The following is a 57,671-nucleotide window of genomic DNA, read 5'->3' as shown; positions in this document are numbered from 1 at the left end:
AACGCCGCCGAGCAGCCCACGATCCCCATTCGCCACATGAACTTCGGGTTCGACGGTCAGGGCGTGGACATCAGCTTCTACCTCAACGCCGAATTGGCCAGCGGTTATTTCTCGGCGCTGTCGATCTTCCTGACGTACGGCGAAGACCTGGTCATCGAGACCGCCCGTTACCACCGGGACTTCCTGAAGGACCCGGTACTCAGGCAGCGGGTGATCGCGCTGATTGGCCAGGAAGCCCTGCACTCGAAAGTGCACGAGGAATGGAACGACATTCTCAAGCTGCATCGTTACCCGGTGTCATTCTACCGGTTCCTGGCGCAGAACGTCTTCGACTACGGCTTCCGCCGCTTCCCGCAGCCGCTGAAGCTCTCGTTGATGGCCGGCATCGAGCACTTCACCGCCGTTCTCGCGGAATTCTTCATGAAGCACGAGGACTACTTCTTCGAGTCCGACGACGAGAAGCAGCGCGCCTTGTGGATGTGGCACATGCTGGAAGAGTCCGAGCACAAGGACATCGCCTTCGACGTCTACGAGACCCTGAACGGCAACTACGCCCTGCGGGTCAGCGGCTTTGCCATGGCCCTGTTCACCATCTGGTTCCTGGTGGCCCTGGGCGGCGTCGGCATTCCGGTGCTGCGCCGGCCACGCAACCTGTTCAGCCGTCGCTTCTGGAAGGATGCACGGCGCAGCGTCGGGCTGATCATGGGCCGCAAGGACGGCATCTACGGCAGCACCCTCGGTCACGTGTTCGACTACCTGCGCCCGGGATTCCACCCCAACGACCACGACACGTCCGAATACCTGGCCTATTACAAGGAGCGCCTGCTGAACCCCGAGACCGGGCTGCTGGCCCCCTATCTCGTCAAAGAAGTGGTTCCGCCCGTCCGCGCCTGATGCGACGGGCAACCGACGGTCCCCACAAAAAGCGATAGCCAATAGCGATGAATACACCCTCTGTTTACGACACCTATATCGTGGGCGCCGGCATTTCCGGGCTCGCAGCCGCGATCAAGCTCAAGAAAACCGGCTACCACAATTTCAAGATCATCGAGAAGGCCGACCGAGTCGGCGGCACCTGGCGGGAGAACACCTATCCGGGCTGCGGCTGTGACGTGCCCTCTTCGCTTTATTCCTATTCCTTTGCGCCGAGCAGCCGCTGGAGCCGGCTGTTTGCCAAACAGCCCGAGATCCTCGAATACCTGGAAACCGTCAGCGACGACTTCGATGTCACGCCCCTGATCGAATTCAACTGCGAGCTGGAACAGGCGGTATGGGATGAGGACCGGCACCTCTGGTGCCTGGACACCAGCAACGGCCAGTACCTCGCGAAAGCCGTGGTGTTTGCCACCGGCCCGATCACCGAGCCGCAAACACCGCCCATTCCCGGACTGGAAACGTTCACTGGCAAGATGTTCCACTCCGCCCACTGGGATCACGACTACGACCTGACCGGCAAGCGCATCGCCGTGATCGGGACCGGCGCCTCGGCCATCCAGTTCGTGCCCCGGATCCAGCCGAAGGCCAAGGAACTGCATGTGTTCCAGCGCACCGCACCCTGGGTGCTGCCCAAACCGGACCTGCCGTTAGGTGAGGCCGCCAAACAGGCGATCGAGCGGTTCCCGGCGATCCAGCAGGGCTGGCGCAAGGCGGTGGCCGGCTCACTCAACGCCATCAATTTCGGATTGCGCAACCCGAAGGTCCTGAAGCCGATCAACGAGGCCGCCAAACAACTGCTGAAATTCCAGATCAGCGACCCGGCCCTGCGCAAGGCGGTCACGCCGGACTTCCTGCTCGGCTGCAAACGCATCCTGTTCGCCAACGACTACTACCCCGCCCTGCATGCAGACAACACGTCGCTGATCCCAAGCGGCCTGGTGGCCGTCGACGGCAACACGGTGATCGCCGCCAACGGTGAGCGCCGGCAGGTGGACGTGATCATCTGGGGGACGGGCTTTGACGTGTCGCATCCGCCCATCGGCAACCGGGTCTTCAACGACAAGGGCGAACGCCTGGCGGACCTGTGGAGGGACAGCTCGCCGGAGGCCTACCTGGGCGCGACCATCGAGAACGTGCCCAATGCCTTCCTGATTCTCGGTCCTAACGTACTGGTCTACGATTCGTTCATCCGCCTGGCCGAGGCCCAACTGGATTACATCATCGACGGGCTCTGGAAGATCAAGCGCCGATCCATCAGCAAGCTGACGATCAAGCGGAAGGTGCTGAAAAAGCACAACCGGAAGGTCCAGAAAAACCTGCAGACCACCGTCTTTAACGCCGGCGGTTGCAGCAGTTACTACCTGGACCAGAACGGCCGCAACTTCGCCGCCTGGCCCTGGTCTTTGAAAGCACTGAAGCGGCGACTGAACGTCTTCGAACTGAAGGACTACGACCTGGCTTATCGTAAGCACACAGGCACCCGACCGACCAAACGTCCTGCCAAATCGAACGCCCGTGTCCGGGAAGAAGCGTTCAGCTAACGTCTACCCAGTGAAGCGGCGGGTTGCCGGCCACGGCCCAACCCGCCAATCCGGATTTTTCAACGGTCTTCTCCCCTGCGTGCACTACCCTTATCCAAGGGCCCGCTTGCTTTGCATTCTCCAAAGGCGGCCGCACAAACCTGTGCAGACGGTCAGGTTTTAACTATAGTGGTCTCCTATCATTTGCACCGATGAAGGATCTCGGTATGTCCAGATCGCACATATCCCGGCGCGCCTTTCTCAAGGGCAGCGCCATCGCCGGTGTGACAGCCTACCTCGCACCCTTTGGCAGCGACGCCTTTGGCGCCCTGTTCGAGGAGCGGGTCCTGTCACCGACCCGGGAAGACTGGCAGCTGGCGGAAAGTACCATGCGCTTCCGCCTCGACGGCATCGCCAAGGTGACCGGCAGCAAAGTGTTTGCCCGGGACATCCGTGCGAAAGACATGCCGCACTGGCCAGACCAACAGTCCCATGCGTTCATTATCCGCGCCACACGCTGCGATCACCGCTTCGAGGACATCGATCTCAGCCGCCTTGAGAAAGCGGGGTTGATGCCGGACCGAATCGTGACCGCCGAGGACATGGCCCGCGACCAGATCGAAGTACCGCGCTTCTTCGGCCCTGAATTCTTCCTGCCCAAGGGCGAGACGCCGCTGTATCTGGGCTACCCGGTGGCCATGCTCATCTACCACGATTTTCCCCGCTACCGGCTGGCCAAGAACCGCATCCGCTTTGCCGACGATGTGGTGGTCTACGGCGACCAGACCCCGCTGCCGGAAAAATCTCCCTACGGCGCGTTCCGCTACATCCGCGTCGGCGGCGACACGCCGTTTGCCGAGGACACCTTCTCCGCCCTGCAGGAAACCGTGCTCTACCCGGATTTCCGCAAGCGCCACCCGGTCTGGCCCGAGGCCCTGGAAAACGGCAAGGACACCGAAAAGGCGATGTTCTATGCCAACCAGCTGAAGGACAAACTGGACAACGCCCCCGACGACTGGCTGGTGTTCGAGGGCGAATACCATTCCCAGTACACCGACCATTTTGCGATGGAGGCGGACAACGCCAACTGCTGGTTCGACCGGGACAAGGGCGACATGCACGTGGTCTGTGGCACCCAGTCCCCACAGGAACTGGTCAACTGGATGCCGGAGCTGCTGTCCAAGAGCCGCTTCAACAGCCAGCGCTTCTTCCTGCATCCGGCCTACACGGTGGGTTATGGGTCCAAGGACGCCACCATTTTCCCCTACTACGGGCTGATTGCCGCCCTGTATGCCGACGGCAAGCCGGTGCGTCTGGCCAACGACCGCTACGAGCAGTTCCAGGCCACCATGAAGCGCCATCCCTTCACCATGAAAAACCGGCTGGCGGTGGACCGCAAAACCGGTAAGTTCCAGATCTTCAAGCAGGACCTGACCGCCAACGGCGGCGGGCGCGCCAACTTCTCCAACTCCGTGGCCTTTGTCGGCACCACGGCGGCGCAGTCCATCTACTACATGCCCAACAGCGACCTGACGGCCACGGCGATCTATTCCCGCATGCCGGAGGCTGGCTCGTTCCGCGGCTACGGTACCATCCAGAGCATGTCCGCTACCGAACTGATGGTGGATGAAATCGCCGGCCAGCTGAAGATGGACCCGATCGAGCTGCGCCTGCGCAACGTGTTCAAGAGCGGCATGAAAAACACCCAGGGCGCGATTCCGGCCGGCCACCTGCGTGGCGAGGAGATCCTGCACAAGGCCCGGAAGCACGCCATCTGGACCGGCCGGGAAGACCGCAAGCGGACCTACGAAGCCCAGAATCCCGAGGAACATTACGGGGTGGGCTTTGCCTGCGTGCAGAAGGACTTTGGTCACGGTGCCGAATCCGCGTTCTCCGAGGTCCGCCTGACGCCGGAAGGCCGCATCGAACTGCGCAACACCGGCGCCGAGATGGGCACCGGCTATTCCACCGGTCAGGCCGCGGTGGTCGCCACCTGGCTGGGACGCGCGGCGGATCAGGTGCGCACGGCGGAGATGGAATGGGACGACATGCAGATGTACGAGACCGCCAGCCCGTACTTCATGTCCCAGGACGAACAGGACAAGGCCGCCCGGGATCCGCGCTGGACGCCGTTGCTGTTGCAGGCCTCGAGCGCCAGTAACTCCGCCTACTATTTCTCGTTCCCGACGCTGGAGGCGGCCAGGGTGATCTTCCGCCACGGCCTGTGGCCCGCCGCCGTCGACTACTGGCAGCGCGGCATCGGCGGCGGTCAGTCAGCGCCCTATGTGGTACGGGAAGAGAACGCCCGTTGGGAAGGCGGTCATCTCACCGCTCGGGGCATGGAACCGCTGTCGCTGGAATTCCTCGCCAAGCGCGCCCACGAGATGGGGCTGGTGACCGGCGCCATCACCCACGCCTTCAACCGCTGGGAGTGGTCCCGGGCCGACTACGACATCAACGGCCGCACCGAGAACCTGCCGCTGGATGGCCTCGCCGTCCAGTACGGCCAGGGCGCGTCCGACGAGGAGAAGGCTCTGATGTCCAGCAAGCGCGGCTATCACCTGCTGACCCGCAAGAATCTCTACATCCCGCCGACCCAGCGCAATAACGCCGGCGTCACCTACTACAGCGCCTGCGGCGCACTGGTGGAACTGGCAGTGCACAAGGGCACGGGCAAGGTCTCGCTGCTCAACCACCATACGTTCCTGGAATGCGGCAACGCCATCGTCGAACAACTGGTGTCCGGCCAGATCCAGGGCGGCGCGGCCATGGGCATCGGCCATGCCCTCTACGAGGAAATGCCGCTGTACGAGGACGGTCCCGGCAACGGCACCTGGAACATCAACCGTTATCACGTGCCCCGGGCCAGCGAGGTCGCCGTCTGGCAGCAGACCTCGGAAATCCTGCCGCCGCTGTCGCGCACCGATCCGCCCAAGGGCATCGCCGAGGTGGTGATGATCCCCATTGTCGGCGCCATCGGCAACGGCATCGCCCACGCGACCGGCCACCATTTCCGCAGCCTGCCCATCACGCCGGACAAGATCCGGGAGGTCCTATGACACCGGAGGAGCCCAACACAATGACGATTTCGACGCGGCCGCTGAAGGTGACCATCAACGGCGATGCCCAGCCGGTGGAAGACATTCCCAAAGAGCTGATGATGCTCGACTACCTGCACGAGTACCGCAACCTCACCGGCACCCGCTTCGGCTGCGGCCAGGGCATGTGCCGGGCCTGCACCGTGATCGTCGACAACCCGGACGGCAGCAGCGAGGAGGTGCGCACCTGCATCACCGGCGCCCACTTCTTCGACGGCAAGGCCATCCGCACCGTGGAAGGACACGCCCAGCGGGACGACGCGGGCGAGGTCAAGGCGCTGTCCACCGTGCAGCAGCAGTTCCTGGAGCATTTCTCTTTCCAGTGCAGTTACTGCGCACCGGGATTCGTCAACGCGGCGACGGTGCTGGTGGAACGCCTGCAGCGGGAGCCGGTGCCGCGGTCACAGCTGGAGGACACCATCAGCGAAGCGCTGGAGTCCCACATCTGCCGCTGTACCGGCTACGTGCGCTATTTCGAAGCCGTCCGCGACGCCGTACTGAAGACACCCGGCACCACCACGGGGAGGAGCTGATCATGCGTTATCGCAGCGCCCTCACAACGTTGTTCGCCCTGTGCCTGGGCACCACCCCGGCCTGGGCGGCCGGCGCCGACAAGGACACCCTGGAGCGGGGCCAGTACCTGGTGCGTGCCGCCGACTGCGCCGCCTGCCACACCCGCGAAGACGGCACCCCCTACGCCGGCGGCCGCCCGATCGAGACACCGTTCGGCACCGTCTACGGCACCAACATCACCCCGGACAAGGAGTTCGGCATCGGCGACTACAGTGCCGACGCGTTCTATCACGCGCTGACCGAAGGCGAACTCCCGGACGGCACCCAGCTCTACCCGGCCATGCCTTACACGGCGTACCACACGATTCCCCGAGAGGACTCGGACGCCATGTACGCCTACCTGATGAACCTCAAGCCGGTGAACATCCAGGCGCCGGAAACCGAACTCAGCTGGCCGTTCAGCATGCGCTGGACGCTAAACTTCTGGAACGTCATGTTCGCCGGTAAAGACGCCCGGGACAGTGACGGGCAGTCCGACACCTGGAAACGCGGCCAGTACCTGGTGGATGTGCTGGGTCATTGCGGTGAGTGCCACACCCCGCGCAACAGCCTGGGCGCCGTGGACCGGGACAAGCATCTGCAGGGGGCGGTCATCGGTGGTTACGAGGCTCCCGACCTGAACGCCAAACCACTCGCGGAGCGCGGCTGGACTCCGCAAGCCCTGCGCACCTTCCTGCGCGAAGGCATGAGTGAGCAGGGTTCCATGTTCAGCGAGATGTACCCGGTGTTCCATCACAGCACCCGCCACCTGCACGATGAAGACCTGAAGGCCATGTCCGTCTACCTGATGGGAGACACCCCGCCCGAAGCGACGGTGGTGAAGGCCAGCGACACCCAACAGACCGACAGCGCGGGGCGCCGGCACTACCTGAACGTCTGCGCCGGCTGCCACGGTGCCGACGGCGAGGGCATTCCCCATGTGGCGGTCGCCATGAAAGGCAACACCACCCTACGCCTGGACAGCGCCCGCAATCTGGTGAAGGTGATCCACGACGGCATCGGTGCCCAGTCGTTCAACGGTTTCGAGCGGATGCAGGCGATGCCCGGCTTTGCCGACCAGCTCAGTGATGCCGAGATGGCCGAACTGGTGAACTACCTGCGCCAGACCTGGGGCGGTCAGGACCGTTCGATAGACGCAGCTACCGTTAACGAGCTAACCGGCAAAGGTCATTAGGCGCCCGCAAGCTTGTGACCGACGCGTGATGCGAACCGCCTCGCATCACGCCCGCCGGAGCTGATACACCCCGAACAGGACCAGCGCGGTGCCGGCCATCTGCACCCAGGTGATGGGTTCCGCCAGCAACAGCCAACTGAAGAAAATCGTCATGATCGGCCCCAACATGCCCACCAGGACCGTCGGCCCGGCGCCAATGCGCTGAATGGCACCGGACTGGAAAAAAATCGGCATGACTGTGGAAAACAGCGCCATGGCCGCGCAGTAGCCGTAGATCGGCAATGGCTGAATCAGGTCACGGACGGGGTTCACCGCCAGGAAGTGAATCTGGGCTGCGACGATCGACACCACCAGTGCCAGCACCGAGAACCGGGCCGCCCCCAGTTTGGTGATGGATACTTCCGCAAAGGCGTTGTAGCACGCGTAAGATACCGCCGAGGCGAACACCAGACCCGCACCGATCCAGGGCGCACGACTGTCTTCCGCCAGTTGCGTGTCACTGACAAACACCAGGCTGACGCCGGCATAGCACAGCACCAGGGCGGCGACCAGCTTGGCGCTGACGGGTTTGTTCAGGAACAGCAAACCGATCAGGATGGTGATGGTCGGGTAGGTAAACAGGATGACCCGCTCCAGCCCTGCCGAGATATATTGCAACCCCAGGAAGTCCAGGATCGAGGCGCCGTAATACCCTGCCAGCCCCAGAAAGATCAGCAGCATCCAGTCCCGGACACCCAGCGTCGGACCATTGCGCAGGTAGGCCCAGCCGCTGATCAGGAACAGCGGCAGCGAGAAGATCATCCGCAACGACAGCAACGTCACCGCGTCGACCGGCGCCGCCTGGTAGGCGAGTTTGACGAAAATCGCCTTGAACGAAAAACCGAAAGCCGCCAGCACCGCCAGCCCGATACCCAGTTGCCGGGGAGAAACCTGCCTACGCATCAAAACCACTCGCCCTTCGAAGATTCAAGAAATTGAATCATATGACTCACGAAACACTGATAGAATTGCGTTTTCAGCACACGAGCCTTCGTTTATTTCGAATCCTTCTCATGAAATACAACCTGACGGATCTACGACTGTTCATTGCGGTGGCCGAATGCCGGAGCCTGACCCACGGTGCCGAACGCGTGTTCCTGGCGCCCTCGTCGGCAAGCCACCGGATCAAGATTCTGGAGGGCTCGCTGGGCACTTCCCTGCTGCAACGCAAGGCCCGGGGCGTGCAATTGACGCGGGCCGGCGAGATTTTCCTGCGCCACGCGCGGCAGGTGTTCGCCAAGCTCGAGCAGATGCACTCCGACCTGGCGCCCTATGCCGAAGGCATCCAGGGACATGTGCGGCTGTGGGCCAACACCCATGCCATCCACAGCTACCTGCCCAACGATCTGGCCGCGTTTCTCAGTCAGCACCCGCAGATCAGCGTGAACCTTGAGGAGCAGACCAGCGGTGACATCCTCGCCGGCGTCGCCCGGGGCGATGCGGAAATCGGCATCGTGGCGGAGCACGACGATCACCAGGACGTGACCCTGGTGCCCTACCGGGAAGATCGGTTGGTGTTGATCACGGCGCAGGGACACACATTGGACGACGCCCCTGCCCTGTCATTCGAGGATGTATTGTCCGAACCGTTCGTCATGCTGCACGCCGGGTCGGCCATCCATACGTTCACCATGAACATGGCTTCAAGCCTCGGTGCGCATCTGAACGTCCGGGTGCAGGTGAAGAGTTTCGAGGCGGTATGTCGCATGGTGGCGGCCGGCGTGGGGATCGGGCTGGTGCCGCGGGAAGCGGTGAAGCCGTTTGGCCACCAACCGCTCGCGCTCATCGAAGTGAAGGAAGACTGGGCCCAAAGGGATCTGAAGATTTGCACCAATCCGCGCGTCACACCCTCGCCGTTCGCCCGGGCGCTGATCGACCACCTGGCGGCCGCCCGGTCACCCCAGCCAGTACAGACAGAGTGACAGCGTGACCACCGAACCCACCGTCGACAGCAGGACGCTGCTGGCCACCACCGAGGCTTCACGGCGGTAATATTCCGCCAACATGAACGGGCCGGTTCCGGTGGGCAGCGCACTCAGCAAAAGCGCGGCCTTGGCCCAGAGCGCCGGCAACTGGAAAACGTAGCTGGCCAGCACCCACACCAGCAGCGGGTGCACGATCAGCTTGATCCCCACCAGACCCGCGGCCCCCTGCGCCCGGCCCCGTTCGCGGTGGGCCAGGAAGGCCCCCAGGGAAACCAGGGCACAAGGTGTCGTGGCAGCCCCCAACATATCCAGGAAGCGACTGGCGGCCTCCGGCAGCGCCAGCCCCGAAGCCGCCCAACCGGCGCCCAGAATCGGCGACACCACCAGCGGGTTCTTGACCAGCGCGACGAGCACCTTGCGCACGGCGTGATAGACCGACCCTTCGTTCTGCAGCCCCACCTCCACGCAGACAATGGCCATGGAAAACAGCACACAGACCACGATCAACGTAGCCACCAGCGCCGGCTCCAGCCCCTCATCCCCAAGCACCAGCACGCAAAGCGGAATACCGATGTAGCCGGTATTGGCGTAGGAGGCACTCAATCCATCGATGCTGGCATCGGCCAGGTGCCGCTCACCACGCCACCGATAGAGCACCGTGATCACGAAGACAAACAGGGTGCCGATACACACCACCGCGATAAAACCGGGGTGCCAGATGGCATCCAGTGAGGCGGTCGCCGTGGCGGTGAAGAGCAGCGCCGGCAGGCAGAGCCAGACCACGAAGCGGTTGAGTTCCGAAGCCGCCGTTTCGCCCAGGCAGCCGGTTCGCCGGCAGACGTAACCGGCCAGGATCAGCCCGAAAATGGGCAGCAACACGTTTACAACAGCCGTCATTGGCAGGCTCGCACGAGGGGTTCGAAAAGACGGTTAAGACTACGCCTGGCCATCGATACCGTCTAATGCTATAAAAATAATCCACTGATACCTATTCAGCATCGCTTATGGATATCCGCCAGCTTCGCAGCTTCCTGGTCCTCGCGGACACGCTCAATTTTCGCCGGGCCGCCGAGCGCCTCAACATCACCCAGCCGCCGTTGAGCCGGCAGATCGCCGCGCTTGAAGAGAGTATCGGCACGCCGTTGTTCTGGCGGCACTCCCGTTCAGTGGGCCTGACGCCGGCCGGCGAGCAATTCCGGATGGATGTCAGCCGGCTGCTGGACGACCTGGACGTTGCGGTCCAATCTGCCCGGGCGGCCGCCGAAGGCGAGCGCGGCACACTGACGATCGCGTTCACCATGTACGCCGCCTGGAACATCCTGCCGGAACTGGTCGCCTCCTTTTCCGACGCCTATCCCGACGTGGCACTGGCCCTCGACGAAACCCTGCCCCGGGACCTGCACGCCGCGCTGGTGAACGGCAGCGCCGATGTGGGCATCAGCTTTCCGCTGCGCTTTGCCCACACACTTCAGTACCGCCCGCTGTTCCACGAGCCGTTGTGCGCGGTCCTGCCGGAGACACATCGGCTGGCGGAAGACACGATCGTGTCGGTGGGTGATCTCGCGCCGGATCCGTTCATTACCTTCCCGGGCACTACCGCGCCGGCCCTGCACGAAGCCGTGACCGCCTGCTGCCGACTGTACGATTTCGAACCCAACATACGGGTGGAGGCCCACCTTCAGCAGACCATCGTCAACCTGGTGGCCAAGGGACTGGGCGTGGCACTGGTGCCGAACTCCATGCGCCGCATGCAACTGGCGGGAGCGGCGTTCCTGCCGCTGGTCGAATCCCCGCAGGTGGAACAGGGCGTCTACTGGAACGCCGACAACCCCAATCCCTGCCTGCATCGGTTTATCGAAGGACTGGAGACATCGCAACATGTCGCGGACTGACTACCTGGGACCGGCCCACCCAAGCCTGGTCCTGTACCTGCCTCACAGGCCAAACGGACTGTCTCAACTGGTCGATCAGCCCAGCGCCGGCGACCTGATCGCCGCCAACTCCAACCACTGGCGCAAGATCGTCACCCTGCTGGCCAAAATGGCCAGCCCCGCCGCCGGAGACTGGCGAGCGTTCCGGGACACCGGCCTGTTCCGGCAAACCGCGCTGTGCTTCGCCCCCGAACTGATCGGCGAACCGACCTGGCACTGGATTGGCGGGAAGGACAACCTGCAGCGATTCAGGACACTGGCCCACAACGCCGAACCGCTCACCGATTGCCCGGAAGTGGCCGTTGATCCCGACAGGAAGCTCCTGCTAACGCCCTACCCGGATTACCGCCAGCTCAGCAACGCGGTGGTGGAACAGATCCGCGGCGCCCTGAGTGAGCATGCGTTCTACCCACCATGAGCCCCTTCCCGGGTCGATCCTGCCGGCCATATCGGTAGAATAGTCTGCCAACCTGGCCAGCTTCGTGACGCTCCCATGACACGCCCGTATTACCTCGGCAGCCCCCAATGGTCCGATCCCAAGTGGAACACCCAGCTTCCCGCCGGAGGCAGCCCGCTTGAGCGATACAGCCAGGTTCTCAATACCGTGGAGGGCAACACCACCTTCTACGCCACGCCCAGCCTGGCCCAGTGCGCCCAGTGGCGAACGCAGGTGCCGGAGGACTTCCGGTTCCTGTTCAAATTCCCGCGGGCGATCAGCCACGACCCGTTGCTGGCCGGACCAACTTCCGAGATCAACCAGTTCCTGGACATCATTGCGCCGCTGGAGGACGTACTGGGCCCGTTCCTCCTGCAGCTGCCCGCTGCCTTCGGGCCGGAGCACCTGGATCGGTTGTGGCGTTTTATCGACGCGCTTCCCGAGCCGCTGACCTGCGCGGTCGAGGTGCGCCATGCGGCCTATTTCAGCAAAGGGGACGCCGAAAAAAGCCTGAACCGGGGGCTGCGGGAGCGACGGATTGCACGGGTCTGTCTCGACAGCCGGGCGCTGTTCAGCGCCCAACCGGAGAACGACATCATCGTGGATGCCCAGCGCAAGAAGCCGAAGGTGCCGGTTCATGTGCTGCCGGTCGAGGCACCGCCGGTAATCCGCTACGTCGGTCATCCGGTCCTGGAAGCCAACCGCCCGTTCCTGCAGCCCTGGGTGGAGAAGGTCGCCAGCTGGATCGAAGGTGGTCAGCGGCCCTACGTCTTCATGCACATGCCGGACAACGGCGATGCGCTGTCGCTGGCCGCGCTCTGGAGTGAATTGCTGCAGGCTCGCCTGCCCCAACTGGAGGCGCTCAACCTCGACGCCGAGCAGCCCCAGATGGGCTTGTTCTAGCCGCTGGGAGAACAAAGACGACTGACGTCAGAAACACGCTTTCAGACATCAATAGCCTCACGAATCCATGTCAACGGGCCCTGAAACAACCCGCCCCAAGACAACTTAGATCATATTTGCCAACCCGTTGGCATTGAGCAAACGGCCTCTTGCGACTACAACTATAGAGGACACAACCATTTACGAACGCTTGCCGAGGACGTCGCTTCATCGTTTATCGGGATGAACTCACTGACCACACGGATTGTCAGACGTCGTTCTGCGGGCCTATCGAATGGGACGACCACGCGTGCACTGAACAGCTGGCGCATTAAGGGGCCGGGGCGGACCGGCCGAATAATAACTGGAGGAACTCATGGCAATAGGTGTCTGGATCAGCTTGCTACTCTATTTTGTCCTCATGCTCGCCATCGGCTTTTATGCCTGGCGTAAATCCACGTCTTCATCCGAAGAATACATGCTGGGCGGACGGCAGCTCAGCCCCGCGGTAGCGGCCCTGTCCGCCGGTGCCTCGGACATGAGTGGCTGGCTGCTCCTGGGCCTGCCCGGGGCCCTGTATGCCACCGGGCTGGTTGAAGCCTGGATTGGTATCGGCCTGTTTGTCGGGGCTTTCATCAACTGGATTGTGGTGGCACCCCGACTGCGCGAACAGACCGAACGCTACGACAACAGCCTGACCATCCCCGAGTTCCTCGCGAATCGCTTCCCGACGAAAGCCATGGCGCTGCGCACCGTATCGGCCATCGTGATCGTGGTGTTCTTTGCGGTGTATACCGCTTCCGGCCTGGTCGCCGGCGGCAAGCTCTTCATGAGCGCCTTCGGGTCGCTCATCGACTCCTCCGTCATCAGCGACTACTCCATCGGGGTCTGGCTGACCCTGGGTATCGTCCTGACCTACACCGTCATCGGTGGCTTCCTGGCGGTCAGCCTGACCGACTTCGTGCAGGGCTGCATCATGATGCTGGCCCTGATCATCATGCCGGCAGTGGTGCTGTTTGGCAGCGGCGGCGGTGGTTTTGACCAGGCGTCGGAAACGCTGGCTACGGTCGATCCCAACTTCCTGTCGTGGACGAACGGGCTCACGTTCGTCGGCTTCCTGTCGGCGGTGACCTGGGGGCTGGGTTACTTTGGCCAGCCCCACATCATCGTGCGGTTCATGGCGGTCCGAACGGTTGAAGACGTCCCCAAGGCCCGGAACATCGGCATGACCTGGATGGCCATTTCCCTGATCGGCGCCATCAGCCTGGGCATCTTCGGTCGCGCCTACGCGGTTCGTAACGGCCTGGATGTGGGCGACTCGGAAACGATCTTCATCGTGCTGGCCGACCTGCTGTTCCATCCGCTGATCACCGGCTTCCTATACGCCGCCTTGCTGGCCGCCATCATGAGTACCATCTCCAGTCAGCTGCTGGTGTCGTCGTCCTCGCTGACCGAAGACTTCTACCGCCTGTTCCTGAACAAGGAAGCGTCCGACAAGGAGAGCGTCCTGGTCGGCCGGGTCTGCGTCCTGCTGGTGGGCATCGTGGCCGCCTTCATCGCCAGCGACCCGAACTCCAAGGTGCTGGGTCTGGTCAGTAACGCCTGGGCCGGTTTCGGTGCCGCCTTCGGGCCGCTGATGATCCTGTCGCTGACCTGGAAGCGCATGTCGGGTGCTGGCGCGGTAGCCGGCCTGATTGTCGGCGCCCTCACCGTCATCATCTGGATTTCGCTGGGTCTGAACGGCAGCTTTATGGGCGGCCCCGGCGTCTACGAGATCATTCCGGGCTTCATTGCCGCCTGGATTGCCATCTACGTGGTCAGCCTGGCGACCCAGTCCGACGGCGAATTCCGGCCCCTCGAAAGTCGATAGTAGTGGCGTAAAAAAGCCCCATGGTGCGCAAGCGCCATGGGGCTTTTTCTGTCCGGCCAAACGGGACACTAGACACGAATATCAACCTGCCCGCCAATGTTCGGATTGGCGCTTGTCGCTGTCACAGGCGCATTGGCCGTCACGCTCTCCAGCAACTGAAGCGCGCCCGCCTGGGCCATGTCCTCGGCGGACTTCAACACACGGATCTGCACCTGCTCCTGCAATCGGCTCTGGCTGAGCTGGGTACTGAAACTGGCGATGGAAGTGACATCCATGATTGACCCTCAATGCGGTACCGTCTCGACCAACCTTAGATCGATGGCCGTGTCGCCACGCTATCACTTTCTCGGGGGTCGACGATAGCGCTCCGACAACGTCATATGGCCTCGAACATCATGTGGCACTGAACCCGCTCACGACGACGGTTTCGCAAGGCCCATTTTCTCCAGCGTCAGGGTTTCGTCGGCACGCCCCCAGCCGCCATCATTCACCTCCTCAACAAGCACCATCGTGTAGGGTCGAACCTCCTCGCCGAAATACTCGACAAACATCTCGGTCGTGCGATGGATGATCTCTTCCTTGCGGACGTGATCCAGAATACCTTCGGGGAATTTATAATTGGCAAACGGCATGGTTATCTCCTTCTATTTAGATTGTGGTGGTCCTACAGACCGGAATATCAGGCCATGCCACCGTTGGCGCGCAGAACCTGTGCATTGATCCAACGCCCCTGGGGGCCGGCGAGGAAGGACACCACATCGGCGATTTCCTCCGGCTCACCCAGGCGCTCCATGGGGGACCTGGCCGCAATCGAATCGATCTGTTCCTGGCTTTTGCCTTCAAAGAACAGCTCCGTCGCCACGGGCCCCGGTGCCACCGCGTTGACGGTAATCCCCCGTCCACGAAGCTCGTTGGCCAGGACCCGAACCAGTCCTTCCACACCGGCTTTACTGGCAATGTAGGCGCCATAGGCCGGAAAGGACTTGGCCAATACGCTGGATGAGAAGGCGATGATGCGACCGCCCTCGCCGAGGGTTTCAGCCGCCTTGGCCATCACCAGCCAGCTACCGCGCAGGTTGACCGACACCATGCGGTCAAGCACCTCGACGTTCTGGGTGGTCATGGTTGCCGGTGCCATCACACCGGCGTTGTTAACCACCACGTCAATGCGCCCAAACGCTTCCAACGCCTGGCTGAAGAGTCGATCGACGTCGGCTGCATCCGCCACGTCGCCCCGGACGGCCATCGCCCGACCACCGCGGGATTCAATGTCAGCCACGACTTGTTCGGCCAGCCGGACATTACCGGCGTAATTGACCACCACGGCAAAGCCATCGTCAGCCAGTTGGATCGCCACAGCGCGGCCGATACCGCGGGATGCGCCGGTAACAAGCGCGACAGGTTGGGTATTTGTCATGTCATGGACTCCTGCTGTTGAATGGATGAGTCCATTATTGGCATTCCAGGTATGCGGATAAATCAGCTAATCTGTCATGACTATTCACTCGGAATAAACAATCGTTATGGACCGATTTGACGCGATGGCGCTCTTTACCCGCATTGTGGAGAGCCGCAGCTTCACCCGTGCGGCCAATGCCCTCGACATTCCGCGTGCGACGGCTACGCTGGCGATACAGCAACTGGAAAGCCGACTCGGCGTGAGACTGCTGGAGCGTACAACGCGTCAGGTACGCCCCACGGCAGAAGGCCAGGCCTTCTACGAACGTTGCCTCGGCCTGCTTGCCGACCTGGAGGAAGCCGAGGCCGAGCTGCGCCCGGTCGCCAGCAACCCGCGCGGCGTTCTCCGCGTCGAGCTGCATGGCACTCACGCCAGCCACATCGTGTTACCGCGCATCGACGAATTCCGCTCACGCTATCCCCGACTGGACCTGATCTTGACCAGTGGCGATCGTCGCGTGGATCTGGTCGGCGAAGGCGTGGATTGTGCCGTCCGTGGCGGTGTGCCGGGGGATTCCACACTGGTTGCCCGTCGCCTGGCAGTTCTGTCTCAGGTCATCTGCGCCAGTCCGGACTACCTCGCCCGTATGGGTACTCCAAGAACGCCGGAGGATCTGAGCGCGCATCAAAGCGTGCATTTCGTCTCCGGGTACTCCGCGCCGGACGCGGCTCTGGACCTGGTCATCGACGGGCAAACGGTGTCCTTCAACACGGGCGGCTGGCTGGCCGTCAATGACGCGGAAAACTACGTGGTCGGCGGCCTGCGCGGTTGTGGTTTGATACAGCTGCCGCGCTTCCATGTTGAGGCGGCACTGGATCGTGGTGAGCTGGTGGAGGTGCTGGCCGACTGGGAAAAGCCGGCCATGCCCATCCATGCCGTGTATCCCCACCGCCGGCAACTGTCACCGCGAGTACGGGTGTTCGTGGACTGGATGGTGGAACTATACGGAGCGCGCTTCGGGGATGAGGCCGGACCTTCCCCGCGGCCGGCCTACGAGTCAGAAAAAAGGTGAAATCGGGACGCCTTCGTCGGCGCCACTGTCACACCGGAATAAGGCGTTGACCGTCACACATCAGCCGCCACCGGGGCAGCGGCTGACAGGATGCCGTTTCGAGACATCGACCCGTCGTTGCTTCAGGTCCGGAAGCGCGAGACCAGTTGGGTCAGGCGAAGATTCAGGTCGGCCTGATCCGAGCACAGCGATTCGACGCTCTTCGACACCTCAGTCACTTCGTTGGCCGAATCATTGATGGTCACAATGTTACGGTTGATCTCCTCGGTGACCGAATGCTGCTCTTCAGCGGCACTGGCCGTTTGGGTCGAGACATCGCGGATCCGCTCGACGGCATCCTCAATGCTGTTGAACGCCTCCAACGCTTCCCCCGACAAGGCAACGGCGGTCGATGACTCTTCGGCACTCCGAGTCATCGCGGACGAGACATCACTGGTCCGGCGTACCAGGTTGCCGAGTATCTGGTTGACCTCCTCGGTGGACGTCTGGGTGCGTTTGGCCAGGTTCCGGACTTCGTCGGCTACCACGGCAAAACCGCGTCCCTGTTCGCCGGCCCGCGCGGCTTCGATCGCCGCGTTGAGCGCCAGCAGGTTCGTCTGCTCCGCAATGTCCTGGATGGCCGAGAGGATGCTGTTGATATTGCCGGTCTCTTTTTCCAGCTCCACGATCATTTCGTTGGACGAGCGAATCCGCTCCCCCAACGCCTCGACGCTGGTCGCGCTCCGTTTGATGACCTCCTTGCCTGAGAGCGTCGACGCCAATCCCTGTTCCGAAATCGAGGCTGTGTCGACGCAATTGGTGGCCACCTCGTTGGCAGCCGCAGCCATCTCGGTCACCGCCGTCACGATCTGTTCAATCGAAGACATCTGGGTGGAGACGCTCTCGGACAATTCAACGGACTTGGAATTGGTCCGGGTCGAGACGCCTTCCATCTCCTGCGACGTCGCCTTGATGTCTTCAATCATCTTGCGCGTCGACTCGATGAACTGGTTGAACCATTCCGCCAGCTCGCCCACTTCATCCCGGGATTCGACGCTGATGCGCGTCGTCAGATCGCCTTCGCCCTGGGCGATCGTCTTCAGGTTGTCCTTGACCTGATTGATCGGCGTGACTATGCGGCGAGCGATGTAGAGCCCGAGCAGACCGAACAGAACCACCAGGATGGCGCTGATGACGGCCGTATTGCGCCCGACTTCCCAGGCACTGGCAAAGATCTCGCTGGATTGCTTCAGGCCGACGATCTTCCATCCCAGGGATGGAGACTGGTAGATGTTGGCTTCGTAATCGACACCGTCGATGCTCACATCGATAACGCCGGAGTCGGTTTGGGCGATGCGGGAGAAATAGTCCGCATCCATATCCGACAGGGCCTTGAAGTTGTTGTCGGGATTGCCACCATCCACCAGGATCTTGCCATCCCCCTGGATCATCATCAGGTAACCGGTTTTACCCAACTTGACCTTCTGGACCATATTGGTCAGGGATTTGAGGGACACGTCCATGGCCACGACCCCTTCAAAATCCCCCGTCATGTTCTTGAAGCCCTTGATCACGGACACGTAGACCGCGTCATCGGGTTCCCAGTAGTAGCCATCGCGACGGACAAGCGTGTAGTTGCCTTCCTTGCCCATATCGAACCAGGGCCTCTTGCGGGGATCCCAGTCGCCGTAGCCCGCCGTCCCGGGCCACTCGAGGTAGCCTCCGTCCTTGTCGCCCATGTAGACGTAACCCAGCATGGGGTTGTTGTCGCCGATGCCGCTGAACAGATCGAAAATGGCCTTTTCCCGACCGCCATTCTGACGGGCCACTTCGGCGGGTCGCTGCTTTTCGCCGAAGTACTTGGATATCGGGCCCTGCTGCACATTCCGGACCGCTGGCGAATCCGCGAGGAAGGACACCTGGTACCCCATCACATCAAAAAAGTTGCGAAAGGAATCCTCAACGATGGAAATATTGGTGGTGCTGTTCTCGACAAAATCCTGCTCCGCCCGGTCGATGGCGTTGTGGACAGTGAGTGAGGAAACAATCAGAACAGGGAGTAGGGTGGTGCCAAGGAGCGCCGTCAGCAACTTCGACTTGATTTTCATAGCGTGTTCTCTCGCTAGATTGCTTCAGCACGCCTGACAGTCCCTGCCAATTCGCACCGCCTGATCTGCGACGACTCTCCATGGATCGCCGGCTCAGGGCGCCGCCGATCTGAAGAGTATCCGGGGCCCTTAAAGTTCGTCATGCTACTTATCAATGCGCGTAAAATCACCAGCCGGCAGACTGTCGATCCCCAGCTTTCACATGCTTTTACCGTTTTCTGATTGTAGCGGGCGACGGCCAGACCACCACAGGCGTTAACAAAAAACGACATAGTTGTGCCCTGCCCCGGCAAGCGGCGATGCCTGTTCGTCGATTGTGACTGCTCGTGAAGGTTTTCGTGGACTGACCCGGCCTTCACGTGAGGGCGCCTGCCAGAGCATGGCCGCATCACACTGCCAGCGAATCCCCCGGCACGATCGGGGAGGACGGCAGGTAGTCGGAAAGGCGTTCCAACGCATACTGCGCGGCGACGGAGTTGCCGTTCCGGTCGAGCGCCGGGGACCAGGCACAGACGGTAAACCGCCCCGGCACCACGGCCACGATGCCTCCGCCCACGCCGCTCTTGGCGGGCAACCCGACGCGATAGGCAAACTCGCCGGCGGCGTCGTACATACCCGACGTGAAGAGCAGGGAATTCATCCTGCGGGCCAGGTCCGAAGAGATCAGTTGCTGGTTCTGGCAGTGGGCGTAGCCGCCTGTCGCCAGGTAGTTCAATGCCCTCGCCAGGTCCACGCAACTCATCTCAAGCGCACAGCACGCGAAGTAGGCCCGGAGGACATCGTCCACCTCGTTGGCGATGTTGCCGAACGATTTCATCAGGTAGGCGGTTGCGGCATTCCTGGACCGGTGCTTCCACTCGGACGCCAGCACATGCTGGTCGATCAGGATGCTGGCGTTGCCCGAAAGGCTCCGGGCCACATCCTGGATATGCTGTGCGGGTGTCGCATAGGCACTGACAAAGTGATCCGCAACAACCAGGGCCCCGGCATTGATAAAGGGGTTACGGGGAATCCCTCTCTCCGCTTCCAGTTGCGTCAGTGAGTTAAAAGGCATGCCGGATGGATTCATCCCCACCCGTTCCCAGAGCCGGTTGCCGTAGACCTGCAAGGACAGGGTCAACAGGAAGATCTTCGAAATGCTCTGGACCGAAAAGGGCATCTGCGCGTCGCCCGCCTCAAATACCTGGCCATCGTTGGTGCAAACTGCAATACCGAAACGATTGGCATCACGCTCGGCCAATGCGGGAATATAATCCGCCACCTGTCCCTGACCGAGACGGGTCCGGGCTGCCTGATTGATCTCGTCCAGCCATGCCTGCACGTTGTCAGATGTTCCCGTCATCACCCATCCATTCCGTCCAACCCATGCAATCCTTCCGCTCCCCGCCACGGCGGATGGCTGCCCCGCCGACCGACCGGCGGGGCAGCATCACCCTTATCGATAGTCCGCTGTAGCGGCTTCGCCGGGAGCGTAGCCGGATGCGGATCGATGGCCCCGGTCGCGGTTGCGGTCGGCCGGCCAGGCTTCGGGATCCAGGTCCAGATCCGCAAATTGAGTGGCGTCGAAGACCGGTTGCGGTTCGCCAGCGCTTATCTGACGATCGTAGTCCCGCATGATGCGCAAGCCGGGGCGCATCAACATGATCAGGGCGAACAGGTTAACCAGTGCCAGCAGCCCCATGGTGACGTCGGCGAACCCGAATACGGTGTGCAGGTCCGTGGTGGCCCCCCAGCCGCACAACACGATGACAGCCACCCGGAACACGTTGAAGAGCTTCCGGTTCTCGGGACTGAAGAAATTCAGGCTGTTCTCGCCCAGATAATAGTTGTAGAGGATGGTGCTGAAGCCGAACAACAGCAGTGCGATGCTGACGAAATCACGCCCCCATTCCCCCACATGACTGGCCAGGGAGGCCTGAGTCAGCGCCACGCCGCCGATGTCTGCGCCATGTGCCGGGTCATAAGTCGTACCCAGCAGGATGATCAATGCGGTGCAGGTGCACAGGACCAGCGTGTCGATGAACACCGAGAAAGCCTGGACCCCACCCTGGTTCGCCGGGTGCGGGACATGGGCCACAGCCGCCACGTTCGGCGCACTCCCCAGGCCGGCCTCGTTGGAGAACAGGCCGCGCTTGACGCCCATCAGAATGGCGGCACCGATGCCGCCGCCAACAGCCGGCTGTAACCCGAACGCACTCTTGACGATCAGCAGCAGCATGGCCGGTACGTCGGCGATGTTCATGGCCAGCACGACCACGGCAATCATCAGGTAACCCAGAGCCATCACCGGAACCAGTACCTCAGCAACCCGGGCGATGCGCTTCACCCCGCCAAAGATAATGAGGCCGACCAGGATTGCCATACCGATACCGGTGGCCAGTGCCGGTATGCCAAACGCATCCTCGAAAGACACGGCGATCGAATAGGACTGCAGTGCGGTGAAGCCAAAGCCGAACGTCACCAGCAGCAGGATAGAATACAGAACGGCGAGCCAGGTCCAGCGTTTGCCCATGCCCTTGACGATGTAATAGGCCGGCCCACCGCGATACGAGCCATCCGGCTCCGTCTGTTTATAGGTCTGGGCCAGTGTGCATTCGAGAAAGCTGGTGGCCATGCCCATCAGACCCACGAGCCACATCCAGAAGACTGCCCCGGGGCCGCCCAGGGTGATGGCCACGGCGACACCGGCAATATTGCCACCGCCCACGCGGCCGGCGACTGAAAGCAGCAGCGCCTGGAATGAACTGAGATGGCCGTCCTTTTCCCGACTGAAGGCCTGGCCCGACCCGAGGATACGAAACATTCGTCCAAAGTAGCGAAACTGTACGAAGCGCGATTCAACCGTAAAGCCAATACCAACGGCGATCAGCATGGCAATGAGCACCTTGCCCCAAAGAATATCGTTGAGCAGTTCCAACATCAGGAGTCTCCACGTTTTGTTGTTGTCAGCGTGTGCTCCCCGGCAGCGAGAAGACCGGATACAGGGCATCGGCCCCGCCGGCGGCGGCTGTCGGAGAGTCCGGCTTGGGTAGCAAGCGCGGTGCCACCTGGACAGGGAGAATTCAACCTGCTGTTTTTAAAAGAGAAGTGAAAGACGAGGTCTGTCGTGATGAGAATGGAAGTGCTATAACCTGTGGTCGACGACCACTGCCTTACTTTAACTTTACCTTTAACATTCAATAACTTATAAACTGAACGGCCGTTATAGGTGTTGGCGAGGTTATAGGGGTTCGTGAAGCCGGAATCACGAACGCCGTTTGCGGAGACGTTTGCTCAGGGCCGGCTGTGAGATGCCGAGCAGTTGCGAGGCAATCGACTGGTTGCCTTCGGCCCGGGCCATCGCTTCGTCCACCAGCAAATCGGCTACGCTGTCGAGCGTTGGCAGGGGCGCATCGGCCACGAAGACGGGGCGGGGCTCCATGGCGCCGGATTCCGACTCCTCGCTGTTGAAGTGAATCGCCCGTTTGAACACCTCCATCGACAGCATCCGGGATTGGTGGACACTCATGGCGTCATAAACGATCGCCCGTAACTCCCTGACATTCCCCGGGAAATCATAGTTCGACAACAGCACGGGCAATTGGCGGGGCACGGTGGGTTTGACCTTCCCCAGGGCTTCGGCGGCTTCCTCCAGGAAATGCTCCAACAGTAAGGGGATATCCTGTTTACGCTGCCGCAACGGTGGCACATAGACCGGATGGGTGCGCAGGCGATAGTAGAGGTCCTTGCGAAATTCCCCCCTCGACTGTTTCTGCGCCAGATCCTGGTGCGTCGCAACCACGACCCGGGCTCGCAGACGCTTGGGCCGGTCACTCCCCAATGGATAATACTCTCCTTCCTGGAGCAGTCGTAACAGCTTGACCTGCGACGCCACGCTCAGGTCCCCGATTTCGTCCAGGAACAGGGTCCCTTCGGCTGCCTGCTCGATCATCCCTGCCCGCGATGTCTCGGCTCCGGTAAAAGCCCCTCGCTGGTGACCGAACAGGGTATCGGCAAACATGTTGTCATCGAGTCCGGCGACATTGACGCTGACGAGCGGGCCCTTGCGACGGCTCAGCGTATGGACCGCCTGCGCGAAGAGCTCCTTGCCGGTACCGCTCTCCCCACAGATCAGGACCGGCTCGCTGCTGGAGGCCACGGACTCCAGATACTTGAACAACGCCCGCATGCCCTTGTCGTCCGTGACGATCGGTGCAAACACTTCGGGATGTTCCAGGGTATCCGACAGCACCCGCTGTCGGAGCGCCTGGTTCTCCTCGCGTAATTCCTGGAGACGAATGGCCCGCCGGATGCCCTCGATCAGACGGTCCTGCTCATCCGTCTTGACGAAATAGTCGAACGCTCCCTGCTTGATGCACCGGACCGCCGTCTCCACCTGGTTGAGTCCGCTGATGACAATGACGCCGACATCGGGGTGGTCCTCGACAATTCGCGTCAGCAGCCTTTCACCGCTCACATGGGGCATCGTCAGGTCGAGGGTCACCAGGCCGATGCGCTCCCGATCGAGAATATCCAGCACATCGCGGCTGTCCTGGCAGCGAAAGACATTGTTGATACCGCCCCCACGTTCCAGTGCGATGCCCAGGCTACGCAGGAAAGACGGCTCATCGTCCACCAGCAGAATACCGAACGAGGGGTACAGGTTCTTCGTCATCGCGTGCAGCTCCGGTGCTGTGTTATCCAGTCGGGAAATTTATGGCTGTGTCGGTGGGACCGCGGCAACGTGATCGCCCCGGTCAGCGGCCAGCAGCGACACCCGGGCCGTCGTCCCGCCGCCCGGCGTCGAGTCAAAGGTCAGGCTCCCCTGATGCTCCAGTACGATACCGGCCGACACGGACAGGCCCAGCCCAGTGCCTCCCTGATCACGCTTCGTGGTGAAGAAAGGATCGGTGACCCGTCCAATCACATCGGAACCGATGCCACATCCCTGATCCTCGACCGCCAGGCAAACCCACAAATGCCCGGCTTCATCGACCTGACTGAACGTTCTGATGCGAATGCCCTGCTCCGGGTGGTCGAGCGCCTGGCAGGCATTGAGCACCAGGTTAATCACCACCTGCTCAATGCGCTGAGCGTTGCCCGTCACCGAAGGCAGGTCGGCTTCGTAATCGGTCTCAAAATGATCCGTCGCCTTGCGAATCGAATTCTCCACAAGCCGTATCGCGGTATGGACCACGGCGTTGAGATCCAGCGCTTCCCCGAGTTCAGCCGATCCCTGGCGGGAGAAATCCTTGAGATCGCCGACGATCCGCTTGATGCGCTGGCTGCCTTCGAGCATTTCGTCGAGCATCAGCGGGATCTCGTCCCGTACTCGGGAATAGTCGAGCCCGCCCACCGTGAAATCACCGTGCTCGCGGTAATGGGCATCAAGGACTTCAAGACAATCGGCATAGATATCACGCAGGGCCGGCAGGTTCAGCAACAGCAGGCTGCTGGGATTGTTGATTTCATGGGCGACCCCCGAAACCAGGATGCCCAGGGAGGCCATCTTGTCGGCCTGGATGAGCTGCTGCTGTTGCTCGCGCAGGGCCTGGGAACGACTTTCGACCTCGCGCCGGAGAGTCCGGTTCCAGATCACGATCGTGCCGAGGATGAGCAGCAACGCACCGGACACAGCGGCCCCGATGAGGCCGACGCGTTTCCACGGGAACTGACCGGCGTCTTCCAGCGGCCCGAGCCATTTATCGTAGATCTCCTGATATCGCCCGGTGTTTTTGAGGATGGCCAGCCCCTCGGAGAACTGGGCCAGAAGATCTGAATTACCCTTGCGGACGGCGTACCCGTACCACAGCGAAAATGGTCTGGCGACGGGCACAATGTTCGAGAGTCCCAGTTGGCGCGTCAGATAAAGCGCCGGCAGGTTCGCCACCAGTGCATAATCCCCCTTACCGGAAGCCAGCATCCGCAGCGCATCGGCATGGGTGTCGACCGGGACAAGATGGGCACCGACATGATGTTCCTTGAGATAGTCTTCCATGATGTCGCCCCGCTGGACGATCACCGTTTTCCCCCGCAAGCCGTCGACGTCCACGGCGGGATCGCCGCGTCGTGCAAAAATCGACTGATTCACGATGGCATGGGGTGGCGAGAAGTCGAACGTCTTGGCCCGCTCCTCGGAGTACGACATCCCCTGAAGTACATCGATGTCGCCATTGGCCAGTTTCTTCCGCATGTCGGACCATTCACCCAATTCGATCCGGACATCGATCCCCATCACTTCGGCGATCGCCCGGGTCAGCTCCACGTTATACCCGGCGGGCTCGCCATTCTCGTCGATGAACTCATAGGGTGGATGATAATGGTCGCCACCGACCACGATGGTCTGCTGGCTTCGTTCGAGCGGGTTTGCCCCGGCGGAGAACGCTGTGACAATCGACAACACCACTGCCAGCAGCCAAGACCAACGGCCCGCAACGGGCCTCCCGCAAAAGACTTTCATCCGCTCATTCACCCTATCGATGCAACAGCCAGTCTACGACAAATGGACCAGCCTCCCGACACGACTTAAGCATGGCACCCCGGCGTAACAGGCTGTGCAGGGTATCGCCTGACGAAACCGACGGGAAGTCCTGGCGCCAATTCGAGAGCGCCTCTGCAATATCTGGTCCGCTTCATGATGGGAATGGCCACTCAACAAATGGCGTAACGCGGCATGGAGCCATCCGGCAGGAAAGACTACACTTAAAATAAGTGCATTTGCTATTGATGAGAAAATCTTTGCAAACTCACACCCGGATTCACCGATTGCTGACCAGCCTGCTGGGTGTGGGCCTGATTCTCCTTGCCGCCGCCTCCCACGCCGAATGTCGTCTCCGGGTCGGTTGGGACGACTGGCCCCCTTACATCGTTTACGAGAACGGGGAATTCCAAGGGCTTGAGTACGATCTGCTGATCGCCACCGCCGATGCCGCCGGGTGCGAGATCGAGATGCTCCGGGTACCGTGGGTACGGGCCTTGAAAATGCTGGAGAACCGCTCACTGGACCTTCTTTACGGAGCCGGCTACTCGAAAGAGCGCGCCGCATTCGCCAAGTATTCCCTGCCCTATCGGCAGGAACAGTTCGTATTGATGACCCTGGATAACACGCCGTCCACGGCAAGATCGGTGTCCCTGGGTAGCTGGATCCAGTCCGCTCCCGGCAACAGGGGCCGTAACCTGGGACTGTTCCGCGGCGATTTCTACGGCAAGAAGATGGAACGCGTTCTTGAGGACAACCAATCAGCGGTAAAACTGATCCGCCTGGGCAGCAACGAACAGATGGTGGAAATGCTGGCCCGGGGCCGGCTGGATGGGTTCGTCATCGAGGATAGCGTTGCCCAGATGCTGTTAAAGACATCCGATTACCCCCTGAAGCGGCTGATCATCCAGGAACAGGTCACCGACCCGCTGCATTACCTCTTTTCCAGGGACGTTCCCGATGCGGTCGTGGAACGCTTCAATGCAGTAATCCGCAAACACACGCCTTAACGCCCCGGAGTAGCGGCATTCACCAGCGGGAAACGGCTACGCCACATCCAAACACGGTAACAAATCAACTATATATTCCGGCCCTGCAACGGGTTAGCTTATTCCCACAACAGTGCTGGTCCCTCCAGACATAACAGGCGGGCGTATACGGGACACCCGTCACGCCATAGACACCGCCGACGATCCAAACATTCTTCTCATGATCACCGCTCCCGGTCCCACCCGGCGAGCTGTCTTTGTCTATGCATTGGTCACCCGAACCGGTGGCCCCATTTCGAGGAAGCGTGCTTTGATCTTCGACAAAATGACCCTGAAAACCCAATTCGTCGCCGTCGTGGCCCTCCCCTGCCTGGTGTTACTGCTGGTCAGTTGGGCAGGGTTACGGGGGTTGTCCGGCATGCAGGACCAGACCGAGCGTCTGGCCGAGAACACCAGCGCTCCGCTGCGGGCCCTGGCGGAAGTCAATTCGCGGATCCCGCGGATGCGCGTGGGGCTCGACATGATCCTGCTACAGGCCGTGCCGGCCTTGCAGGATCAGAAAGGCGTGATGACCCGCGTCAAGGAAACCCGCACCGAGGACATCCCGGAAATGGACAGTGCCTTGCAGCAGGCCCTGGATGCCCAGGTCAATCCGGAGATCCGGGCCGAGGTACAGAGGCTGATCGACACCTTCACCGCCGTCAAACGCGATGAACTAACGCCGATGCTGAAGGCCATCGAGAGCAACGACATGGACTCGGCCTACCGCATCTACCAGGACGACTATGCCGCCAGCTACGGCGAGATGCGCAAGATCGTGAACGACCTGCTCGACCGGCTGCTCGCCCAGGGCAACGCCAGCTATGAGGCCAGCAAGGTCAATTACCAGAACAGCCGTAACCAGATGATGGTCCTGATCGCCATTGCCCTCGCGGCGTCCATCGCAATGGCCCTGCTGTTCCTGCGCCGCCTCAACCGCCGTGTGGATCGGCTCCAGCGTCATATCAGCACCGCAGCCGATACGCTGGACCTGGGATCGTCGATCGAGTTGAGCGGCCGCGACGAACTGAGCGATATCGCAGCCAACTTTAATCAGTTCGTCGGCCAGATCCGCTCGGCCATCGAGGCGGTTGCCGACAATTCACGCCAACTGGCGGCCACGGCCAATGCCGTCGCCAGCAAGGCGGAATCGACGCACCGCAACTGCATCCACGAGCAGGACCGTTCCACGCAGATTGCCACGGCAATCAACGAGATGGGCTCGACCGTCGAAAGCATTGCCGGTAATGCCTCCGAAGCTGCGCAGGCCGCCAAGGAAGCGGATGAGACCTCCCACGAGGGTGCGAAGCTCGTGGAACTGGCCAGCCGGGGTGTGGCGACACTGTCCAACGAAATCGACCAGGTCAGCCAGGACGTCAGTTCCCTGGCCACCCAGACCGATTCCATCGGCAGCATCCTGGACACCATTCGCGGGATTTCCGAGCAGACCAACCTGCTGGCCCTGAACGCGGCCATCGAAGCAGCACGGGCCGGCGAGCAGGGTCGCGGTTTTGCCGTCGTCGCAGATGAGGTGCGTAACCTCGCCAGCCGGTCTGCGAGTTCAACCGATGAAATCCAGAAGATGATCGACCAGCTCCAGGAGCAGTCGGCGCGGACCGTCGCCGCCATCCACCGGGGTCAGGAACAGAGCCGGTCGGTGGTCAGCCAGACCGAAGAAGCCAACCGGGCCCTGCAGCAGATTACCTCGCACATCGGCCAGATCAGCGACATGAACGTCCAGGTGGCCACAGCCACAGAAGAACAGTCCGCCGTGGTTGGCGAGATCAACCAGAACATCCACGACATCAACCAGTTGACCGTGGAAACGGCGCAGATCGCCGATCAGCTCACCGAGTCCAGCGGCGAGTTGCAGCAACTCTCCCAGACGCTGGATGGACTGGTTACGAAGTTCAAACTGCATTAAACGGATGCCCGGGGTATCGAGACCGCACTGCGGGAAACCGTCAGGTTGCCGGTATCGCCGGATTGGCACGCCGTGATCAAGCGGGCCGCGCGTTGACGGAAGACGCGCGGTAGCGTTGCCCTACTTGCCGGCGTAGCGTGGCTGGACAATGCCCTGTTGCTGCATCCAACGATAGATGGTGGGCCGGGACACCCGATATTCCCGGGCCACCTCGGAAATGTTCCAGTCGGCAGCCTGCAAGGCAGCGCGCAACGGACTGTCGACACCCGGGCCGGCGCTATCCGCCGACGACCCGGCGGGAGACTTGTCCCGCAGGCACTCCTCGGGCAGGTCGTTGACGGTGATTTCGCCGTTGTCACAGGTGGCCTCGGCGAACGTCAGCGCGTTCACCAACTGGCGGATATTGCCGGGCCAGTGGTAGGCCAGCAGCGCACTCATCGCATCCGCCCGCAGACGCACCTCCGGCAGCTGGCCCTGATCGACAAGCCGGGCAAGCACCCGCTGGATGACATGCTGTCGGTCCGCCCGTTGCTGCAGGGAAGGCAAACGGAGCGTGGCGCCATTGAGTCGGTAGAACAGGTCCGCCCGGAAGTCGCCACGCTCGATCCGTTGCTCCAGGTTCTGGTGGGTGGCGGCAATGACGCGGCAATTCACTTTCACCGGGCTGTCCGCACCTACCGGCAGGATCTCCCCCTCGGCAAGAACCCGCAGCAACCGGGTCTGCAGCGGCAACGGCATGTCGCCGATCTCATCCAGGAACAGCGTCCCGCCGTCGGCCTGCTGGATCAGCCCCCGCATGCCCCGGGAGCGCGCGCCCGTAAACGCTCCGGGCGCATAGCCGAACAGTTCACTTTCGATCAGGGATTCCGGTATCGCGGCGCAGTTCACAGCAACGAACGCGTGCCGGGCACGACGGCTGGTTTCATGCACCGCCCGGGCCAGCACTTCCTTGCCCGTGCCGGTCTCGCCCAGGATCAGCAGCCCCACGTCCCGGTTGCGCAACCGCTTGGCCAGCCCAAGCGTGCGGCGCATCACCGGATCGTCCGCCGCCAGTGCGTCCAGCTCAAGCACGCTCTCTTCCGTTGCCCGGCTTACAGCCGACACGGAAACCGCATTGCGATGGCGCGGCTGGATCAGGGCCGCAAAGACAGTCTCGCCACTGGCGGCATGGCGAAACGCCTTGACCTGGTCGTCGTGGTCGTACGGAATGCTCCAGATGTCCTGAAGGTCGCATTCGAACACGGTCGTCACGTTGGAGGGCCCATCCGCCGATGCTTGCGGCTTGGCCATCAACCCCCGGGCGGCCGAGTTGGTGGCCTCGATCGCCCCTTCTTCGGAAATCGCAAACAGATACTGGCCGTTGACCTGCACGAACTCCCGGGAGGTATCGCAGCGGAAGATCATTTGATGGCGATAACGCCGCAGGAAGTAGGCGTCCTCGATCATGCGGGCGTAGAGCTGGGTCAGGTGTAACGCGAAGTTTTGGCTGCTGCGGGCATGGGGCGAGTCCAGCGCCGAAATGTCGAGCACGGCAAGCAGGTTGCCGGCCGGATCGCGAATGGGCGCCGACGTGCAGGTCAGGTTGATGTGGGTGGCGTCGAAGTGGTCCACGCGATGACAGGTCAGTGCCTGCTGTTCCTGGATGCAGGTGCCCACGGCGCAGGTGCCGGCGTATTGTTCACTCCAGTCGGCCCCCAGGTAAAGGCCGGCCTTGCGCAGGAGCCGGTCGTAGCGATTGTCCCCAAGGTACTGCACGGTAATCCCGCGGTGATCGGTCAGAAGCAGGACGTAGCCCAGTTTGGCAATTGCCCCATAGAGCTGCTCCACGCCGGCCCGCGCCACGTTCAGGAATTCGTCCACCGAGTCCTGGTGCTCCCGCAGCGTCTGCTGCGTCACAATGCGCGCACTGCGGGGACGCGCGGGATCGAGGCCGTATTCTTCGATACAGCGTTTCCAGGAACGGCCGATCAGTTCCATGCCGGTGGGCCAGTCGGCCGGGGCGATATCGCCGGCGACGTTCAGGACGGTGTCGATGTGACGCCGCCGTTCAAGCTGCTGGGTTGTCATGCGGGCTCCTGCATCACTCCGGTGTTGTTTTTGTCGTCCACGAGAGATACTGCTCCAACACCTCACCAGCATACGCTGGCTGCCCGAGAGTGCGACATCCTTCCTTGGTACCAGTCGCGGTTTTACAGGTGTTATCCCTTTTCCCCACCGGCATTACAGGTGTAACGCCCGGAGGGGCCCCGCGACCAACCTGCTTCCCGTACCCAGCGTCAATGGATTTCAAAATTCCTCCGCATAATCAAGAGGCTGTCGCCCAGGGACGACACCCAATGACGGTTTGGCACGCCAACTGCTGAAGCCCTGTCGACACCGGTCATTCCCAAATCCCGATCGGACCGGGCTCACAACAACAAGACAACCCTGGAGAACCGTCATGACAGAAACAGCACGAACCCCGACCCAGGTCGCCCAGCAATGGCTGGATGCCTTCGAGGAAGTCCTTCAATCCGACGAGCCGGCACAGGCCGCCAACCTGTTCGAAGACTACGGCTTCTGGCGCGACCTGGTCGCCATGACCTGGAACATCAAAACCCTGGAAGGTCGGACAGCCATCCGGGACATGCTTGAACACACCGCCAAACGGACCCGCCCCTGCCAGTGGCGCGTGTCCGAGGACGCTACCGAGCAGGACGGCGTGACCGAGGCGTGGATAACCTTCAAGACCGAAGACGCCCTGTGCAAAGGCCATCTCCGCCTGCGCGACGGCCAGGCCTGGACCCTGTTAACCACCATGCAGGAGCTGAAAGCGTTTCCCGAAAAACGCAACTTCCTGCGACCCAAGGGCGCCCAACACGGTGCCAGCAAGTCCCGCCAGACCTGGCTGGAAGCGCGCCAGGAAGAAGAGCGTGAACTGGGCTACAGCCGCCAGCCCTACTGCGTCATCATCGGCGGTGGTCAGGGCGGCATCGGTCTGGCGGCCCGGTTGCGCCAGCTTGATGTGCCCACCATCGTCATCGAGCGCAATCCCAGGGCCGGCGATTCCTGGCGCAACCGCTACAAGTCACTGTGCCTGCACGACCCGGTCTGGTACGACCACATGCCCTACCTGCCCTTCCCGGAGCACTGGCCGGTGTTCGCGCCCAAGGACAAGATCGGTGACTGGCTGGAGATGTACACCCGGATCATGGAGATCAATTACTGGAGCTCGACGGAATGCACCGGCGCCCGCTTCGACGACGATCGCCAGGAGTGGGTGGTCGACGTGGTTCGGGACGGCGAAAGGATTACCCTGCACCCCAAACAGCTGGTGCTGGCCACCGGCATGTCCGGCATCCCGAACATCCCCGATATCCCGGGAATGGAATGCTTTGAGGGCGAGCAGCACCATTCCAGCAAGCACCCGGGCGGCGAGGCCTATCGGGGCAAGAAGTGCGTGGTGCTCGGTGCTAACAACTCTGCCCACGACATCTGCGCGGCACTCTGGGAAAACGACGCCGACGTCACCATGATCCAGCGATCCTCGACCCACATCATCAAGTCCGACACGCTGATGGACCGGGTCCTGGGCGGCCTGTACTCCGAGGAAGCCGTTCAAGGCGGCATGACCACCGAGAAGGCAGACCTCACCTTTGCCTCCATTCCATTCCGGATCATGCCGGATTTCCACATTCCCGTTTACCAGCAGGTGGCTGAACAGGACGCCGACTTTTACCGACGCCTGGAAGAGGCCGGCTTCATGCTCGACTTCGGTGACGACGGCTCCGGTCTGTTCATGAAATACCTGCGCCGGGGTTCGGGCTATTACATCGACGTGGGCGCCTCCGAGCTGGTGGCCTCCGGTGACATCAAGCTCAAGAGCGGCGTCAGTATCGAGCGCATTAACCCTCGCTCGGTCACCCTCACTGACGGCACTGAATTGCCGGCGGACCTGATCGTCTACGCCACCGGCTTCGGCTCCATGAACGGCTGGGCCGCCCGGATCATCAACCAGAATGTGGCCGACAAGGTCGGCAAATGCTGGGGAATGGGATCGGACACCACCAAGGATCCGGGCCCCTGGGAAGGCGAGCTACGCAACATGTGGAAACCGACCCGGCAGGAGGCACTGTGGTTCCACGGCGGCAACCTGCACCAGTCACGCCACTATTCCCTGTACCTCGCCCTGCAGTTGAAGGCCCGCAAGGAGGGGCTGAAGACTCCGGTTTACGGGATGGAAGAGGTGCATCACCTGGCCTAGACCATGAAACGGACTGGTCCACGGATCAGTCCGTCCCCGCTCTCCAGACGCCGGTTCGACCGCTGAAACCCCGGCTCATTCCGGTTTCTACGAATTGACCCGCAACCCACTCCATGGGCCACTTTCCCCTTGCGTTTCAGCATGTTGTGAAAATGTAAAGAAGCAGAAACCGGCCTATCCGACTGAACGCCCGTTCACTATGATGCCGTGCTCTCATTACCGTCATTTCATTATTGGAGCGAGTTCATGAAAGGAAGAGTCGGGCTGATACTGGGTCTGCTGCTGATGACCGGCTGCGCCACCGCCACTGAGGAACTGCGGGTCTACACCGAGCAATACCCGCCCTACAACATGACCAACAACGGCATGCCGTTTGCCCATTCGGCCGACGACATCACCGGGCTGTGTACCGATGTCCTGAAGGCTTTGCTGGCCAAGACCGACCTGAAGCACAGCATCAAGCTACGCGACCTCAGTTACGGCCTGAACCGGACGGAAGAGCATCCCAACCACGCGATCTACTGCGTCTCCAAGACCGATGAGCGCGCGCCGTTCTTTAACTGGGTCGGTCCCCTGTCGTCCATCAAGTGGACCCTGTTCGCCAAACCGGGATCGTCCATTGAACTCGATGACCTGGACGACGCGCGCAAGTACCGCATCGGCGGCTACAAAGGCGACGTCATGACGAACTACCTGAAGGAAAAGGGCTTTGATGTGCTGGCCATCAGTAACAACGGCCTGAACGCCCGTCGTCTGGTGGAAGATCAGATCGACCTGTGGGTAGCGGATGGCCTGGCCGGCCCCTACCTGGCGGCGGATGCGGCGGATGTCACCAATCTCAAACGCGTATTGGTCTTCAAAGAGACGCCCATGTACCTGGCAGTCAACAAGGACTCCGATCCGGACATACTGAACGCCCTCAATGAGGCCTACCGGAAGCTGGTTGAGTCCGGCGAGAAGGAAGCGATTTCCCGGGCCTACGGTCTCTGACGTCAGCTCGACAACACCGGAGCGTCAACAATGGCTTACTTGACCCGTAAGTCATTGGTCACCGACTTGACGCCGCCGACGCTCCGGGCCACTTCGGCCGCTCTGCTAACGTCTGCTGCGCTTCCGACAAAACCACTGAGCTGTACTTCGCCTTTGTAGGTTTCGACATTGATTTCAGTGACGTGCAAGGACGATTCACTGAGGATCGCCGTTTTGACCTTCGTCGTGATGACGCTGTCATCCAGGTATTCACCAGTACCTTCACGACTGGACGTGGAGGCACATCCGGCGGCAAAAATCATGGCCAACACGGCGACCGCGACGAGCAGCCATTGATGGAATCTGTTCATCTGATTGTCCTCAAGACTCGAATTGGATGGAGCCGGCAGACGCGCGCCTCAACAGACAGACCGTTCTGCCCCCCATTCACAGCAGAATATACCCGCCGATGTGCGGCGTCGGTGCGCTGGCGTACATGACCGCTCCTTATCTTGTGGCGGACGAAGGCAGCAAATGCTGTTCGAACTGCTCGGGCAGCAAGGGCCCGCTGAAATAGAAGCCCTGGGCAATGTCGCAGCCTCCGGCACGCAGGTAGTCGAGCTGCGCATCGGTCTCGACACCTTCAGCGAGGGTCTTCAACTTAAGGTTCTGGCCCATGCCAATAACGGCCGTCACGATAGTGGCGTCGTCCTCGTCAATGATGATGTCTCGGACAAAAGACTGGTCGATCTTGAGCGTTTGCACCGGAAATCGCTTGATGTAGCTCAGACTGGAGTAACCGGTGCCAAAATCGTCGATGGCCAGCTTGATTCCCATGGCGTCCAGGGCGTTGAGGGTATTCACCGAGACCTCCGAATCGAGCATCAGCAGACTTTCCGTAATCTCGATCTGGACGTACCGCGCGTCCACGCCGGTCTCATGAAGGATACGTTGGACCCGTTCTGCGAAATGGTACTGATTGAACTCAACGGCTGAGATATTGATGGCCAGCGGCACGACTGCCAGCCCCTTATCCAGCCAGGCCCGGATCTGCCGGCAGGTTTCGTGCAGAACCCAGTGACCGATCCGGATAATCAGGCCGCAATCTTCAGCAATCGGAATAAACTGACCGGGTAACAACAAGCCTCGTACAGGGTGGCGCCAGCGAATCAGCACTTCGGCCCCGATCATGCTGTCTGTTGCGAGTTCGATCTGGGGCTGAAACACAAGCTCGAACTCTTCCTGGCGAAGCGCACGGCGCAGCCCACTCTCCAGGTTCAGTCGCTCGATGGCCCGTATGTTCAGTTCCGTTTCGAAAAACTGGTAGTTGTTCCGCCCCTGCGCCTTGGCGTGATACATCGCCGTGTCGGCATTCTGCATGATGGTATCGACATCATCACCGTCAGTCGGGAAAACGCTGATGCCAATGCTGAGGGTAAGCTGTATTTCATGGCCTTCCAGTAACTGGTCTTCTGTGAAAACCGACATCAGTTTTTCCGCCACCCGGGCCGCTTCACTGGGGCCGGCTATTTCAGCCAGCAGAACGACAAACTCATCACCACCCTGGCGGCTGACGGTATCCGTATTGCGCACGCATTGAACCAGCCGTCCGGCCACGGTCTGAAGCACTTGATCGCCCACCGCGTGCCCCAACGAGTCGTTAATTTTCTTGAAGAAATCCACATCTAAAAATAACAGCGCCACCTGTTTTCCGTGCCGACTGGCCTGCCCGATCGCCTGTTCAGAGCGCTCGGCCAGCAGGGCGCGATTGGGCAAGCCCGTCAGGAAATCGTGATGGGCCAGGAAGGCAAGCTCGCTCATCATGGCGCGCGGCTGAGTCACATCGTGGAACACAATGACAGCGCCGATCACCTCGCCATACCGGCCATGGATGGGCGATGCGGAGTCTTCAATGGGGGCTTCACGCCCATCGCGCTGCACCAGCACGCAATCCGTTTCGAACTCAACCATTCGATCCTCATGCATTGCCCGCACCGCCGGATTTGAGGCGGGCAAACGTGTCTGGCTTTCGATCAGATGGAGCACCTCGGCCAGAGAGCGTCCCCGGGCCTCGGCCAGGGACCAGCCGGTCATGCTTTCAGCCATCCTGTTCAGATAGGTCACATCCCCACGGATGTCCGTCGTCAGCACGGCGTCACCGATTGCATCGAGTATTACTTCCGTGCAGGCGCGTTCTTCGAACAGCGTTTTTTCTGAAGTGCCCAGTTGAATCCCGAGGTGTTTCTGATCGGAGATGTCCTCAAGCATGTGAATCTGCCCCAGCACCGTGGAAACGGCCTGACAGTCGACGATATTGATCCTGACCCAGACGGTTTCACCGTCTGGTCTCAACAGACGGGCTTTCATTCGCAAAACGGTCTTGTCGGTAGGGTCAGACTGTCGGACATTCGTCACGTACTGGCGATCAATGGGATGTAGATAGGACAGTTCCGTCCTGCCCAGCGACTGCTCGGCAGACCGGCCCGCCAGGGTTTGAAACGCCCGGTTCGTATAAATGCACCGGTTATCGGCGTCAGTCACCCAAATGCCCAGTGGTGAGGTATCAATCGTCGTTTCGAGAAAGTGCTTGAGACTACGCCCGGTCAGGCCCTGATACTGGCTGCACAGCACATCCCAGGCGTGGGCCGGGTCGGGAAAAAGATTGCATTCAGCGTTATCCATAGCGCAACCACTCCACTGGAATCCGGATGGCGCCGGTGGTCACCCACCGTCCGTCAGGCTTTATAGAGGCAAGTTATCAGCCGGGGGTTTGGCCGGTCTGTTCGTTGGGGAACATTGGGCCCTGTCGAAAGCTCGGGGTTATGGACATGGTCTGCTCCAGACCCATGCCCGGCTCCCTAGACGACTATGGATTCACCGAAAGCCTTTTTTCGATACCGAACAGAACCGGTCTATATTTCATCTATACTTTTAAGACCATTGATTGAGTTCTGGATCCGCTGACGCATGGATGATGCAAAAAACGCTGCCCCTGATCCTCGGCAAAATCACATATTGGCGGAACTGCCTGAGGACGCATTCCGTCGGCTTGAGCCCCACCTGGAGCTGGTCTCAATGCCTCTCGGCAAAGTCCTGTACGAATCCGGCGACACCCTGCGGCACGTCTACTTCCCCCTGGACTGCATCGTGTCGCTGCTTTACGTCATGCGTAGCGGTTCCTCCGCCGAAATCTCGGTCGTCGGGAACGAGGGGCTGATTGGCGTCGCCCTGTTCATGGGTGGAGAAAGCACGCCCAGCCGGGCCATCGTGCAAAGTGGCGGGTCGGGCTATCGCCTGCCTGGGCAGCAGTTGAAAGACGAGTTCAATCGTCACGGTGAACTGATGAATCTCCTGTTGCGGTATACCCAGGCACTCATCACGCAGATGGCGCAGACCGCCGTCTGCAATCGCCACCATTCCATTGACCAGCAGCTTTGCCGATGGCTGTTGCTGTCACTGGACCGTTTACCAGGCAATAAACTCGTGATGACCCAGGAATTGATCGCCAACATGCTCGGCGTTCGACGGGAAGGCGTGACTGAAGCAGCAGGCAAGCTGCAGAAGCTCGGTGTCATCGAGTACAAACGCGGTCATATCTCGGTGCTGGATCGGCAAAAACTCGAACAGCTCAGCTGCGAGTGCTATGCCGTTGTCCGTCAGGAAACCGAACGCCTGTTACCGTACACCTTCATCGCACCGAACACGAAAATAGACCCAACGGCCCGTTAACCACTGCCGTCATACCTTGTGTTTTTCAAGGAATTCGTTGACCTGACGGGCCGCTTCATCACGTTCGAGGCCGTATCGCTCCTGGATAAGTCCAGTGAGTTTTTCCTGACGACCTTCGACTTTCAACAGTTCATCTTCCGTGAGTTCGCCCCAGGCCAGCTTTGCTGCACCGACCTGCTGCTTCCACTTGCCCTTGACACGCCATGATCTGAAGAAATTCATCATCAGTCTTTCTCCTTGCTCATGAGGTCATCGTCGCCCCTGGCGGCCTCTGGCCAATCCGGCGATGCCTTGGGTCCACTTCGGGGAGTCAACGGCCGGCTATCGACTGTTCCGCCGGTCGAGGCGGCCGGTAAACGATCCCGTTCTGAGCCGTCGCCGCCGGTCGATATAGGTTCACTCTGCGCCTGCGATGGCTGGCTGTAATGCTTCATCGTCATCACTCCTGAAGACGCCTTTCCGCGAAACCGAAAAGGCTGTTCTCCAAGCTAGACGATCGGGCCCACAACGTCGGTGCGCTAGCACACCGAGCTCAAGATCAGGCGCTCGACACCATATGACACCTTACCCGAAGCCTCGCGCGTCATCCCCGGCAGCCCGTCCATCCAAGATTACTGCCGCGAACGTCCTTTCCCCCAACTCCGGAAGGGGTACCAGAACTGCCCCACAATGCCTTCCGGAATATCATCAGACACCGTGCCGTATCGGCTCGCCAGATGCTTGGGCAGATACGCCGTCCGGAAAAGCACATCGTAGATGGGCAGGAAACCGGCGTAGTTCCGGTCGATCGCGGCATCTTCCGACGAGTGGTGCCAGTGATGGTATTCCGGCGTCGCCAGGATCCAGCGCAGGACCGGAAAGCGGAAGCGCACATTGGCGTGGATGAAGATGGCGTGGAACGAAATGAAGATCAGGTAGGCATACACTGCCGACGGCGCGAAGCCCAGCACGAAGATGGGCAGGTAGCCGGCAAAGCGGTTCACCAGGATTTCCAGCAGGTGCAGGCGGGACGACGCCAGCCAGTTCATCTGTTCGGTGGAGTGGTGAATGGCGTGGAATTTCCACAGCGCCGGCACTTCGTGCATGGCTCGGTGGATCCAGTAGGTGCCCAGGTCCACCACCAACAGGATTTCGATGAACTGGAGCCACAACGGCTGGCTGGCAATCCAGAGCTGGAAGTCCCAGGTGGTGACGCTGTGCAGGAACACCTGGATGGGAATCACCGTGAAGAAACTGATCAACTGGACGCCCATGTGGCTCAGCATGAAATACTTCAGGTCCGTGATCCAGCCCTTGCGCAGGATGCTCTGTTGGCGGTCCTTGGGAAAGGCCCGCTCCAGGGGAATGAACACCAGGGCCAGGACCACCAGTGTCAGCACGAAATAATCCAGCCCGACATACAGGCCGCGACTGTCAATGTCCGGTGCCTCAATGCGACCGGACGCGAGCAACGCCGCGGTCAGTGCCAGGATCATACCGGTGAGCCCATAGCCGGGGGACTCATGGCGAGCCATGGCGTAGAGCCCGAAGCCGGCGCTGATGGCGATGCTCACCTGCAATGCATAGCGCAACACCTCCGGGTTATAGGCGGCCCGGAATTCGGGCATGGTGAGCAGCTCCGGCATCAGGAAGCAAAGAGCGCCCAACAACGCCATCGCCCCAAAGAATATGGACACGGTGGCACTGCCCTTGCCCTGCCCCGGTGTCAGATCGACGTCCTCGTACTTCTCCCTCAAGCGCCGGCTCATATTCGCAAACTCCCTTTATCGCGAATGAAAGGACGGAATCTATCGGAATCGCCATAGTCGGTCCAGCCATTCGTGGACCGGCGCGGACCCGACCGAAGCACCATGATCGTGCACATTCGGGACTTCACCTGGCGACTCTGCCTCGCTTTGTGGCGCTCTGAGGCTACGGACACGGCCTTTGAGGGCTCAAGGCTGGCATATTCCATGCTGGGTACGTGCCAGTCCGATGTCCTCCATCAACTACCGCGAGGAATGCACGATGGCCGCTGCCAGCGAACACACCGGAAGTATCACCGATGAACTCCACAACGACTCACTCACTCCGCTGCCCGCGGAGGAAAAGAAGTGGGGCTGGTTTGAGATCTTTAACGTCTGGGCCAATGATATCCAGAGCCTGTTCGGCTATTCCCTGGTGGCCTCCCTGTTCATTTCCTACGGAGTGACGGGCTGGACGGCGTTTCTGGCGCTGCTGACGGCCAGTGTCCTGGTGATGTTTCTGGTCAATATCTCTGGCAAGCCGGGCGTCGAGCACGGCATTCCCTACCCGGTTCTGGCCCGGGCCAGCATGGGTACCCGTGGCGCTCGACTGCCGTCCATTCTGCGGGCCACAGTGGCCGTTTTCTGGTACGGCGCACAGACGTACTTCGCTTCCACGGCACTTTACCTGCTGCTGGTCACGATCACGGGCTATCACAGCGAATCGGAGTGGATGGGCCTGTCGCTGCTGGGCTGGATTTCGTTCCTGCTGGTGTGGTGTCTGCAGATCGCTATCTTCTCTCGCGGCATGCAGTGGGTCGGCACCTTCCTCAATTTAGCCGGACCTTTTGTTTATCTGGTGATGCTGGGCTTGCTGGTGGTGCTGTGGCAGAAGTCGGATGGGAAGCTGTGGGACGCCGCCCAGACCATCTTTGCGCCGGAACATCCGACCTGGCAAAGTGAATTCACCGGCTTTATCGCCATCGTGGGCACCATGGTGGCGTACTTTGCGGCGGTGATGATCAACTTCAGTGACTTCTCCCGCTACTCCCGCAGCCACCGCTCCATGATGCTCGGCAACCTGATCGGCCTGCCGCTGAACATGGTGCTGTTCTCCGCGCTGGCCCTGCTGATCACCGCCGGCGCTGCCGTGCTTTACGGCGAGAAAATCGTCAACCCGTCGCAGATCGTGGAGCGCACCGACAGCGCCCTGCTCAGCGTCATCGCTGCCGTGACGTTCTTTGCCGCCACGGTGGGCATCAATCTGGTGGCCAACTTCATTCCCGCCGTCAACGGCATTGCCAACATGGCCCCGGCCCGGCTCAACTTCAAACGGGCCGGCTGGATCACGTCGCTGTTTGCTCTGGTGATCGGCGGCTTCTGGGTCAGCTTTATCAGCCGGATTGGCATCAGCGGCTTCGTTAACACACTTGGCGCCACCCTCGCCCCGCTGTACGGCATCATGGTGATGGACTACTTCATCGTGAAGAAGCAGCAGCTCACGCTGAAAGACCTCTACAGCAGCGATCCGGCAGGCGCCTATGCCTACGAGGCCGGCTGGAACCAGAAAGCTCTCTTCGCCTTCCTGATCGGGGCACTGTTTTCAGTCTCCAGTGTCTGGGTTGAGGAGATGAGCCAGCTCTCCGGCTATGCGTGGCTTCTGGGCGCCGTGATCGGCGCACTGATGTACGCCGTGGCGATGTCGTCCGCCGTCCGTGAGGCCGGTTCACGCTACAGCAAGGGGCGCATGGCGCCGTAGGATTTACCGGGCCCGACGAACACCGGCGGCCAGGTCGCGTGTCAGGTCGTGGAGCGCGTCCCTGGCCGCACCGGGCGATGGGGCATGTTCCACACAGCTTACCAATGTTGACCCCACGATCACCGCATCGCTGAACCGGCCGATCGCAGCGGCGTCTTCGGCCGTGCGGATACCAAAACCCACGCCGATGGGCAGATCCGTGTGTTGGCGGATGTCGGCCAGGGTGGTTTCCACGCTCTCCTGGGTGGGCGATGCGGCACCCGTCACGCCGGCCACAGAAACGTAGTAGACAAAACCGGACGCCTCCCGCAGTACCTGTTTCAGACGCTCGCCTTTCGTGGTGGGGGTGACGAGTCGAATGATGTGGATTCCCGCATCCCGGGCCGCCTGGAAAAACGCTCCGTCGTGATCCGGTGGCAGGTCCACGATGATGAGGCCATCGACCCCGGCCTCAGCCGCGTCCCGCAGGAACCGATCAGCGCCGTAGCGATAGATGGGGTTGTAGTAGCCCATCAACACCAGCGGGGTTTCCCAGTCCTGCTCGCGAAACTGTTGCACCATCGCCAGGGTCTTTTTCTGGGTCTGCCCGCCGTTAAGGGCTCGTAACGACGACTTCTGGATCGCCGGACCGTCCGCCATGGGATCGGTGAACGGCATCCCCAATTCAATAATGTCGGCGCCAGCGGCGGGCAGCCCCTTAAGGATATCCAGCGATGTGTCGAGATCCGGATCACCGGCCGTAATATAGGTCACGAGCGCCGGGCGATGCTCGGCCTGAGTGGCTGCAAACCGCCGATCGAGTCGGGAAGTGGTTTTCATGATGCCATCTCCGCTGCGTGTGATGGGTTGGAACCGCCAAGGTACTCGGCGACGCTGGCCATATCCTTGTCGCCCCGGCCGCTCAGGTTCACGACCATCAGGTGGTCCCTCGGCAGTGTCGGCGCCCGCCGAGCGACTTCCGCCAGTGCGTGGGCCGTTTCCAGGGCCGGGATGATGCCTTCCTGCCGGCAACACAGCTGGAAAGCCTCCATGGCCTCCTGGTCCGTGATCGACACATAGTCCACGCGCCCCTGCTCGTGCAACCAGGCGTGCTCGGGGCCAATGCCCGGATAATCCAGGCCCGCCGAGATGGAGTGGGCGTCGGTGATCTGGCCGTCCTCGTCCTGCAGCAGGTAGGTGCGATTGCCGTGCAACACACCCGGCGTCCCACCGCTCAGGCTGGCTGCGTGCTTGCCGCTCTCAACCCCATGCCCGCCGGCTTCAACGCCAATCATCTGCACCCCGTCATCCGCCAGGAACGGATGGAACAGGCCCATCGCGTTGGAGCCGCCGCCGATGCACGCCACCAGCGAGTCGGGCAGCCGCCCTTCCTGATCCAGCATCTGCTCCCGGGTTTCACGGCCGATGACCGACTGGAAGTCCCGCACCATGGCTGGATACGGGTGCGGCCCGGCCACGGTACCGATCACATAGAAGGTGTCGTCGATGTTGGTCACCCAGTCGCGCAGCGCCTCGTTCATGGCGTCCTTGAGGGTGCCGGTGCCGCTGCTGACCGGAATGATCTCGGCGCCAAGCAGCTGCATACGGAACACGTTAGGCTGTTGGCGCTCCATATCCGTCTTGCCCATATAAACGACGCACTGCATGCCCAACCGGGCCGCGACCGCCGCCGTAGCCACACCGTGCATGCCGGCCCCGGTCTCGGCGATGATGCGGGTCTTGCCCATACGCTGCGCCAACAGGACCTGGCCGATGCAGTTGTTAATCTTGTGCGCGCCGGTGTGATTGAGCTCTTCGCGCTTGAAGTAAATCGTGGCGCCGCCGAAATGCTCAGTGAGCCGATCTGCCCGGTACAGCGGGCTCGGACGCCCCACATAGTCGCGCTGGAAATACGCCAGCTGCGCCTGGAAATCCGGATCGTCCTGTGCCTTTGCGTAACAGGTCTGGAGTTCCTGGATCAGCGGCATGAGCGTTTCCGCCACAAAACTCCCGCCGAACTGGCCAAAAAAGCCGTTAACGTCTGGCTGCATGGAATAGGGATTCATAACGAACCTGCCTGCTCATTGATTGAGTGAACTGAAATGAGAATAACGAAGGCAAACGCTGGAAAAAATCGATAGAATTGCATAAACATGTGAGCTGGAGTCACGTTTTATGAGCCAGGACATGCCCCCTCTCAGCGCCCTTCGGGCGTTTGAGGCCACCGCCCGACTGGGCAGCGTGACCGCTGCCGCGGGTGAACTGCACGTCACCCACGGCGCCGTCAGCCGCCAGCTGCGCAGCCTCGACGAGCACTTCGGCACGCCTCTGTTTACCAAGGCGGGCCGGGGCATCCGACTCACCCATCAGGGCGAGCAGCTTCAACGGGGTGTCGGGGATGCTTTCGCCCGCCTGCGCGAGAGTTGCGCCGAGCTCAAACGCAGTTCCGAGGAGGGGCCCTTTGTCCTGAACTGTCCCGGCAGCCTCCTGGCCCGCTGGTTCATTCCCCGGCTGGAGCGGCTTCACCGGGAATTGCCGGACATCAGGCTTCAAGTCGGTGACAGCGACAGTGAACTCGACCCTCGCCACAGTGAAGCCGGCGCCACGCTCCTTTTCTCCGAGCCGCCTTATCCCGCGGAACTGGGCATCATCGAACTCGCCCCGGAAAACATCTGCGCCGTAGCCAGGCCAGATCAGGCCGAACGGTTCGATAGCCAGGACCCCGCCACGATATTCACGACGCCCCTGCTCCACACCCGCTCGCGCCCACAAGCCTGGCCACAATGGGCCCAGGCGCACGGACTCGATGAGGTGCGTCTGGCTCAAGCCGTAGAAGCGGGCCAGGGCTTCGACCACCTCTACTACCTGATTGAAGGGGCCCTGGCTGGTCTGGGTGTAGCCATTGCCCCTCGCTTACTGGTGGAGGACGATCTGGCCTCCGGGCGCCTGATCGCCCCCTGGGGCTCGGTCGAAACCAGCGGTCGGCTGTGCCTGCTGTTGCCGCACTATGTGTCGCACCGGCGTGGCGAACAACTTGCCGCCTGGCTGCAACGCGAACTCAACCCATAGGCAGCCCCGGCGCCCCGCTTCAGCGCTGCTCACTTTCCCTCGCATTTAACGGGCTGATTCGTCTTTAAAAATGGCGACCTTCCGCAGTTTGAACCATGCTGTAAACAGGACATTTGACCCGTTTTTCAGTCGATCAGGGAAAAGCCATGATAAGGATGCATGGGGAATATCGCAGGCACCTGCGGTCAGGGATTCGGATTCCGGTCGTTATCAGCCACGCCGGACGCACCTTCGAAACGACAACACTCGACATTTCCGCCAGTGGTCTGCGTCTGAAAAGACCGGAGCACGTGCATATTCGTGCCGGCGAAACCATCGACATCGAGTTCCGTGACCGAACCGGCACCAAGGTCGCTGCCACCGTGATGCACTCCGGCAAGACCCACATCGGCTTACAGTTCTATGATCGGCGCTTTTCCGGCAATGAGCTGAAAGCCCTCTACGACGTCGCCCCTCTCTGGCAACGCCTCAGCGCCACCAGCAAACGCACACTCTGGAAGAAGAGCCGTCGTCTGGCGGTTTTTCTGGCCAACACCTACCTGCGCTCCCTGCTCCTTGCCCTGGTCCGGCCCCAGTTCCTGTTCGCCGTGTATGGCAACGAAAAGCAGGTCCGTTCCTATGTCTCCGACGATATGGCGCGGCGCCTGCCCTTCAACCTGATACTGGGGGTCATCCGCAACGAAAACATGCGTGGCTTGATGGTCGCCCCACAATTCCTGGAGCATGAGCTGCAGGAAGACTCCGACAAAGTCCGCCTGTACATGGAGCGTCTGCAGGAGGATTTCCCGAATGTGCAGCGGATTGCACTGGTCGGACGACTCCCCAACTTCGTAAAGAAAGCAGGCATCGATATAAAGCGACCGTTGGTGGAGGGCAGTCTTGGCACGCGCTACATGATCTGGGACATCGCGCGGCAAATGCGGGAGCGGCCGCAGTATCGCAACCAGAACAGCATTGTCGTGCTGGGCGGGGCCGGACGCATCGGCAACGCCGTGTGCCACGATCTCACCAGCCTGTACGACAGGGTGATTGGCCTTGATCCCCGCTACGAAGAAGACAATGAAATCAACACCGATCAGGGGACGGTCCTGCAAACCGCGTCCCTCGAGCGTCTGAGCGACGAAACATTGTATATCGCCCTCACTCATCAGGGCGACGCGGTGCTGGATCTCTATCAGCACATGCCCAATGGCGCGCTGATTGCCGATGACACTCATCCCTGCATCAGCCTGAAAGTACGGGAACGCATGCGGGAACGTCAGATTGAGGTGGAGAAGATCGTACTGTCTCACGATCAATTCATGATGTGGCCACGCATGCCGGACTGGAATAACCGGGATATCCCGGGATGTCTGGTGGAAGCCCTGGTTCTGCTCCGCCAGCCGGATGTGGCCGAAGGCGGATTTCACAGATTCTGTCAGGAAGCGGAATTTCTCGGCTTCACCGGCCGCCTGATCCGACCGCTGGATGAATAGCGATAACGGGAACGCCCTATGGTGACTCTCTGCAAATGGGCAGCAGCACTGATGGCCGCCCTGCTGTTGTGCGCCTTTTCTGTCAACGCCGGAGAAGTGATTCTCGATGGGGAAACAGGCCATCACAGCCTGAACGATCGCATCGACTATCAGCTCGGCAGCGGCCAGACACTTGAGCAGGCTGTGCAACAGTCACATTGGCAGGTAAAACGGGATCGCAGCGTACTGAATCTCGGGTTCACGGATCAGTCCGTCTGGCTCAAGACAAATCTGAATATCCCTCACGCCCTGGACCAGCCCTGGTATCTGGTGATTCCCTACCCCCTGCTGGAGCAGGTGGATCTCTATCTCCTGCGCGACGGCCGGCTGCCGGCGTTCTACCACACCAGTCGCGAGGAAACCGAAACCCAGAGGGAGCAGGCACAAAGCTATCAGATCGCCCTGCCTCTGCCTCAGGATCTCAGTGGCAACGTGAATCTTGTCCTGCGGGCCGAGTCCGCCTCCTCGCTGCAGGTGCCGGTGGAACTTTGGAGCCAGGATCGCCTGCTGGACGACTTTTCCCGGGAAAGCCTCTACTGGGGCATCTATTTCGGCATCCTGGGGGCGATGGCCACTTACAACCTGTTTCTGTTTCTCTCCATCCGGGATCCGGCCTACGGCTACTATGTGCTTTACATCGGCGCGATCAGCCTGCTGATGCTCTGTATCTCCGGCGTGGGCAGCGCCTGGATCTGGAGCGGCCAGCCGCTGCTGACCCGATACGCCTTGCCTACAAGCACTGCACTGGTCTCACTCAGTGCCCTGATGTTTGCGCGCAGCTTTTTGAAATGGCAGGAGATTTCCTATCGCTGGGAACGCGGTCTGAACATCACCGCGGGCCTGGCCGGGGTGTTGATTGTCTACACCTGGGTCGATCCGATACACGGTGCCCTGTTCGCCGGTCTGTTGGGCACCCTGGTGATCGTGTTGGTCATCTCTGTGGGGCTGGCCGCCCTCACCGCCGGTGTCGCCAGTGCCCGTTATTTCGTGCTGGCCTGGGCCGCCTTCGCGCTGGGAGCCTCCCTCTACCTGATGAACGTGTTCAACCTGCTGCCGGTGAATTTTCTCACCAACCATGCCATGCAGGCCGGCTCCGCAGCCGAGGTCCTGTTGCTGTCCTTCGCCCTGGCCCATCGCATCAAGGACGAACGTACCCGCAAACTGGCCGCATTGCATCGACAGCAACTGGCGGAGCGACAGGTCCGCGACATGGAAATGCAGTCGCTTGAACAGGCGATGCACGATTCCGCCACCAAACTGCCTAACGGCGCGCTGCTCAATCAGCAACTGCAAACGGTGATCGCCCAGGGACAACGGGTCGCACTCGCGTTGGTCCACTACCCCCAGGTCAAGGAGATTGCATCCAGCATGGGGCACAACCTGGCAGAGGACATGTTTTGCCAGTTGATGAAAAAACTGAACCATACGCTGGCGATTCTCGGTGGCGGTATCTGCCTGGAGGCGAAACAGCCCGCCTACATCGCCATTCCGGAGTTCGGTTCTGCCGCGTTCCTGGTTGACCTCAATCAGCTGCAGGGCAACCTGAAGCCGTTCGTAGAGCAGGTGGTCGGGCACCATGAGGTGGCCTTTCATTCGGTCCGACTGCCCGTGCTCATGAACCTGCATTGTGGCGTGGCGCTCGCCCCGGAACATGGCAAGAGCACGGACATCCTCTATCAGCACGCGTCGGCAGCCCGGGACCGTAGCGAATCGAGAAAGGTGCCGGTGCAGGTCTACAGTGAGGAAATATCCGAGTTCGCCCGGCGGCGACTGGAACTGCTGACAGCCCTGCCCCAGGCTATTGAAGATGACGAGATCGAACTCTACCTGCAACCGCAAATGAACGGCACCGGCCAGGAACTGGTCGGCGCCGAGGTGTTGCTGCGCTGGAACAGTTCCCGGTTTGGGCCAGTGCCTACCTGGGAGGTCATCGAGATCGCAGAAAATGCAGGGCTGATGGATCTGCTCTCCCGTTATGTGGTCGCCCAAGCCTGGAGAATCATGCAGACTTTGCGGGCACAGCATCTGGACATCACCTGCAGCATCAACCTGTCGGTCGAGAACCTGACCGACCGCCACTTCGTGCCGGATGCACTTGAGGGCATCAGACAACACGGTATCCCGACCGACCGCGTCATTTTCGAGATGACGGAAACGGCGATGATGCACAACATGGAATCGGTCATCGATTCCCTGCTGCTCATTGCCAATGAAGGCTGCCGGATCGCCCTGGACGATTTCGGAACGGGCTACTCGTCCCTGGCCTACCTGAGTCGCCTGCCCATCCATGAATTAAAGATTGATCGCAGCTTTATCAGCCAGATGTGCTTGAATCGCAACGATCAGGAGATCGTCAAGAACACGCTGACCCTGGCCCGCACCCTCAATCTGGAGACCGTGGCCGAGGGCGTAGAGGACAAGGCCACCCTGACACGCCTCAGCGAACTGGGTTGCCATCGCGTTCAGGGCTACCTGTTTGCCAAACCGATGCCGGTGAAAGAGTTCTGTCGCTGGGCGTTGAGCCAGCCCGTCATACAGAGTGCCGGCAAAGGCCCTTGACGCGGTTATGGCTTTCGCATCGCTCTCAGGCTGTGCCAACGGCGAGTCAATTGGGATTCATTCCCGACTGAATGCATGAAAAACGCATTCAATTGTCAAGCCGCGTAAAACTTGCCTATTTCTTGTCCGGAAAACGTTAAATCGCGTCTTCGGTCGTAGTGACCGCGTCAGGGCGTTGCTAACATAATACCCGACCATTGGTCATACACTGTCTCCCGTCTACAACCGAGAAGACCTGCTCCTCCGGCTGGTTTTTGCAGGACCACGTTCGTCCCATGTCCAATTGCACGATGACTGCCAACGTCCCCCCGATTATCTCGACAGCTGAGGAACTGCGGCACCACAACGAATCACGCTACCACTTCTCGCCTCGCCCACTGGGGGAAATCCTGCTGGACATGGGGATCGTTACCGCCAGCCAACTGAGCAAAGCACTGGAAGCACAAAAGACCAGCCACCTCCGTCTCGGGGAAAGCCTGGAAAAGACGGGGATCGTCACACACGAACAAATCCTGCGCGGACTCAGCGAGCATTTCGGCGTTCCCTACATCAAACTGCTCCACTTCGATGTCGATCCCCGGGCCCTCGCCTGTGTTCCGGCCCAGTTTGCACGCATGCACATGGTGATGCCCTTACTGCTTGAAGGCGAACGGCTGCTGCTCGCTCTGGAAGATCCGACGGATTCCGAACTGATCAACATGTTGCGGTTCATCACCGGTAAGGTGCTGGAACCCTGCATCGCACCGCCGGATGACATCGCCTTCGCCATTGCCAGCTATTACGGCGGGCAGGACATGCAGAGCGCGCTCGATGACGTCAGCATGATCCCCGATGAAGAGCCATTTCATCTGGACGTCAATACCGAAGAAAAGATGGGCCGCCAGCGCCCGGTGGTTCAACTCGTCCAGAACATCATCACCGAAGCACTGGTGCGCCAGGCTTCCGATATCCATATCCGCCCGCTGGAATCCGTGGTGGATCTTTACTTCCGGGTCGACGGGGTTCTCCAGAAGGTACGCGCCTTCGACAAGAAGCTGCTGCCCGCGGTGGTCAGTCGCATCAAGATCCTCGGCAACATGGACATTTCCGAACACCGTGTGCCCCAGGATGGACGCACCCGCATTCGCTACCAGCAGAAAGCCGTCGACCTGCGTCTGTCCGTGATCCCGGCCATCCATGGCGAAAGCGTGGTCATCCGTCTTCTGGACACCCAGTTTGCCCTCAAGAACCTGGAGCAGCTCGGCTTCGATGACTCGGACGCACAGCGACTTCGTCACCTGCTGACCCGCAACAACGGCATTTTCCTGGTCACCGGCCCCACCGGTTCGGGAAAATCCACCACGCTGTATACGGCGCTGGGCCACATCAAGGAATCCAACGTCAACATCATTACGGTCGAGGATCCAGTGGAATATCACCTGAACGGGATTACCCAGATTCAGGTCAACCAGGCCACCGGCTATACGTTTGCCCGTGCCCTGCGCCATATTCTTCGACACGACCCGGACGTGATCATGGTCGGAGAAGTCCGTGACCGGGAAACCGCCAAGATGGCAGTGGAAAGTGCGCTGACCGGTCATCTTGTGCTGAGCACCCTGCACACCAACGATGCGGCCACGTCGGTCACCCGCCTGATCGAAATCGGCGTCGAGCCCTACCTGGTCAACAGTGCCCTGATTGGCGTACTCGCCCAGCGATTGGTGCGCCGAACCTGCACCAACTGCAAAACACAGGAGCCGGTCGCCCCGGAAGTTCGCCAGGTTCTCGACGTGGCGGAAGACGAGCCCTTTTTCCACGGGGCAGGTTGCGATCACTATAACGGGACCGGGATCAAGGGACGTATGGCCGTCTACGAGCTCCTCGAGGTCACGCCGGCACTGCGCCAGATGATCGTGCAGGGAGTTCCCGCGGCTGTCATCGAAAAGCAAGCGGTCCGTGACGGCATGACGCCACTGACCGAAAGTGCACTTAAGTTGGCCAGAACGGGCCAGATCTCGCTGGCCGAAGTCTATCGCGTGCGGCTTTAGCGAGCAGAGACGATTCAGGAGTTAATCGGGGACTCCGACAGCAATCCACTCCCTTCGGATGTTGGTGAACCGATCGCTAATAAGGGCCACCCGATCGCTGTCGGAATACCGTAACGACCGCCATGCCATCCGATGAAAGTACCGGTCCGACATTACCCGACGACGGTGACCGGCCCTGTCGCGTGCCTGACCACCTTCTCGCTGACGCTGCCGAGCGTGAGGCTACGCACCACAGAATATCCTCGCCGCCCCAGAACCAGGTGCGCCCCCGGGTGGGCGTGGACATACTCGAGGATCTCGTGCGCCGGGTCGCCGCTGAGAACAATCTCCTCCGCGGCCTCAGCACCCGCTCCTATCGTCTCTTTCACAGGGTCGAAGGCTTCGCGGGCGTGCTTCTGCTTTTCAACCTCAATGGTGCTGTGAGGGACACCGGCCACCACGAGGACTGATGACTTCGAGAAAGGATAAACCGTTAACAGCTTGAGCGGATACCCGGTGGCTTCGACCAGCTTACCGGCCATTCTTGCCGCGCTCAGTGACTGTTCGGAACCGTCACAGGCAACCACGATGCTTGGAGAATCATTTTCCATAAGAGACACCTTCTGTATGAAACGTGTGCCTCCATTATCACTGCTTCAACCATCACCTGGTTGATTGAGGTCAATGCAGCAGGCCCCTTTGAATCCATCTATCCGGGATCGAAATGCCATCGAAAAACCGAAATTTTCGGGGTTAATGCCATCTCCAGGGCAAGAGGTACCGGCGCCTAGAAAAGAATCACCACCCAGCACACAGTGATGATCACCAGCCCCACAAACTGGGCGGCGCTGCCCATATCCTTGGCCTGTTTGGAGAGCGGGTGAAGTTCCATCGACACCCGGTCAACGATGTTTTCAATGGCCGAGTTCAGCAACTCGATGGCGAGGGAAAGCAACGGCGCGGCGATCAGGACTGCCCGTTCGGCGCGGGTGACATCGACCCAACAGGCGATGGGAATCAGGATGACGTTGATCAACACCAATTGACGAAACGCCGCCTCATTGAGAAACGCCGCCTTGAGACCCTGCATGGAATAGCGGGTTGAATTCAGGATTCGGGTTATTCCTTTCCCGCCTTTCAGCGCGTGGGCACCGGGTTCATGAATTGATTTGGACATCACTGGCCTTATGTTCATCGGGCAAGGAATAAGAAACCGGCGACGCGTCGAAGCTAGGCAACGGTCCGGGCTTAACAAGAGGCCGAATTATGAACGCTGGATCCGGCTTTGAGAATCCGGGACCTCCGAAGCCCGGCGCACGGTCGTGACCCAAGTCAGTTGTGACCCGCATTGCCCTGCCCCTTCACATCGCCTCTTTGTTGGCATGAGGGACAGAAATACAATCGACGACTCGCCATGGCGGTTTTCACGACCGGCCCATCGCACTCGTGGCAGGCCTGATCTTCACGATTGAACACCATGTGGCGGCGTTGGCCGAAGGTCCAGCCGTGGCGCTTGAGCCGTTCGGCCCGCTCCGGGTCGTTGGTAATGCCCTTCAGGGTATACGCGCGCTGGAGCATCCTCAGGATGGCCTCGGCCAGGCGCCCGCGTTCGACGTCGTCCAGATCCCGGGGGCGTATGTCGGGCGCCAGCCGGGCCTCAAACAGGATCTCCGAACGCAGGTAGTTTCCGATGCCCGCGATAAAGGCCTGATCCAGCAGCAGGCCACCCAGATTCCGGCCGTGGAATCGCCGGTCTTCAAACACAGCCAGCAGGTCGTCCACGCTGACTGCCTGGTTCAACGGGTCCGGTCCCAGGCGTACCAGATAGTCCACCTGATCCAGTTCATCCGGACGCACCAGCCGGATATCCGACGCACTGTACAACCGGGCCGCTTTTTCCGCACCGAGGATCGCGAACCGAAGCTGCCGGTTGGTCGCCGGTTCCCGGTCAGACGGGCCGATCATCCATTTCCCATACAGCTGGTTGTGACTGTACACACACCAGGGACCGTCCTCGTCGGTGGCGGCCAGAAACACCAAGACGGCCTTGCCCCGAGCTTCAACGCTCGTCACCTGACGACCTGCCAGCAAAGGCTCGAACGACTTGAAGCGCTCAAAGGCGAACATCACGGTCTCCGCAGTCCGTCCTGCAACCGCGCTGCCGATCTCATCGACCATGCGGCGTATTTCGGGGCCCTCGGGCATGGATCTCATCTCCTCAATTCGTCGTCAGAAGGACTACGCGAGACCGGCAGGCTCGGACCAGCTCTTTTCGGTATTCCTGTTCAGGGAGATGGCCTTACCCATTTTCGGATCGAAATGTTCAGCCAGGTCATGATTGACGAACGCAAACAACGCCATATTCGCTATCATGACGTCCGCCGGGCTCTGTTGCGTTAGCGAGCACGCCCTTGTCTCGTTGGTGATCCGGCGTTCTGCACGTTATTGAACCAGACGTTGGCACACGCCAGAGCGGCCTGATCATGCGGTCGCCTTGTCCCGCCCTGCCAGCCTGTTCATATCGAGTTGTGGATCACGCGAATAACCGGACGGAACCGTCCCACAATAAACCGATGTCTTATCCGGGAGAATCAATGGATACGTGGTATCTGCTGTGTTTCCTTTCCGCGACCGCCGTGCTGGTCGCCTTCGCCAATCAGTTCTTCCTGAACATGCAGACGACCATCGCCATTACCTCCGGGGCGGTGGTCATTTCGCTGCTGCTGATCCTGGCGGTTAAAGTCCTCGGCAACCAGACCGCCGTGGCGGTGTCCAGAATGCTCGGCACCATCGATTTCAAATCGCTGCTGCTGGATGGGATGCTGGGGCCATTGCTGTTTGCGGGGGCGCTGGAAATCGACCTGCGCAGCATGCGCCGGCATCGCTGGGAAATCACGATCCTGGTCCTGTTTGGCACCCTGGCGTCGACGTTCCTGGTGGGCTACTTCATCTCCTGGATCATGGACATGATGGGCTGGGACGTCCCGCTGGTCTACTGCCTGCTTTTCGGCGCCCTGATCAGCCCGACCGACCCAATCGCCGTACTGGCCATCATCAAGCAGATGAAAGCGCCGCCGTCCATTTCGATTCAGGTCGAAGGGGAATCCCTGTTCAATGACGGCGTCGGCCTGGTGGTCTTCACCACGATTTTTGCGGTGGCCTTCACCACGGCGGAGCCCACATTTGGCAATGTCGCAGATCTGTTCCTGACGGACGCCCTGGGCGGCATCGCATTCGGTATGTTGCTGGCCATTGTGGGCCATTTCCTGCTGATCAAGAGCCAGGATGGCAACATCCGCCTGCTGCTGACCTTCTGCATCCCGACAGCCGGGTTTGCCCTGGCCAACATGATGGGGGTTTCCGGCGCCCTGGCGATGGTGGTGGCGGGGATCTTCGTCGGTAACGTTACGCGCGCCAAAGCCGCATCGATGGCCCGCCTGAGCAGCATTCGCAACATCCGCAACTTCTGGCACGCGGTGGATGGCGTTCTCAACGCCTTCCTGTTCCTGCTGATCGGCCTGCTGGTGGTGACGCTGCCGGTAACCTGGCAGCAGATCGTCCTGGGCCTGCTGGCCATTCCGACCGTGCTGCTGGCCCGTTTCATTAGCATCAGTCTGCCGTACCTGGCGTTCCGGCGGTTCCGGAGCTACGACAAGCATTCCGTGCTGATCCTCACCTGGGGCGGGTTGCGCGGTGGCCTGGCGCTGGCGATGGCGGCGTCCATCCCGGCGGGTAAAATCTTCTTCAACGGCGTTGACCTGCACACCTTGCTGTTGCTGATCACCTACATCGTGGTGATCTTCTCCATCATCGTGCAGGGGTCCAGCATCAAGCCGTTGATCCGGAGCAGTCTGGCCGCCCAGAAAGAGGGGTGATCCATCATGGGGGCGCCGGCATCCGCCGAGCCCCTTCTCCCTGTCCTACCCCCGTTTTCAAAACGCCCGATCAGCCCTGGTCGGGTATTTCGGGGTCAACCAGCAACGCCAGCAGATGCAGTGATTCCTGCCAGCCCTGGTAGCAGAACTCTACCGGTATGGCCTCGGGAACACCCTCCTGCACGATAGTCAGTTCAGTGCCGCACAAGACCGGCTTCAGCTGAATGGTGACCTGCATTTCCCCTGGCAGGTTGGGATCATCGAACTGATCGGTATGACGGATCAGTTCCCCCGGTTTGAGCTCCAGGAAACGCACGCTGAACGAATGTTTCGTCCCGGTCGTGAAGTTGGTGAATGACATGTGGTAGCCGCCGCCCTCGCGCGCGTCCATCGCGTCGATGTGGCCCGAAAACCCGTGGGGCGGAATCCATTTCACCAAGGCGTCCGGATCGATAAAGGCACGATAGACGCGGTCAGGACTGCCGCGCAGAACGCGGTGTAAACGGATGGTATTGCCAGACATGGTGGTTCTCCTGATTGAGTTCACGAGTGCCTTTTCGCTGAGAGGCACGGTCTAGTCGAATCAGCGGGCGGCCATTCGACACCCGCCAGTCTGGCAATCGAGGAACGTTTAACGCTCTCCCAGTTCACGTTAAAGCCGCTCCTGCAGCGCCTCAATGAACCCATACAGATCCACCACCTTTTCCGATTCCGGGTTGGTGATCTTACCTTTCAAATCAGCGGTGATGACGCCATCGGCCACGGTGTCTTTCAAGGCCTGTTTGAGTCGGCCGGCGTAATCGGCCAGTTCCCGGTTGCCGTCCCGTTCACCCAGTGTTTCCAGGGCGTTGCCCAGCGCGTAGATCAGGGCCGACGGGTTGAAATGGGCCTCTTTACCGCCGCTCTCCTGATACTTGATGTACAGGTCATGGGCGGTGCCGTGCGGCGCTTCGAACAGCATCGCGCCGTCCTTGCTCTCGATGATCGAGCTGGCTGTGGCCAGGCTGCCGCCCAGGGCCGCGGAGATATCGGAGAAAATGTCCCCGTCCAGGTTCTGTGACGGATAGAGCGCGTTCCGGGGCGGGTCGGTGATCATCTTGATCAACTGGCGGGACGGCCGCATGATCATGAAGGACGGCGGCGGCGTGTCCTCTTTGGCCAGCTCCCGGCGGACCTCGGTGATGACCTCGCTGAAGACTTCGTCGTACTCCATGTATTCCCGCTTCAGGCCGAAGTAGACCTCCTTATCTTTACGTGAGGCATCCCGGAATACCTGGCTGACCCAGTCCTTGATGGCTTCGCGGTCATTGGACATCAGCAGCATGGGATCGCCCTTCCTGACGTGCCGGGCGTGCCGCTCTTCACCGTCCACCACCACCTTGACGATGCCGTCTTCCCGGGCCGGTGCATTGAAGCTGCCGTACTGGTCACCGCCGCCGGCACTCATGCGCGAAATCGACACGTGAACGTGACGGTCCGGGATGCCGTAGCGTTTGAGCTGATTCACCAACTTGAACAGCTTGCGCCCCGTGGTGTTGTCCGGCACGCCCCACAGCGCCCGATCCGGCGGGTTCGAAACGATCCGGGCCGCCTGGGCGTCGATCAGCTCGTAGTGGAACTCCAGACCGATGGCCTCCACCTTGTCCTGATACTCGTTTTTATAGACATCCTCAATCGCAGAACGCATGGCCCCGTCATAGCCCGGGATCACCGTGTCTTTGAGACCCAGGTAAATGTCCCGCTTGTCGTCGATGGCATGCTGGAAAAACTGGCGGGCCCAATCCCGGATATCGGCCATGTCGTTGGTGGCCAGCAACAGTGGATCGCCCTTGTTGATCTCCCGGCGATGCAGTTCCTCCGGGTCGCCGCTGCTGCCCACGAACATCAGCTTGATGATGCCGGTGGCGCGGGCAAGTTCGTTGAAACTGTCCTTGATGCCGCCGTTGTCCATGGTCATCACTTCGATGTCGCGATCGATCCATTCAGGACGACGCACGCGGAGATTGCGGAACTGGATGTCCTCCCGGGTGATGTTGCCGCCGATGCCCTTGCGGATGGCGCCGTTGGGGGACTTGGTCGCCAGCGGATCCAGGGCGTCGCCGTCAACGTCCGGGTATTTTTTGAGGAGTTCTTCCAGTTGGCTGCGGTTGACGGTAATCCCCGCGTTCTTGATGCCAACGCCGTATTCCTTGATCGCCTCGATGGCCTCGGTCACCGCCCGGCCGTTGGTGGCCAGGCGATTCTCGGCGGAGAGGTCGATTTCCTTGAGCTTGATGTCCAGCCTCGACGTCACGAACGTTTTCAGGAGTGCCTCGAAAGCCACCTGGGCCATCTCGTCACCGTGGAGGATGACCAGCGGCGAATCCACCGGAATCTTGTTGCCCATCGCGTACTCCTTTCGCTTGTCCTGTGAGTCGATACTTGGAAACCAAAAAGGGATGCCTCTATTAACCCTATGCGTGATTGAGCGTGGGTCAAGGGGCGCTCGGACTCAATCGCCAGCGTGCGAGGGTTTGCGCAGCAGTCCCTCCGCAAGGGAGCGGAAAGCATCCACCACCTTTTCAAACACGGCTCGTGAATCATCGGCCGCGGCAATCCACAGCGCGGCATTGAGAGCAGCGCCGTTGAGCAGACGGGCCGCTGCTTCGGCATCCACTGGTCGCACCGTGCCCTCATCAATGAGCGCCTGGATCGTCTCCATGGTGGTCTGCAGGCAGGCGTTCTGGTTCGGCCATTGTGACGGGTCCCCCAGCACCGCGGGCCCATCCAGCAGCATGATCCGCTGGATCTCCGGCTCCAGGGCCATTTCCATATAAGCGATGCTCTCCTCCATGAAGCCCCGCCAGGCGCCGTCCGCTTGCTCACGTGCCGCGCGCATACGCACCAGCATCTCCGAGTCCATCTGATCGATCACCGCCTGCAGCAACCCCTTCTTGTCGCCGAAGTTGTGGTAGAGCGCGCCCCGCGTGAGGCCGGCTGCGGCGGTCAGGTCATCCATGGAGGATGCCGCGTAACCCTTCGCTGCGAATGCCTTGCGGGCCGCCTGAATCAGCTTGGCCCGGGTTTCCTCGACCATCTGTGCGCGTTTTTTTGCGGCCATTCGTGTTCCTCTCTCGGCAACATACGCGTCGTATGCCAATTGACATACGACGCGTATGTAAGATTATACTGACATACGCCTCGTATCTTAATGTTGGTCTCGAGGCAGTGAAAGGCCAAACGGTCTTCCAAAACATCCTCTTTCATCGGAACTGAAACCATGACTCAACGAGACGCTATCTTTCCCGCAGGCCGACAGGCCCTCTACGACATCAACCGCTACTCCGCAGCCATTCGTTCGGGGGACCTGCTGTTTGTCTCCGGCCAGGTCGGCAGCCATGAGGACGGCTCGCCCGAGCCTGACTTCGAAAAGCAGGTTCAACTCGCCTTCGACAATCTGGCCGCCGTTCTAAAGGCCGCCGGATGCACCTTCGACGACATCGTCGACGTCACCACGTTCCACACCGACCCGGAAGCACAGTGGAACGCCATCGACACCGTCCGGCAGCGAGTGTTCGGCGAACCGCCCTACACCAATTGGACGGCGGTCGGCGTGAACTGGCTGGCCGGCTTTGATTTCGAGATCAAGGTCATCGCCCGCATTCCGGCCGCAGCCTGACGCGTTGGCGGCCCGGCAAGGCCAGGCACAGCTCACTTCGTCCGGGCCGCCATCGTCAGCACCCATCGCAAACGGAACAGGAGGTATTCAAATGAACGTCTTTATCATCGGTATGAACGGCGGCGTCGGCCGTCTGCTTTCGCGTCAGCTTCAAGAACGTGGAGATAGCGTCCATGGGCTGGTCCGCCAGCGGGAGCAGCAGGCCGAACTGGAAAAAGAAGGATTGAGCACCACCG

The 57,671-nt window shown here is 60.8% G+C and carries 47 protein-coding genes (2 of these 47 running past the window's edge); 24 read left to right on the top strand and 23 right to left on the bottom strand.

What is annotated here, in order from left to right; translation table 11 throughout:
- The 5 genes from J3364_RS14905 to J3364_RS14885 all read left to right on the top strand — a co-directional run.
- Positions 1–894, top strand: the 3' portion of a protein-coding gene (locus tag J3364_RS14905; protein WP_349559106.1) for a metal-dependent hydrolase. The gene continues 45 nt to the left of window position 1, outside the view; only the last 894 of its 939 coding nucleotides appear in the window; its start codon lies beyond the left edge, outside the window; the stop codon is at positions 892–894.
- Positions 895–941: 47 nt separating this feature from the next.
- Positions 942–2,477, top strand: coding sequence for a flavin-containing monooxygenase (locus tag J3364_RS14900; RefSeq protein WP_349559105.1), 1,536 nt, complete (start codon positions 942–944; stop codon positions 2,475–2,477).
- A 206-nt stretch (positions 2,478–2,683) separates the two neighbouring features.
- Complete coding sequence (locus J3364_RS14895) at positions 2,684–5,515, top strand: xanthine dehydrogenase family protein molybdopterin-binding subunit (protein ID WP_349559104.1); 2,832 nt, start codon at positions 2,684–2,686, stop codon at positions 5,513–5,515.
- Positions 5,516–5,541: 26 nt separating this feature from the next.
- Entirely contained in the window at positions 5,542–6,087 is a 546-nt protein-coding gene (locus J3364_RS14890; protein WP_349559156.1) for a (2Fe-2S)-binding protein, read from the top strand.
- Between the two features lie 2 nt (positions 6,088–6,089).
- Complete coding sequence (locus tag J3364_RS14885; protein WP_349559103.1) at positions 6,090–7,301, top strand: c-type cytochrome; 1,212 nt, start codon at positions 6,090–6,092, stop codon at positions 7,299–7,301.
- Between the two features lie 45 nt (positions 7,302–7,346).
- Here J3364_RS14885 and J3364_RS14880 read toward each other — a convergent pair whose 3' ends face one another.
- On the bottom strand, positions 7,347–8,243 hold the full coding sequence (locus J3364_RS14880; RefSeq protein WP_349559102.1) for a DMT family transporter: 897 nt from the start codon (positions 8,241–8,243) through the stop codon (positions 7,347–7,349).
- Between the two features lie 110 nt (positions 8,244–8,353).
- On the opposite strand from J3364_RS14880, the gene J3364_RS14875 reads away from it, so the two are divergent.
- Positions 8,354–9,262 carry a LysR family transcriptional regulator gene (locus J3364_RS14875; protein ID WP_349559101.1) on the top strand — a complete coding sequence of 303 codons (909 nt, stop codon included), beginning with the start codon at positions 8,354–8,356 and terminating at the stop codon, positions 9,260–9,262.
- On the opposite strand, the gene J3364_RS14870 is transcribed toward J3364_RS14875, so the two are convergent.
- Complete coding sequence (locus J3364_RS14870; protein ID WP_349559100.1) at positions 9,236–10,162, bottom strand: AEC family transporter; 927 nt, start codon at positions 10,160–10,162, stop codon at positions 9,236–9,238. The two genes, J3364_RS14875 and J3364_RS14870, sit on opposite strands and share 27 nt — an antisense overlap.
- 107 nt (positions 10,163–10,269) lie before the next feature.
- Here J3364_RS14870 and J3364_RS14865 point away from each other — a divergent pair, with 107 nt between their 5' ends.
- The 4 genes from J3364_RS14865 (at position 10,270) to putP (ending at position 14,384) form a co-directional block, all read left to right on the top strand.
- Positions 10,270–11,157 carry a LysR family transcriptional regulator gene (locus J3364_RS14865; RefSeq protein WP_349559099.1) on the top strand — a complete coding sequence of 296 codons (888 nt, stop codon included), beginning with the start codon at positions 10,270–10,272 and terminating at the stop codon, positions 11,155–11,157.
- On the top strand, positions 11,144–11,614 hold the full coding sequence (locus J3364_RS14860; protein WP_349559098.1) for a DUF6942 family protein: 471 nt from the start codon (positions 11,144–11,146) through the stop codon (positions 11,612–11,614). The genes J3364_RS14865 and J3364_RS14860 overlap by 14 nt, the downstream gene beginning before the upstream one ends.
- A gap of 75 nt (positions 11,615–11,689) precedes the next feature.
- Positions 11,690–12,535 (top strand): DUF72 domain-containing protein, encoded by an 846-nt coding sequence (locus tag J3364_RS14855; protein WP_349559097.1) that lies wholly within the window; start codon positions 11,690–11,692, stop codon positions 12,533–12,535.
- Positions 12,536–12,890: 355 nt separating this feature from the next.
- Positions 12,891–14,384 (top strand): sodium/proline symporter PutP, encoded by a 1,494-nt coding sequence (gene putP, locus J3364_RS14850; protein ID WP_349559096.1) that lies wholly within the window; start codon positions 12,891–12,893, stop codon positions 14,382–14,384.
- A 68-nt stretch (positions 14,385–14,452) separates the two neighbouring features.
- On the opposite strand, the gene J3364_RS14845 is transcribed toward putP, so the two are convergent.
- The 3 genes from J3364_RS14845 to J3364_RS14835 form a co-directional block, all read right to left on the bottom strand.
- The gene (locus J3364_RS14845; RefSeq protein ID WP_349559095.1) at positions 14,453–14,659 is read right to left on the bottom strand and encodes a YjfB family protein; all 207 of its coding nucleotides are present in this window, start codon (positions 14,657–14,659) and stop codon (positions 14,453–14,455) included.
- Between the two features lie 138 nt (positions 14,660–14,797).
- Positions 14,798–15,016: a tautomerase family protein gene (locus J3364_RS14840; protein WP_349559094.1), complete on the bottom strand. Its 219-nt coding sequence runs from the start codon at positions 15,014–15,016 to the stop codon at positions 14,798–14,800.
- A gap of 47 nt (positions 15,017–15,063) precedes the next feature.
- Positions 15,064–15,801, bottom strand: a complete 738-nt coding sequence (locus J3364_RS14835; RefSeq protein ID WP_349559093.1) for an SDR family oxidoreductase — start codon at positions 15,799–15,801, stop codon at positions 15,064–15,066.
- Between the two features lie 106 nt (positions 15,802–15,907).
- Here J3364_RS14835 and J3364_RS14830 point away from each other — a divergent pair, with 106 nt between their 5' ends.
- Positions 15,908–16,855, top strand: a complete 948-nt coding sequence (locus J3364_RS14830; protein WP_349559092.1) for a LysR family transcriptional regulator — start codon at positions 15,908–15,910, stop codon at positions 16,853–16,855.
- A 122-nt stretch (positions 16,856–16,977) separates the two neighbouring features.
- Here the strand turns inward: J3364_RS14830 and J3364_RS14825 are convergent, their stop codons facing one another.
- The 5 genes from J3364_RS14825 to J3364_RS14805 all read right to left on the bottom strand — a co-directional run bounded on the left by J3364_RS14825 (position 16,978) and on the right by J3364_RS14805 (position 25,321).
- On the bottom strand, positions 16,978–18,942 hold the full coding sequence (locus J3364_RS14825) for a methyl-accepting chemotaxis protein (RefSeq protein WP_349559091.1): 1,965 nt from the start codon (positions 18,940–18,942) through the stop codon (positions 16,978–16,980).
- 388 nt (positions 18,943–19,330) lie between these two features.
- On the bottom strand, positions 19,331–20,263 hold the full coding sequence (gene glsB, locus J3364_RS14820) for a glutaminase B (RefSeq protein WP_502882521.1): 933 nt from the start codon (positions 20,261–20,263) through the stop codon (positions 19,331–19,333).
- 114 nt (positions 20,264–20,377) lie between these two features.
- Positions 20,378–21,862 carry an alanine/glycine:cation symporter family protein gene (locus tag J3364_RS14815; RefSeq protein ID WP_349559089.1) on the bottom strand — a complete coding sequence of 495 codons (1,485 nt, stop codon included), beginning with the start codon at positions 21,860–21,862 and terminating at the stop codon, positions 20,378–20,380.
- A gap of 324 nt (positions 21,863–22,186) precedes the next feature.
- Complete coding sequence (locus J3364_RS14810) at positions 22,187–23,596, bottom strand: sigma-54-dependent transcriptional regulator (protein WP_349559088.1); 1,410 nt, start codon at positions 23,594–23,596, stop codon at positions 22,187–22,189.
- A gap of 39 nt (positions 23,597–23,635) precedes the next feature.
- Positions 23,636–25,321: a transporter substrate-binding domain-containing protein gene (locus tag J3364_RS14805; RefSeq protein WP_349559087.1), complete on the bottom strand. Its 1,686-nt coding sequence runs from the start codon at positions 25,319–25,321 to the stop codon at positions 23,636–23,638.
- A 338-nt stretch (positions 25,322–25,659) separates the two neighbouring features.
- Here J3364_RS14805 and J3364_RS14800 point away from each other — a divergent pair, with 338 nt between their 5' ends.
- Entirely contained in the window at positions 25,660–26,409 is a 750-nt protein-coding gene (locus J3364_RS14800) for a substrate-binding periplasmic protein (protein ID WP_349559086.1), read from the top strand.
- Positions 26,410–26,698: 289 nt separating this feature from the next.
- Entirely contained in the window at positions 26,699–28,351 is a 1,653-nt protein-coding gene (locus tag J3364_RS14795) for a methyl-accepting chemotaxis protein (RefSeq protein ID WP_349559085.1), read from the top strand.
- 120 nt (positions 28,352–28,471) lie between these two features.
- On the opposite strand, the gene J3364_RS14790 is transcribed toward J3364_RS14795, so the two are convergent.
- Complete coding sequence (locus tag J3364_RS14790; protein ID WP_349559084.1) at positions 28,472–30,418, bottom strand: sigma-54-dependent Fis family transcriptional regulator; 1,947 nt, start codon at positions 30,416–30,418, stop codon at positions 28,472–28,474.
- 373 nt (positions 30,419–30,791) lie between these two features.
- On the opposite strand from J3364_RS14790, the gene J3364_RS14785 reads away from it, so the two are divergent.
- Positions 30,792–32,594 carry a flavin-containing monooxygenase gene (locus tag J3364_RS14785; protein WP_349559083.1) on the top strand — a complete coding sequence of 601 codons (1,803 nt, stop codon included), beginning with the start codon at positions 30,792–30,794 and terminating at the stop codon, positions 32,592–32,594.
- A gap of 246 nt (positions 32,595–32,840) precedes the next feature.
- On the top strand, positions 32,841–33,584 hold the full coding sequence (locus tag J3364_RS14780) for a substrate-binding periplasmic protein (protein ID WP_349559082.1): 744 nt from the start codon (positions 32,841–32,843) through the stop codon (positions 33,582–33,584).
- A gap of 35 nt (positions 33,585–33,619) precedes the next feature.
- On the opposite strand, the gene J3364_RS14775 is transcribed toward J3364_RS14780, so the two are convergent.
- Both J3364_RS14775 and J3364_RS14770 read right to left on the bottom strand, forming a co-directional pair.
- Positions 33,620–33,934, bottom strand: coding sequence for a BON domain-containing protein (locus J3364_RS14775; RefSeq protein ID WP_349559081.1), 315 nt, complete (start codon positions 33,932–33,934; stop codon positions 33,620–33,622).
- A 136-nt stretch (positions 33,935–34,070) separates the two neighbouring features.
- Positions 34,071–36,245, bottom strand: a complete 2,175-nt coding sequence (locus J3364_RS14770) for a sensor domain-containing protein (protein WP_349559080.1) — start codon at positions 36,243–36,245, stop codon at positions 34,071–34,073.
- A gap of 285 nt (positions 36,246–36,530) precedes the next feature.
- On the opposite strand from J3364_RS14770, the gene J3364_RS14765 reads away from it, so the two are divergent.
- Complete coding sequence (locus J3364_RS14765; protein ID WP_349559079.1) at positions 36,531–37,292, top strand: Crp/Fnr family transcriptional regulator; 762 nt, start codon at positions 36,531–36,533, stop codon at positions 37,290–37,292.
- A 9-nt stretch (positions 37,293–37,301) separates the two neighbouring features.
- On the opposite strand, the gene J3364_RS14760 is transcribed toward J3364_RS14765, so the two are convergent.
- On the bottom strand, positions 37,302–37,517 hold the full coding sequence (locus J3364_RS14760) for a CsbD family protein (protein ID WP_349559078.1): 216 nt from the start codon (positions 37,515–37,517) through the stop codon (positions 37,302–37,304).
- Between the two features lie 386 nt (positions 37,518–37,903).
- Positions 37,904–39,040, bottom strand: coding sequence for a sterol desaturase family protein (locus J3364_RS14755; protein ID WP_349559077.1), 1,137 nt, complete (start codon positions 39,038–39,040; stop codon positions 37,904–37,906).
- Between the two features lie 226 nt (positions 39,041–39,266).
- Between J3364_RS14755 and J3364_RS14750 the strand changes: the two genes are divergently transcribed.
- The gene (locus J3364_RS14750; protein ID WP_349559076.1) at positions 39,267–40,775 is read left to right on the top strand and encodes an NCS1 family nucleobase:cation symporter-1; all 1,509 of its coding nucleotides are present in this window, start codon (positions 39,267–39,269) and stop codon (positions 40,773–40,775) included.
- 3 nt (positions 40,776–40,778) lie between these two features.
- Here the strand turns inward: J3364_RS14750 and trpA are convergent, their stop codons facing one another.
- Positions 40,779–41,594, bottom strand: a complete 816-nt coding sequence (gene trpA / locus J3364_RS14745; RefSeq protein WP_349559075.1) for a tryptophan synthase subunit alpha — start codon at positions 41,592–41,594, stop codon at positions 40,779–40,781.
- On the bottom strand, positions 41,591–42,820 hold the full coding sequence (trpB, locus tag J3364_RS14740; RefSeq protein WP_349559074.1) for a tryptophan synthase subunit beta: 1,230 nt from the start codon (positions 42,818–42,820) through the stop codon (positions 41,591–41,593). The genes trpA and trpB overlap by 4 nt, the downstream gene beginning before the upstream one ends.
- A gap of 109 nt (positions 42,821–42,929) precedes the next feature.
- Here trpB and J3364_RS14735 point away from each other — a divergent pair, with 109 nt between their 5' ends.
- The 4 genes from J3364_RS14735 to J3364_RS14720 all read left to right on the top strand — a co-directional run bounded on the left by J3364_RS14735 (position 42,930) and on the right by J3364_RS14720 (position 49,923).
- Positions 42,930–43,823: a LysR family transcriptional regulator gene (locus J3364_RS14735; protein ID WP_349559073.1), complete on the top strand. Its 894-nt coding sequence runs from the start codon at positions 42,930–42,932 to the stop codon at positions 43,821–43,823.
- Between the two features lie 146 nt (positions 43,824–43,969).
- The gene (locus J3364_RS14730) at positions 43,970–45,298 is read left to right on the top strand and encodes a PilZ domain-containing protein (RefSeq protein WP_349559072.1); all 1,329 of its coding nucleotides are present in this window, start codon (positions 43,970–43,972) and stop codon (positions 45,296–45,298) included.
- Between the two features lie 18 nt (positions 45,299–45,316).
- Positions 45,317–47,896 carry an EAL domain-containing protein gene (locus tag J3364_RS14725; RefSeq protein ID WP_349559071.1) on the top strand — a complete coding sequence of 860 codons (2,580 nt, stop codon included), beginning with the start codon at positions 45,317–45,319 and terminating at the stop codon, positions 47,894–47,896.
- A 275-nt stretch (positions 47,897–48,171) separates the two neighbouring features.
- Positions 48,172–49,923, top strand: a complete 1,752-nt coding sequence (locus J3364_RS14720; protein WP_349559070.1) for a GspE/PulE family protein — start codon at positions 48,172–48,174, stop codon at positions 49,921–49,923.
- A gap of 152 nt (positions 49,924–50,075) precedes the next feature.
- On the opposite strand, the gene J3364_RS14715 is transcribed toward J3364_RS14720, so the two are convergent.
- The 3 genes from J3364_RS14715 to nei all read right to left on the bottom strand — a co-directional run bounded on the left by J3364_RS14715 (position 50,076) and on the right by nei (position 52,107).
- Positions 50,076–50,513 carry a universal stress protein gene (locus J3364_RS14715; protein WP_349559069.1) on the bottom strand — a complete coding sequence of 146 codons (438 nt, stop codon included), beginning with the start codon at positions 50,511–50,513 and terminating at the stop codon, positions 50,076–50,078.
- A gap of 176 nt (positions 50,514–50,689) precedes the next feature.
- Positions 50,690–51,079 (bottom strand): diacylglycerol kinase, encoded by a 390-nt coding sequence (locus tag J3364_RS14710; protein ID WP_349559068.1) that lies wholly within the window; start codon positions 51,077–51,079, stop codon positions 50,690–50,692.
- A 155-nt stretch (positions 51,080–51,234) separates the two neighbouring features.
- Entirely contained in the window at positions 51,235–52,107 is an 873-nt protein-coding gene (gene nei, locus J3364_RS14705) for an endonuclease VIII (protein WP_349559067.1), read from the bottom strand.
- A gap of 389 nt (positions 52,108–52,496) precedes the next feature.
- Here nei and J3364_RS14700 point away from each other — a divergent pair, with 389 nt between their 5' ends.
- Positions 52,497–53,777 (top strand): cation:proton antiporter, encoded by a 1,281-nt coding sequence (locus tag J3364_RS14700; protein WP_123636666.1) that lies wholly within the window; start codon positions 52,497–52,499, stop codon positions 53,775–53,777.
- 70 nt (positions 53,778–53,847) lie between these two features.
- Here the strand turns inward: J3364_RS14700 and J3364_RS14695 are convergent, their stop codons facing one another.
- The 3 genes from J3364_RS14695 to J3364_RS14685 form a co-directional block, all read right to left on the bottom strand.
- Positions 53,848–54,300, bottom strand: coding sequence for an SRPBCC family protein (locus J3364_RS14695; RefSeq protein WP_349559066.1), 453 nt, complete (start codon positions 54,298–54,300; stop codon positions 53,848–53,850).
- 129 nt (positions 54,301–54,429) lie between these two features.
- On the bottom strand, positions 54,430–56,163 hold the full coding sequence (locus J3364_RS14690; RefSeq protein ID WP_349559065.1) for an isocitrate/isopropylmalate family dehydrogenase: 1,734 nt from the start codon (positions 56,161–56,163) through the stop codon (positions 54,430–54,432).
- A 105-nt stretch (positions 56,164–56,268) separates the two neighbouring features.
- Positions 56,269–56,877, bottom strand: coding sequence for a TetR/AcrR family transcriptional regulator (locus J3364_RS14685; RefSeq protein WP_349559064.1), 609 nt, complete (start codon positions 56,875–56,877; stop codon positions 56,269–56,271).
- Positions 56,878–57,036: 159 nt separating this feature from the next.
- On the opposite strand from J3364_RS14685, the gene J3364_RS14680 reads away from it, so the two are divergent.
- Positions 57,037–57,435 (top strand): RidA family protein, encoded by a 399-nt coding sequence (locus J3364_RS14680; protein ID WP_123636662.1) that lies wholly within the window; start codon positions 57,037–57,039, stop codon positions 57,433–57,435.
- 91 nt (positions 57,436–57,526) lie between these two features.
- Positions 57,527–57,671, top strand: partial view of an SDR family oxidoreductase gene (locus J3364_RS14675; protein WP_349559063.1) — the start only. It continues 563 nt past the right edge of the window; 145 of the gene's 708 nt are visible here — the first part of the coding sequence; it begins with the start codon at positions 57,527–57,529; the stop codon falls past the right edge of the window.

It is taken from the genome of Marinobacter sp. NFXS9, assembly GCF_040148665.1.
GTDB lineage: Bacteria > Pseudomonadota > Gammaproteobacteria > Pseudomonadales > Oleiphilaceae > Marinobacter_A > Marinobacter_A mangrovi.
This window is presented reverse-complemented; position numbering and strand designations above follow the sequence as displayed.

Coding starts and splice junctions, on each gene's coding strand:
- J3364_RS14700 (WP_123636666.1), top strand. CDS start 52,497: ATGGATACGTGGTATCTGCTGTGTTTCCTTTCCGCGACCGCCGTGCTG.
- J3364_RS14685 (WP_349559064.1), bottom strand. CDS start 56,877: ATGGCCGCAAAAAAACGCGCACAGATGGTCGAGGAAACCCGGGCCAAG.
- J3364_RS14690 (WP_349559065.1), bottom strand. CDS start 56,163: ATGGGCAACAAGATTCCGGTGGATTCGCCGCTGGTCATCCTCCACGGT.
- J3364_RS14755 (WP_349559077.1), bottom strand. CDS start 39,040: ATGAGCCGGCGCTTGAGGGAGAAGTACGAGGACGTCGATCTGACACCG.
- J3364_RS14855 (WP_349559097.1), top strand. CDS start 11,690: ATGACACGCCCGTATTACCTCGGCAGCCCCCAATGGTCCGATCCCAAG.
- J3364_RS14735 (WP_349559073.1), top strand. CDS start 42,930: ATGAGCCAGGACATGCCCCCTCTCAGCGCCCTTCGGGCGTTTGAGGCC.
- J3364_RS14865 (WP_349559099.1), top strand. CDS start 10,270: ATGGATATCCGCCAGCTTCGCAGCTTCCTGGTCCTCGCGGACACGCTC.
- J3364_RS14760 (WP_349559078.1), bottom strand. CDS start 37,517: ATGATGAATTTCTTCAGATCATGGCGTGTCAAGGGCAAGTGGAAGCAG.
- J3364_RS14710 (WP_349559068.1), bottom strand. CDS start 51,079: ATGTCCAAATCAATTCATGAACCCGGTGCCCACGCGCTGAAAGGCGGG.
- trpB (WP_349559074.1), bottom strand. CDS start 42,820: ATGAATCCCTATTCCATGCAGCCAGACGTTAACGGCTTTTTTGGCCAG.
- J3364_RS14770 (WP_349559080.1), bottom strand. CDS start 36,245: ATGGATAACGCTGAATGCAATCTTTTTCCCGACCCGGCCCACGCCTGG.
- J3364_RS14695 (WP_349559066.1), bottom strand. CDS start 54,300: ATGTCTGGCAATACCATCCGTTTACACCGCGTTCTGCGCGGCAGTCCT.
- J3364_RS14765 (WP_349559079.1), top strand. CDS start 36,531: ATGGATGATGCAAAAAACGCTGCCCCTGATCCTCGGCAAAATCACATA.
- J3364_RS14900 (WP_349559105.1), top strand. CDS start 942: ATGAATACACCCTCTGTTTACGACACCTATATCGTGGGCGCCGGCATT.
- J3364_RS14830 (WP_349559092.1), top strand. CDS start 15,908: ATGGACCGATTTGACGCGATGGCGCTCTTTACCCGCATTGTGGAGAGC.
- nei (WP_349559067.1), bottom strand. CDS start 52,107: ATGCCCGAGGGCCCCGAAATACGCCGCATGGTCGATGAGATCGGCAGC.
- J3364_RS14875 (WP_349559101.1), top strand. CDS start 8,354: ATGAAATACAACCTGACGGATCTACGACTGTTCATTGCGGTGGCCGAA.
- J3364_RS14825 (WP_349559091.1), bottom strand. CDS start 18,942: ATGAAAATCAAGTCGAAGTTGCTGACGGCGCTCCTTGGCACCACCCTA.
- J3364_RS14775 (WP_349559081.1), bottom strand. CDS start 33,934: ATGAACAGATTCCATCAATGGCTGCTCGTCGCGGTCGCCGTGTTGGCC.
- J3364_RS14790 (WP_349559084.1), bottom strand. CDS start 30,418: ATGACAACCCAGCAGCTTGAACGGCGGCGTCACATCGACACCGTCCTG.
- J3364_RS14815 (WP_349559089.1), bottom strand. CDS start 21,862: ATGTTGGAACTGCTCAACGATATTCTTTGGGGCAAGGTGCTCATTGCC.
- J3364_RS14895 (WP_349559104.1), top strand. CDS start 2,684: ATGTCCAGATCGCACATATCCCGGCGCGCCTTTCTCAAGGGCAGCGCC.
- J3364_RS14880 (WP_349559102.1), bottom strand. CDS start 8,243: ATGCGTAGGCAGGTTTCTCCCCGGCAACTGGGTATCGGGCTGGCGGTG.
- J3364_RS14750 (WP_349559076.1), top strand. CDS start 39,267: ATGTCCTCCATCAACTACCGCGAGGAATGCACGATGGCCGCTGCCAGC.
- J3364_RS14780 (WP_349559082.1), top strand. CDS start 32,841: ATGAAAGGAAGAGTCGGGCTGATACTGGGTCTGCTGCTGATGACCGGC.
- J3364_RS14845 (WP_349559095.1), bottom strand. CDS start 14,659: ATGGATGTCACTTCCATCGCCAGTTTCAGTACCCAGCTCAGCCAGAGC.
- J3364_RS14730 (WP_349559072.1), top strand. CDS start 43,970: ATGATAAGGATGCATGGGGAATATCGCAGGCACCTGCGGTCAGGGATT.
- putP (WP_349559096.1), top strand. CDS start 12,891: ATGGCAATAGGTGTCTGGATCAGCTTGCTACTCTATTTTGTCCTCATG.
- J3364_RS14720 (WP_349559070.1), top strand. CDS start 48,172: ATGTCCAATTGCACGATGACTGCCAACGTCCCCCCGATTATCTCGACA.
- J3364_RS14870 (WP_349559100.1), bottom strand. CDS start 10,162: ATGACGGCTGTTGTAAACGTGTTGCTGCCCATTTTCGGGCTGATCCTG.
- J3364_RS14715 (WP_349559069.1), bottom strand. CDS start 50,513: ATGGAAAATGATTCTCCAAGCATCGTGGTTGCCTGTGACGGTTCCGAA.
- J3364_RS14810 (WP_349559088.1), bottom strand. CDS start 23,596: ATGACGAAGAACCTGTACCCCTCGTTCGGTATTCTGCTGGTGGACGAT.
- J3364_RS14725 (WP_349559071.1), top strand. CDS start 45,317: ATGGTGACTCTCTGCAAATGGGCAGCAGCACTGATGGCCGCCCTGCTG.
- J3364_RS14680 (WP_123636662.1), top strand. CDS start 57,037: ATGACTCAACGAGACGCTATCTTTCCCGCAGGCCGACAGGCCCTCTAC.
- trpA (WP_349559075.1), bottom strand. CDS start 41,594: ATGAAAACCACTTCCCGACTCGATCGGCGGTTTGCAGCCACTCAGGCC.
- J3364_RS14835 (WP_349559093.1), bottom strand. CDS start 15,801: ATGACAAATACCCAACCTGTCGCGCTTGTTACCGGCGCATCCCGCGGT.
- J3364_RS14860 (WP_349559098.1), top strand. CDS start 11,144: ATGTCGCGGACTGACTACCTGGGACCGGCCCACCCAAGCCTGGTCCTG.
- J3364_RS14785 (WP_349559083.1), top strand. CDS start 30,792: ATGACAGAAACAGCACGAACCCCGACCCAGGTCGCCCAGCAATGGCTG.
- J3364_RS14885 (WP_349559103.1), top strand. CDS start 6,090: ATGCGTTATCGCAGCGCCCTCACAACGTTGTTCGCCCTGTGCCTGGGC.
- J3364_RS14840 (WP_349559094.1), bottom strand. CDS start 15,016: ATGCCGTTTGCCAATTATAAATTCCCCGAAGGTATTCTGGATCACGTC.